32 protein-coding genes, 5 pseudogenes and 1 riboswitch are annotated in these 45,663 nt (G+C 66.7%); of the genes and pseudogenes, 18 read left to right on the plus strand and 19 right to left on the minus strand.

The annotated features are described in order from the left end of the window. The 4 genes and pseudogenes from AWC25_RS19470 to AWC25_RS19485 form a co-directional block, all read left to right on the plus strand. Positions 1-579, plus strand: a 579-nt coding sequence (locus tag AWC25_RS19470; protein WP_142278954.1) for a Mu transposase domain-containing protein, incomplete at its 5' end; no start/stop codon positions are given. Continuing rightward, entirely contained in the window at positions 576-1,391 is an 816-nt protein-coding gene (gene istB / locus AWC25_RS19475; protein WP_085167303.1) for an IS21-like element helper ATPase IstB, read from the plus strand. The genes AWC25_RS19470 and istB, both read left to right, overlap by 4 nt. A gap of 361 nt (positions 1,392-1,752) precedes the next feature. Beyond that, on the plus strand, positions 1,753-2,019 hold the full coding sequence (locus tag AWC25_RS19480; RefSeq protein WP_198166722.1) for a hypothetical protein: 267 nt from the start codon (positions 1,753-1,755) through the stop codon (positions 2,017-2,019). Between the two features lie 440 nt (positions 2,020-2,459). Beyond that, a pseudogene (locus AWC25_RS19485) lies at positions 2,460-3,607 on the plus strand (Rv2629 family ribosome hibernation factor). 218 nt (positions 3,608-3,825) lie between these two features. Here the strand turns inward: AWC25_RS19485 and AWC25_RS19490 are convergent. From AWC25_RS19490 to AWC25_RS19505, 5 genes and pseudogenes are all read right to left on the minus strand, one after another. Next, a complete protein-coding gene (locus AWC25_RS19490) occupies positions 3,826-4,506 on the minus strand; it encodes a YoaK family protein (RefSeq protein ID WP_085167304.1) in 681 nt (226 codons plus the stop codon). A 41-nt stretch (positions 4,507-4,547) separates the two neighbouring features. Continuing rightward, positions 4,548-5,900 (minus strand): maltokinase N-terminal cap-like domain-containing protein, encoded by a 1,353-nt coding sequence (locus tag AWC25_RS19495; RefSeq protein WP_085167305.1) that lies wholly within the window; start codon positions 5,898-5,900, stop codon positions 4,548-4,550. Beyond that, positions 5,897-5,971: pseudogene (locus AWC25_RS27525) on the minus strand (16S rRNA (guanine(966)-N(2))-methyltransferase RsmD); the annotation flags it as partial. The gene AWC25_RS19495 and the pseudogene AWC25_RS27525, both read right to left, overlap by 4 nt. Before the next feature lie 5 nt (positions 5,972-5,976). Next, complete coding sequence (gene treS / locus AWC25_RS19500; protein WP_069402438.1) at positions 5,977-7,758, minus strand: maltose alpha-D-glucosyltransferase; 1,782 nt, start codon at positions 7,756-7,758, stop codon at positions 5,977-5,979. 110 nt (positions 7,759-7,868) lie between these two features. Beyond that, positions 7,869-8,951, minus strand: a complete 1,083-nt coding sequence (locus tag AWC25_RS19505) for a S1C family serine protease (RefSeq protein ID WP_069402414.1) — start codon at positions 8,949-8,951, stop codon at positions 7,869-7,871. A gap of 148 nt (positions 8,952-9,099) precedes the next feature. On the opposite strand from AWC25_RS19505, the gene AWC25_RS19510 reads away from it, so the two are divergent. The 3 genes from AWC25_RS19510 to AWC25_RS19520 all read left to right on the plus strand — a co-directional run bounded on the left by AWC25_RS19510 (position 9,100) and on the right by AWC25_RS19520 (position 12,338). Continuing rightward, positions 9,100-9,525 carry a TIGR03668 family PPOX class F420-dependent oxidoreductase gene (locus tag AWC25_RS19510; protein ID WP_069402415.1) on the plus strand — a complete coding sequence of 142 codons (426 nt, stop codon included), beginning with the start codon at positions 9,100-9,102 and terminating at the stop codon, positions 9,523-9,525. Positions 9,526-9,644: 119 nt separating this feature from the next. Beyond that, positions 9,645-11,816, plus strand: coding sequence for an elongation factor G-like protein EF-G2 (locus AWC25_RS19515; RefSeq protein ID WP_085167306.1), 2,172 nt, complete (start codon positions 9,645-9,647; stop codon positions 11,814-11,816). Positions 11,817-11,867: 51 nt separating this feature from the next. Next, a complete protein-coding gene (locus AWC25_RS19520) occupies positions 11,868-12,338 on the plus strand; it encodes a DUF2231 domain-containing protein (protein ID WP_069402417.1) in 471 nt (156 codons plus the stop codon). 34 nt (positions 12,339-12,372) lie between these two features. On the opposite strand, the gene AWC25_RS19525 is transcribed toward AWC25_RS19520, so the two are convergent. Continuing rightward, on the minus strand, positions 12,373-13,950 hold the full coding sequence (locus AWC25_RS19525; protein WP_085167307.1) for a FadD7 family fatty acid--CoA ligase: 1,578 nt from the start codon (positions 13,948-13,950) through the stop codon (positions 12,373-12,375). Between the two features lie 223 nt (positions 13,951-14,173). On the opposite strand from AWC25_RS19525, the gene oxc reads away from it, so the two are divergent. Further along, positions 14,174-15,880, plus strand: a complete 1,707-nt coding sequence (gene oxc, locus AWC25_RS19530) for an oxalyl-CoA decarboxylase (protein WP_069402419.1) — start codon at positions 14,174-14,176, stop codon at positions 15,878-15,880. On the opposite strand, the gene AWC25_RS19535 is transcribed toward oxc, so the two are convergent. Next, positions 15,864-16,796 carry a LysR family transcriptional regulator gene (locus tag AWC25_RS19535; RefSeq protein WP_069402420.1) on the minus strand — a complete coding sequence of 311 codons (933 nt, stop codon included), beginning with the start codon at positions 16,794-16,796 and terminating at the stop codon, positions 15,864-15,866. The genes oxc and AWC25_RS19535 overlap by 17 nt on opposite strands. A 452-nt stretch (positions 16,797-17,248) precedes the next feature. Here AWC25_RS19535 and AWC25_RS19540 point away from each other — a divergent pair, with 452 nt between their 5' ends. Beyond that, positions 17,249-18,004 carry a L,D-transpeptidase gene (locus AWC25_RS19540; RefSeq protein ID WP_069402421.1) on the plus strand — a complete coding sequence of 252 codons (756 nt, stop codon included), beginning with the start codon at positions 17,249-17,251 and terminating at the stop codon, positions 18,002-18,004. Positions 18,005-18,127: 123 nt separating this feature from the next. Continuing rightward, complete coding sequence (gene car / locus AWC25_RS19545; protein WP_084229519.1) at positions 18,128-21,712, plus strand: carboxylic acid reductase; 3,585 nt, start codon at positions 18,128-18,130, stop codon at positions 21,710-21,712. Here the strand turns inward: car and AWC25_RS19550 are convergent. The 3 genes from AWC25_RS19550 to AWC25_RS26670 all read right to left on the minus strand — a co-directional run bounded on the left by AWC25_RS19550 (position 21,709) and on the right by AWC25_RS26670 (position 24,105). Beyond that, positions 21,709-21,963 (minus strand): hypothetical protein, encoded by a 255-nt coding sequence (locus tag AWC25_RS19550; protein ID WP_142278956.1) that lies wholly within the window; start codon positions 21,961-21,963, stop codon positions 21,709-21,711. The genes car and AWC25_RS19550 overlap by 4 nt on opposite strands. Positions 21,964-21,990: 27 nt before the next feature. Continuing rightward, a complete protein-coding gene (locus tag AWC25_RS19555; RefSeq protein ID WP_069402424.1) occupies positions 21,991-23,787 on the minus strand; it encodes an NRAMP family divalent metal transporter in 1,797 nt (598 codons plus the stop codon). A gap of 111 nt (positions 23,788-23,898) precedes the next feature. Then, complete coding sequence (locus AWC25_RS26670; RefSeq protein WP_142278957.1) at positions 23,899-24,105, minus strand: hypothetical protein; 207 nt, start codon at positions 24,103-24,105, stop codon at positions 23,899-23,901. A 277-nt stretch (positions 24,106-24,382) separates the two neighbouring features. Continuing rightward, a riboswitch (M-box (ykoK) riboswitch) is annotated at positions 24,383-24,552 on the minus strand. A 123-nt stretch (positions 24,553-24,675) separates the two neighbouring features. Between AWC25_RS26670 and AWC25_RS19560 the strand changes: the two genes are divergently transcribed. Continuing rightward, positions 24,676-25,335, plus strand: a complete 660-nt coding sequence (locus AWC25_RS19560) for an O-methyltransferase (RefSeq protein WP_069402425.1) — start codon at positions 24,676-24,678, stop codon at positions 25,333-25,335. 3 nt (positions 25,336-25,338) lie between these two features. On the opposite strand, the gene AWC25_RS19565 is transcribed toward AWC25_RS19560, so the two are convergent. The 8 genes and pseudogenes from AWC25_RS19565 to AWC25_RS19605 form a co-directional block, all read right to left on the minus strand. After that, the gene (locus AWC25_RS19565; RefSeq protein WP_069402426.1) at positions 25,339-27,336 is read right to left on the minus strand and encodes an acyltransferase family protein; all 1,998 of its coding nucleotides are present in this window, start codon (positions 27,334-27,336) and stop codon (positions 25,339-25,341) included. Between the two features lie 236 nt (positions 27,337-27,572). Beyond that, positions 27,573-29,003: an aldehyde dehydrogenase family protein gene (locus AWC25_RS19575; protein ID WP_069402427.1), complete on the minus strand. Its 1,431-nt coding sequence runs from the start codon at positions 29,001-29,003 to the stop codon at positions 27,573-27,575. Positions 29,004-29,030: 27 nt separating this feature from the next. Next, complete coding sequence (locus AWC25_RS19580; RefSeq protein WP_085167308.1) at positions 29,031-30,737, minus strand: thiamine pyrophosphate-binding protein; 1,707 nt, start codon at positions 30,735-30,737, stop codon at positions 29,031-29,033. Positions 30,738-30,820: 83 nt separating this feature from the next. Beyond that, entirely contained in the window at positions 30,821-31,954 is a 1,134-nt protein-coding gene (locus AWC25_RS19585; RefSeq protein WP_069402439.1) for a CaiB/BaiF CoA transferase family protein, read from the minus strand. 13 nt (positions 31,955-31,967) lie between these two features. Beyond that, positions 31,968-32,918, minus strand: a complete 951-nt coding sequence (locus AWC25_RS19590; RefSeq protein WP_069402429.1) for an SDR family NAD(P)-dependent oxidoreductase — start codon at positions 32,916-32,918, stop codon at positions 31,968-31,970. Beyond that, positions 32,915-34,768, minus strand: coding sequence for a flavin-containing monooxygenase (locus tag AWC25_RS19595; protein ID WP_069402430.1), 1,854 nt, complete (start codon positions 34,766-34,768; stop codon positions 32,915-32,917). The genes AWC25_RS19590 and AWC25_RS19595 overlap by 4 nt, the downstream gene beginning before the upstream one ends. Continuing rightward, positions 34,765-36,142, minus strand: a pseudogene (locus AWC25_RS19600) (aromatic ring-hydroxylating oxygenase subunit alpha). Before AWC25_RS19600 ends, AWC25_RS19595 begins: the two are co-directional and overlap by 4 nt. Continuing rightward, a pseudogene (locus AWC25_RS19605) lies at positions 36,142-37,004 on the minus strand (SDR family NAD(P)-dependent oxidoreductase). Before AWC25_RS19605 ends, AWC25_RS19600 begins: the two co-directional pseudogenes overlap by 1 nt. 189 nt (positions 37,005-37,193) lie before the next feature. On the opposite strand from AWC25_RS19605, the gene AWC25_RS19610 reads away from it, so the two are divergent. The 6 genes and pseudogenes from AWC25_RS19610 to AWC25_RS19635 all read left to right on the plus strand — a co-directional run bounded on the left by AWC25_RS19610 (position 37,194) and on the right by AWC25_RS19635 (position 44,624). After that, positions 37,194-38,816, plus strand: coding sequence for an SMP-30/gluconolactonase/LRE family protein (locus AWC25_RS19610; protein ID WP_372513569.1), 1,623 nt, complete (start codon positions 37,194-37,196; stop codon positions 38,814-38,816). Then, positions 38,816-39,556, plus strand: coding sequence for a GntR family transcriptional regulator (locus AWC25_RS19615; protein WP_069402431.1), 741 nt, complete (start codon positions 38,816-38,818; stop codon positions 39,554-39,556). The genes AWC25_RS19610 and AWC25_RS19615 overlap by 1 nt, the downstream gene beginning before the upstream one ends. Before the next feature lie 22 nt (positions 39,557-39,578). Beyond that, complete coding sequence (locus tag AWC25_RS19620) at positions 39,579-41,189, plus strand: AMP-binding protein (RefSeq protein WP_069402432.1); 1,611 nt, start codon at positions 39,579-39,581, stop codon at positions 41,187-41,189. Beyond that, complete coding sequence (locus AWC25_RS19625; protein ID WP_084229521.1) at positions 41,182-41,964, plus strand: SDR family NAD(P)-dependent oxidoreductase; 783 nt, start codon at positions 41,182-41,184, stop codon at positions 41,962-41,964. The genes AWC25_RS19620 and AWC25_RS19625 overlap by 8 nt, the downstream gene beginning before the upstream one ends. After that, a pseudogene (locus tag AWC25_RS19630) lies at positions 41,961-43,433 on the plus strand (AMP-binding protein). Before AWC25_RS19625 ends, AWC25_RS19630 begins: the two are co-directional and overlap by 4 nt. 30 nt (positions 43,434-43,463) lie before the next feature. After that, positions 43,464-44,624 carry an NDMA-dependent alcohol dehydrogenase gene (locus AWC25_RS19635; protein WP_069402434.1) on the plus strand — a complete coding sequence of 387 codons (1,161 nt, stop codon included), beginning with the start codon at positions 43,464-43,466 and terminating at the stop codon, positions 44,622-44,624. 22 nt (positions 44,625-44,646) lie between these two features. On the opposite strand, the gene AWC25_RS19640 is transcribed toward AWC25_RS19635, so the two are convergent. Further along, positions 44,647-45,117, minus strand: coding sequence for an SRPBCC family protein (locus tag AWC25_RS19640; protein ID WP_069402435.1), 471 nt, complete (start codon positions 45,115-45,117; stop codon positions 44,647-44,649). 74 nt (positions 45,118-45,191) lie between these two features. Here AWC25_RS19640 and AWC25_RS19645 point away from each other — a divergent pair, with 74 nt between their 5' ends. Then, complete coding sequence (locus AWC25_RS19645; protein ID WP_069402436.1) at positions 45,192-45,560, plus strand: nuclear transport factor 2 family protein; 369 nt, start codon at positions 45,192-45,194, stop codon at positions 45,558-45,560. Positions 45,561-45,663: the final 103 nt, after the last annotated feature.

Raw genomic sequence — 45,663 nt, forward strand, 5'->3', positions numbered from 1 at the left:
CCGGAGCACAAGGGCATCATCGAACGCGCCCATGACTATCTGGAGCGGTCGTTTCTGCCCGGCCGAACCTTCACTGGCCCTGGGGATTTCAATCACCAACTCCAACAATGGCTGACGCTGGTCAACGGGCGCACCCGCCGCGTGCTGGGCTGCGCCCCGACCGACCGGATCGGCGCGGACCGCCAAGCGATGCTCACCTTGCCGCCGGTGCCACCAGCAGTGGGCTGGCGCAGCACGACGCGGTTGGCGCGCGATCACTACATCCGGTTGGACTCCAATGACTACTCGGTGCACCCGAGCGTGATCGGCCGGCGCATCGAAGTCCTCGCTGATCTGGACCGGGTGCGGGTGTTCTGCGACGGCCAGACCGTGGCCGATCACGAGCGGGTGGGGGCCTGGCATCAAACCATTACCGACGCCGAGCATCGGCAGGCGGCGAACATGCTGCGCCGCAACCGCATCGGCGCACTGCGCCCAGTGCGTGAATCCGAGGCCCAGATCAGCGTCGAGCAGCGCACCCTCAGCGACTATGACGCGGCGTTGGGTATCGACCTCGGCGAAGACGGGTTCGCCTCATGACCACCACCAAAGCCACCCGGACCGCTGCCGCCTCGTCGAGCAACCGCGACCTGACCGCCGAGATCAGCTTCCTGACCCGCGCCTTGAAAGCACCCACGATGCGCGAAGCAGTGGCCAGATTGGCTGATCGGGCCCGCACCGAATCGTGGACCCACGAGGAATTCCTCGTCGCCTGTCTGCAGCGCGAGGTCTCCGCCCGCGAGTCACACGGCGGTGAGGGCCGCATCCGCGCAGCCCGCTTCCCATCCCGGAAGTCCTTGGAAGAGTTCGACTTCGACCACGCTCGTGGGCTCAAACACGACCTGATCGCGCATCTGGGCACCCTGGACTTCGTCACCGCCCGCGACAACGTCGTATTCCTCGGCCCGCCGGGCACGGGCAAGACCCACTTGGCGATCGGTATAGCGATCCGAGCCTGCCAGGCCGGCCACCGGGTGCTGTTCGCCACCGCCTCCGAATGGGTCGCAAGACTGGCCGAGGCCCACCACGCCGGACGCCTTCAACAAGAACTCGTCCGGCTGGGCCGCTACCCCCTGCTCGTCGTCGACGAAGTCGGCTACATCCCCTTCGAGCCCGAAGCCGCCAACCTATTCTTCCAGCTGGTGTCTTCCCGCTACGAGCGCGCCAGCCTGATCGTGACGTCGAACAAACCGTTCGGGCGCTGGGGTGAAGTGTTCGGCGACGACGTCGTGGCCGCCGCCATGATCGACCGCCTGGTCCACCACCCCGAGGTCATCGCCCTCAAGGGCGACTCCTACCGCATCAAAGACCGCGACCTCGGGCGAGTCCCGGGATCAACCACCGAAGAATGAACACCAAGGGGGCCAATTTTCAACCGTCGAAAAGGGGTCAATTTTCGGCCGCCGTTGACAGGTACTTCCGTCAAAATCATCCTGTCATCGATGATCGATGCTGATGGTAGCTGTCATGGCGACACGCTATGCCTCAGCGGCTCCGCACGTTAGGGACCGTCGTCCCGCAAAGGGTATGAAAGTCCTTGACCCACAACCACAGATCTGCGGGGGACTGAGCTGGGACGAATGACCGGATCGAGAGGGGACTTTGGTCACTCGTGCCGGTGAGTCGGCAGTCCTAACGTGGGAGCGTCGCCACAAGGCCCGAAATTCATTGGGCCAAGAGGTGCCGATATCGCCGAGTACGAGGAGACTGACAATGACGCAGGCACCGCAGAAACCCGCGCCACGCTGGGCCGAGCTTTCCGACGACGTGCTGGCATCGGTAGAGGTCGGACGCAAACAGGCTACCGACGCCGTCCGTAAGTTTGTCGACCAGATCAGCCCTGTCCTGCCCGAGCAGTCGCGGCGCAAGACCGTTGTCGACGCCGCCCTGGACTTGGCGGACGAACTAGTCACCACGCAGATCGAGTTCGTCCGCAGCGTCGTGCGAAGCGCCGGCCACTCGGAAAAGCACAGTGAATGAATCGACGCCGCACTGGCCATCGCCGATCGGACTGGCCGGCCGCAATGGAGCGACGAAAGATCCTGTCCGAGTGCGGAGTTCGGCGGATGCGAAGGCAGACTAAAGCATCTGCCAGCCGCGATCAAGGAAGGCGGCGCCAGGTCAGTAGCCTGACGCGATCGAACGGATGGCAACAGCTACGCACGGTATAGCCCGCCCGAAAAGCCGGCTCCATCCAGAAACAACCTGCTCGTGACACAGCGAGGAATCGATCGGTTGACGTTTGGGCCCGAGTCCCGAGTTTGCCCATGCCCCTTCGACCCTCGCCCTGTCGGAAACCGAGGTCGCCCTTACTGGGACCTAAGACCCCTATCGAGGGGCTAATGGCTCTCGTTGTGCCTGCGTCCCGCTTCGTACGGTGGAACCACCGCAAACAACCGACAAAGCCGCGGAGGCAGGGCATGAGATCGGAACGATTCAAGTGGCTGGTAACAGCAGAAGGCCCGTTCGCCTCGGTGTATTTCGACGATTCACACGACACCGCAAACGCGGCCGAGCAGCTCGACGCGAAATGGTGCGAGATCCGGAAGCGTTTCGTGGATCTGGGCGCGAGCATGCAAATCCTTGACAAGCTCGAGGAAGCCGTGCGGCACTTTCGGCCGGCCGTCGGCCGAGCTGGCCGCGCGGTGATCGCGACCAACGGGCGGGTGTTACTCAACGAGCATCTGATCAGCCCACCCCAGGCCACGGTGGTTCGGTTATCGGATTACCCCTACATCACCCCGTTGATCGAACTCGAGACGCAGCAGCGACCGACCTACGTGTTCGCCGCGGTCGATCACACCGGCGCCGACATCACCTTGTTCCGGGCTGGCAGCATCACCTCCACCAGTATCGAGGGCGCCGGCTACCCAGTACACAAGCCGGCCACTGCCGGCTGGAACGGTTATGGCAGCTTCGAACACGAGATTGAGGAAGCCATCCGTGTGAATTGCCGTGTGGTCGCGGCCGAGCTTACGCGGCTGGTCGACGAGGTGGATCCCGGAGCGGTGTTCGTGTGCGGTGAGGTCCGTTCCCGCGCGAGCTTGATTTCTGAACTACCGGACCGAGTAACGCGGCGGCTGACGCAGCTGCACGCCGGTTCACGCAAGACCGGTATCGACGAGAAGCAGGTCCGCGAGACTATTTCGGCGGAATTCGATCGACGGCGCAGTAGCGAAAGAATGGACGTTGCCGATCGGTTTGAAGCCGAAATTGGCTGCGGGTCGGGGCTGGCGGCCGAAGGGCTCGCGGCGGTATGCGCGGCGTTGCGTTCCGGCGATGTCGACACGCTGATCATCGGTGAACTTGGTGATGCCACCGTGGTCGTCGGCAAGCGCTCACCGCAATCGCGCCCAACGCCGATGCACTGTCAGAATTCGGCGAACCGGTGAGACTCGTTGCAAGGGCCGACGAGGCGCTACCTTTCACGGCCATCGCAATTGGCGCCTCTTTGGCGCGAGCCGACCACCGCATCGCGCCCGAAGACGGGATTGGGGCGCTACTGCGCTACTCCACCCTTGAGAAGACTGCCAACGACTCGCACGCCGGACCAATCGCTCATACCTAGCAACCACGAATCCAGCTGACTCGCTTGGAAGTCAACCGGCGTGGCGATCCGGGCTAAACTCACCGCAAAGCCTGGCGCCGCGACGGCTTCGTTGGACTCGGCACCGCACGTGCGACTAGCGCATCACCAATCGTCCAGCACCGTAACAGGCACGCCGGATCACGTTGACCGCCCGGACTTAAACGCCATTCAAGCCCTGACGGGGAACGCAGGAGGCGCTAGTCGAGGACGGCCCGCCGGTCCAGGTGCAGATACGTGATGGCGGTGGTGGCCGCGCACACCCCCGACGCGACCACCAGCATCCAGGTGCCGTTGACGACGAAGCTGATGCAGCCGCCGACCGTCGCCCCGAGCATGAAGCTGGACAGCAGCAGAAAGTAACCCAGCCAATCCGCGGCCGTGCCGTCGGCGAGGTGCCGTTCGATGCCCTGGCCCATCTTCACCAGCGTGCCGGTGACATAGCTCAGCGGCACCGAGACCTCGCCGTCCTTGACGAACGAGGTGTTCAACGCACCCACACCGAACACCATCAGCATGATCGGCGCGAAATCGAGCATGTTCTCCCGCCAGCCCTCGCTGACCACGTCGAGCACGGTGGCCGCGATCAGGCTGAAAGTCGTCAGCACCGTCGGGCCGTGCGGATGCGCCGCCCAGAACCGGCGCCGGCACACCGAGGCGACCACGACTCCGGTGAGAAAGCACAGCATCAGCACGCCCGCCGAAATCGACAGCAGCACGTCGTGGCGGAAGAACCCCAGCATCGCCCGTTGGGCATTGCCCGTCATGAAGGTGACGAAGTATCCCTCCGAGTGGGTGAACGCAGTCGCCCCCAGGATGCCGGCCAGCCCGGCCAGCACCCAGGACAGTCGGGCCTCACTGTCGAAAATCTCATTCGCCACGCGCACATGCTTTCAAAGCTCGGCCGCAGGCGCGCGGCCTGTCACGAGGCTCCGGTCAGCCGGGTGATGGCCCGCAGCGGGATCGGCAGCCAACTCGGCCGGTGCCGCGCCTCGTAGCCGGCTTCGTAGACGGCCTTGTCGAGCTCGTAGGCGGCCAGCAGCGCTGCCGAATCGCGTGGGTCGATTTCCGACGCGGCCGCGTAGCCGTCGCAGAAGGCGGCGCGATTGCGCTCGACCCATTCCCGTGCGCGGGCCGCCAGCTGCTTGTCCCCCTCGTGGTCCACCAACGGTCCGTATGCGGCGTATTCGAACGACCGCAACACCCCGGCCACGTCACGCAGCGGCGAGTCCGGGGCCCGTCGCTCCTGCAGCGGCTGGCCGGGCTCCCCCTCGAAGTCGATCAGCAACCAGCTCTCCGGGGTGCGCAGCACCTGCCCCAGATGCAGATCGCCGTGCACCCGCTGGACCGTGATCGTCTCGCCCGACAGCTTCTGGAAACGCTCCTCGATCGTGTCCGCGTGCGCCGCCAGCTCGGGAACCTGCGCGACGGCGGAGGCCGCCCGCGCCAACATGGTGTCCACCGGGAAGGGCACCTGCGCCGTGCCGAGAACTTCGGCGAGCGTCGCATGCACCGACGCGACCGCCTCGCCGAGTCGATAGGACTCCCCGGCGAAATCGCCGCCGACCTCATGGGCGTACAGGTCGCCCTCGGCGAACAGGTCGCGCACGCTGGCCGTGGCCATGGCCCAGCCTTCGGCGGCGGTGGCCGCGAATTCGGTGACCATGCCCAACGGCCACGCCGTGTCCTCGGCGCCGTCGGTCCCGGCGATCTCGTAGGTGCCCAGCAGTCGGGCCACGTTCGGGTTGCCGGCCCGCCCGAGGACTCGGTTCAACTCGATGTCGGGGTTGATCCCGCTGCTGACCCGCCGAAACACCTTGAAGATGGCCGATCGGTCGAAGATCACGCTGGTGTTCGACTGCTCGGCGTCGGCGACGCGCGGCTCCGCGTCCAGCGGCAGCGTGACGTCCGGTTCCTTACGGAACACCACCCGGGTGCCGGCGGCCTCCCGGTCGGCGGACCCGTCGATCAGCGACAGCAAGAACCGCGGGCCGTCGACGCCGTACAGCGCGTCGTAGCCGGTCCGATCGTCGGCGGCGCCGATGGTGGCCACCGTGTTGTACTCGGTGACCGGCTCCGCGTCCCACCCGACCAGCACCTGATAGCGCTCGGACGGGCCACTGAGGTAATTGGCGTCGACGAGGACGAGTTCGAGGTTGTCGCGCAGCGGAACGACGAGTGCGGGTTCGGCGCTGATTAGTTCGCGGTTACGCCCGGCGTACCAACGCTGTTGCGGCAGCCAATCGATCCACGGCAGCTTGGCTGACTGGGTCATCGGCGCCCCTCCTCCTCATCGCTTCGTCCCCCGCAAGCGGGAGGTACCCCCACTGCATCGTCACGGGCGCGAGTCGTCATGCATTCTCCTCCGATGCGCACAGCTGGAACCAGTAGAAGCCATGTCCCGGCAGTGTCAGCAGATAGGGCAGGTGTCCGATCCGCGGGAACTCCACTTGCCCGGTCAGCTCGATGGGCGTGTAGCCGCTCCAATGCTGCAGGCTCAGCTCGATCGGCTGCGGGAATCGTGACAGATTGTTAACGCATAGCACGATGTCGCCGCCGCCCGGCGCTTCCCGCAGGAAGGCCAACACCGACGGATTAGACCCGCCGAGCTCCTCGAACGAACCGATGGCGAACGCCTCGTGCCGGCGGCGCACCGACAGCATCACCCGGGTGAAGTTGAGCAGTGACGTCGAGGTGTCCCGCTGTGCCTCGACGTTGACGGCCTGATAGCCGTAGACGGGGTCCTGGCTCGGCGGCAGATACAGCCGACCGGGATTGGCCTTGGAGAAACCCGCGTTGCGGTCCGGTGTCCACTGCATCGGGGTGCGCACCCCGTCCCGATCACCCAGCCAGATGACGTCGCCCATGCCAATCTCGTCGCCGTAGTACAGCACCGGCGACCCGGGCAGCGACAGCAGCAGCGCGGTGAACAGCTCGATCTGGTTGCGGTCGTTTTCCAGCAGCGGAGCCAGCCGGCGGCGGATCCCGACGTTGGCCTTCATCCGCGGGTCCTTGGCGTACTCGGAGTACATATAGTCGCGCTCTTCGTCGGTGACCATTTCCAGGGTCAACTCGTCGTGGTTGCGCAGGAAGATGCCCCACTGCGCCAGCTCCGGGATTTGCGGGGTCTGCGCCAGGATCTCCGAGATCGGGAAGCGCGACTCGCGCCGGACCGCCATGAAGATGCGCGGCATCAGCGGGAAATGGAACGCCATGTGACATTCGTCGCCGCCGGTGCTGGGGTCGCCGAAGTATTCGACGACGTCGGCGGGCCACTGATTGGCCTCGGCCAGCAGCACCCGGCCCGGGTACTCGTCGTCGACGACCTTACGGACCTGCTTGAGGAACGCGTGGGTCTCCGGCAGGTTCTCGCAGTTGGTGCCCTCCCTCTCGAAGAGGTACGGGACCGCGTCTAGCCGGAATCCGTCGATGCCGAGGTCCAGCCAGAACCGCAGGACGTCGATCATCGCCTCCTGCACGGCGGGGTTGTCGTAGTTCAAGTCCGGCTGATGGGAGAAAAACCGGTGCCAGTAGAACTGCTTGCGGACCGAATCGAACGTCCAGTTCGACTCCTCGGTGTCGATGAAGATGATGCGGGCGTCGCCGTACTTCTCGCTGGTGTCGCTCCACACGTAGAAGTCGCCGTACGGCCCGTCGGGGTCGTGGCGGGACTCCTGAAACCACGGATGCGATTCCGAGGTGTGGTTCATCACCAGGTCGGTGATGACGCGGATCCCGCGTTCGTGGGCGGCGTCGAGCAGCGCGACGAAATCCTCGACGGTGCCGAACTCGGGCAGCACCTTGTAGAAATCCCGGATGTCGTACCCACCGTCGCGCAGCGGTGAGTCGTAGAAGGGCGGCAGCCAGATGCAGTCGATGCCGAGCCACTGCAGATAGTCGAGGCGTTGCATCAGCCCGCGCAGGTCACCGGACCCGTCGGCGTTGCCGTCCAAAAACGCCCGCACCAGCACCTCGTAGAAGACGGCGTGTTTGAACCACGTCGGGTCCGCGGGCAGCGCGGCCGCGTTCTCGAAATCCTCCGCGTTGGGGTGCTCGACGACGCCCCCCTCGACGTGACTGCCCTCCGCGGGATCGTGTTCAACGGCTCCAGGGTCAGAGGTTGCGTCGTTCATCAAGTCCACGATGCCACGTGTACCCGAGCCGGGCAGCGGGGAATCACACAGCTAATCCGCTGCGGCGGCAACCGAATTGACCGCCGATCAGGCATTCCGCGCGATCGGGATCAGGCCGGCGGCCCGTCGCCCAGCGTCACGGGCGCGGTGCGCTCGCCGCCCTGCGCCGATTGCCAGCGCAGCGTGATGACGTCGCCGGGGTGATGCGGGACCATCACGTCGGTCATCGCGGTGGGGCCGTTGATCGCCACGTTGTCGACCCCGGTGATGACGTCCCCGGGCCCGATTCCGCTGCCCGCGGCCGGACCTCCCTCGACCACGCGCTGCACCCGCGCCCCGTTGCCGCCGTTGTCGGCCACCCCGAGGCCGAGAAACGCGGTGGGCCCGATGTGCACGGTGTTGGAGGCGGCGCCGGATCGGATCTGGTTGGCGACGCTCATCGCGCGGCCGATCGGAATGGCGAAGCCCTGACCGCCGGACATCTTGTAACTGTCGGTCGCGGCCGTGTCCACCCCGACCACCTGTCCGGCCATGTTTACCAACGGTCCGCCGGAGTCGCCGGGCTTGATCGCGGTGTCGGCCTGGATCAACCCGCCCAGCGTCTCGTCTGCGCCGGTGAGGGTGTCGTTGGCCGACACGGTCTGGTTGAGCGCGACGACACGGCCGGGGATGACGCTGGGCGCGCCGCCCTGGCCGTGGGTGTTGCCGAGCGCGACGACCGGCTCGCCGACGGCGACGCCGCCCCCGATCGCGGCGGCGGGCAGGCCACCGGCTCCTCGCAGCTGCAGCACCGCGATGTCGGCGCTGCGGGAGTAGCCGATGACGTCGACGCCGTAGGTCTGACCGTTGCCGACGTCGAAGGCGCTGATGTCGGTGGCGGCCGAGATCACGTGGTTGTTGGTCAGGACGACACCGCCCGGGTCGATGACAATGCCGGTGCCGGCCCCGACCGCGCTGTTGTAGCCGAACCTGGTGTTGATGTTGACGAGCTGCGGTCCTACTTGAGCGGCGATCGCGGCGGCGTCGAGCGGGAACATCGGCGCATCCGCGTGGCGGTCCAACGCCAGGTTCGGCGGCGCGGCGCCGGCCGGGACCCCCGTCGGGCTCAGGGTCAGGCCCAGGCCCAGTCCGAGCACAGCCAGCAAACCGGCCAACCGTGACCACCAGACCGAGCGGTGGTGCCATTTGCCCATCCCGTACCTCCTGCGTCGGGGTCCGAATCATAAGCGGCCCAGCCTTGATATCTGGGCCGCACAGCGTATGTGTACCTCACCGTAATGCAGGCAGCCGGTTCCGGCCGTACAAAATGGCGGCCCGTCATTGCGGCCCTAAGCTGGCACGGTGGGCGAATTCGACCCCAAAACCAGCTTCACCCGAGCCCCGGTGGCTCGGCTGGCCACCAGTACGCCGGACGGCAGACCGCACCTGGTGCCCGTCGTGTTCGCCCTCGCCGAGGATGCCGGCGCGGGGGACGAGGTGGTGTACACCGCGGTCGACGCCAAGCCGAAAAGCACGCTGCAGCTACGTCGGCTGGCCAACATCGCGAGCAACGCTCAAATCAGCCTGCTGGTCGACCATTACGCCGACGACTGGACGCAGCTGTGGTGGGTGCGGGTCGACGGTGTGGCGGCGATTCATCACGACGGCGCTCCGGTGCACACCGGGTATCGGCTCCTTCGCGCCAAATACCCTCAGTACCAAGAGGTTTCGCTGAACGGGCCGGTCATCGCGATCACCGTGCGACGGTGGTCCAGCTGGCACGCCTGACCGGCTGCTGCCGGGGTCGCGATTGCGGCCTTGTGTTGGGCGTCCGTTGGGAGAAAGGTTGCCTGTACGTGCTGTGAGCCACGACACATCGGTCGGCCAGATGAACTTGGAGGAAGGTCATGGCGGACAAGGCAAACAATTCCCCGGGCGCCGGAGCCGCCCCCACCGCGAACCGTCCCGGCGACGTCCGCAACATCGTGCTGGTGGGTCCCTCCGGCGGCGGCAAGACGACGCTGGTGGAGGCCCTGCTGGTGGCGGGTGGGGTGCTGACCAGACCGGGCTCGGTCACCGAGGGCAGCACCATCTGCGACTACGACGACTCCGAAATCCGCCAGCAGCGGTCGGTGGGCGTCGCGGTCGCCTCCCTGGCGCACGGCGGCATCAAGGTCAATCTGATCGACACGCCCGGATACGCCGACTTCGTCGGCGAGCTGCGGGCCGGCCTGCGCGCGGCGGACTGCGCGCTGTTCGTGATCGCAGCCAACGAAGGCTGCGACGGTATTGACGAACCGACCAAGTCGCTGTGGCAGGAATGCAACCAGGTGGGGATGTCCCGCGCGGTGGTCATCACCAAGCTCGACCACGCCCGGGCGAACTACCTGCAAGCCCTAGCGGCCGCGCAGCATGCCTTCGGCGACAAGGTTTTACCGCTCTACCTGCCGACCTCTGAAAACAACTGCGCCGGGCTGATCGGCCTGTTGTCGCAGCAGCGCTACCGGTATTCCGACGGTCGGCGCACCATCGAGCCGCCCGATCCCGCCGACGCCGACCGGATCGCGCAGGCACGCGGCGCGCTGATCGAGGGGATCATCGAGGAGTCCGAGGACGAATCTCTGATGGAGCGGTATCTCGGCGGCGCGTCGATCGACGAGTCCGTGCTGATCGACGACTTGGAGCGCTCCGTGGCGCGCGGCTCGTTCTTCCCGGTCATCCCGGTGTGCAGTGGAACCGGGGTCGGCACCCTGGAACTGCTCGAGGTCGCCACCCGTGGTTTCCCGTCGCCGATGGAACATCCGCTCCCGGAGGTCTTCACCCCGCACGGCGCCCCGCACGCGGAGCTGGCCTGCGACGCCCAAGCACCCCTGCTGGCCGAGGTGGTGAAGACGACGTCGGACCCCTACGTCGGCAGGGTCAGCCTGGTCCGGGTGTTCTCCGGGACCATCAGGCCCGACACGACGGTGCATGTGTCGGGCCATTTTTCGTCCTTCTTCGGCAACGGGCAGCCGGGCAGCGCCAACATCCATCCCGATCACGACGAGGACGAGCGGATCGGGGTGCTGTCGTTCCCGCTGGGCAAGCAACAACGCCCCGCGCCGGAAGTCGTGGCCGGCGATATCTGCGCCATCGGCAAGCTGAGCCGCGCCGAGACCGGCGACACGCTCTCCGACAAGGCCGAGCCGCTGGTGCTCAAACCGTGGGCCATGCCGGAGCCGTTGCTGCCGATCGCCATTGCGGCGCATGCCAAGACCGACGAGGACAAGCTCTCGGCGGGGCTGGGCCGGCTGGCCGCCGAGGACCCGACGCTGCGGATCGAGCAGAACCAGGAAACACACCAGATCGTGCTGTGGTGCATGGGTGAGGCCCACGCCGGGGTGGTGCTCGAGGCGTTGGCCAACCGGTACGGCGTCACGGTGGACACCGTGGACTTGCGCGTTCCGCTGCGGGAGACGTTCGCCGGCAAGGCCAAAGGCCACGGCCGCCACGTCAAGCAGTCCGGCGGGCACGGCCAGTACGCGGCGTGTGACATCGAGGTCGAGCCGCTGCCCGAGGGCACCGGCTTTCAGTTCGTCGACAAGGTGGTCGGCGGCGCGGTGCCGCGGCAATTCATTCCGAGCGTGGAGAAGGGCGTCCGGACGCAAATGGAGAAGGGCGTACACGCCGGCTATCCGGTGGTCGACATCCGGGTCACGCTGCTCGACGGCAAGGCCCACAGCGTGGACTCGTCGGACTTCGCGTTTCAGATGGCCGGCTCCCTGGCGCTGCGCGAGGCGGCGGCCGCGACCAAGGTCACCCTGCTCGAGCCGATCGACGAGATTTCGGTGCTGGTGCCCGACGATTTCGTGGGCGCGGTAATGGGTGACCTGTCGGGTCGGCGCGGCCGGGTGCTGGGCACCGACACCGCCGGCCAAGACCGCACAGTGGTGCGGGCGGAGGTGCCCCAGATCGAGTTGACCCGGTACGCGATCGATTTGCGCTCACTGGCGCATGGGGCCGCGTCGTTTACCCGGTCATTCGCCCGGTATGAGCCGATGCCCGAGAACGCGGCGACCAAGATGACGGCTAGTGTTTGAGGTCGTTCGAAAGCACCTGCGAGCCAGCCAGATTGGATCCCTAATTCGATCATGTCGACGTTCAACGGACTGCCCGCACATATCCTGCTGAATCATTTCGTCGTCGTCCTGGGTCCGCTGACGGCGATCCTGGCGATTCCCTGCGCGTTGTGGCCGACGGTGCGGCGGCGGCTGATCTGGGTGGTGGTGGCCCTGGCCGTCGCCACCCTCGTCTTGACGCCGCTGACCGAGAACTCGGGCGCGTGGCTCGCCGCGCGGGTGGGCACGGCGCCCATCCTGACCCGCCACGAACAGCTCGGCGAAACGCTCGTCTACATCGTCGCCGCGCTGGCCGCGACCGTGGCAGTCTTGGCCGTCATCCATGTTCGTCAGCAGCGTGGCGACACCGTCAAAGTGCCGCTGCACATCCTGGTCGGCGTGCTGGTGGTGACGGCCGCGGTGGCGACCCTGGTGCAGACTTACCGCATCGGCGATTCTGGCGCCCGGGCCGCATGGGGCAGCGTGGCCTCTTCGTCCCCGTAATCGCTTGCCGTACAAGCGATCTTCGCGGGTGGTATCAGCCGGCGAACTGCTCGGTCACGGCTCGGCGGTCCAGCGATCCCTTCGCGGTGTGCGGCAGTGAGCTGGTCTGCAGGAACGTCGCGGGCACCTCGTAGGGCGCCAACCGTTCGCGGCAGAATTCGGTGAGCTGCTCGGGGTCCAGCGACGTCGAGTCCCGAGCGACGATCGCCGCGGCCACCGTCTCGCCGTACATCTTGTCCGGCCGCCCGAACACGGCAACTTCGAGCACATCGGGGTGGCTCGCCAACACGCCCTCGACGCGCTCCGGCGAGATCTTCTCCCCGCCGCGGTTGATCAGTTCCTTGATGCGGCCCCGGATCCGCAGGTCGCCCGCGGCCGACAGGGAACCGAGATCGCCGGTGCGTAACCAGCCGTCGGTGAAGTTGGCGGCGGTGATCGCCGGGTCACCCAGGTAACCGCGCACCACGGTCGGGCCGCGCAGCCACACCTCACCGGTGGCGTCGGCGGCCAGCGGCGCACCGTCGGGGGTTGCGACGCGAATCTCCGGACCGGTCGACTTTCCGACGAGACCCGTTGTCTCGGCTGGGTTTTCGAGTGCGTCGATGCCGGTGGTGGCGACTTGGTGGGTGCCCTCGGTCATGCCGAACGCGCACACCACCGTCGCGCCGAACGTGTCCTGCAACGCCCGGGCAGTTTCCGGGGTCAGCGGCGCGCTGCAGCTGCGGATGAAACGCAGCGCGGCGTGTTGGGCACCGGATTGCCCGCTCTTGGCCCGTTCCAACAGGATCTGGTGGATCGTGGGCACCGCCGTGTACCAGGTGGCCTTGACGGCGCCGATGTCGTCCCAGAAGGTGTGCGCCGAGAACTTTCCGCGGGCGGGCAACGCGAGCGTGCCACCGGATGCCAGCGTTGACAGCAGCGCGGCCACCAGACCGTGGCCGTGGTAGAGGGGCATCACCGCGACCGTCGCGTCCCCGGGCCCCAATTGATAGGCGGCGATGATGGCCCGCACCGAGCCGGCGATGTTCGTGTGCGTCCAGGGCACCATCTTCGGGGTGCCGGTGGTACCGCCGGTGAACATGATCATCGCATCGTCGTCGTGCAGCCCCTGGGGCGTCGACACCGCGCGGTTGGGCGGCGTTGCGGCGTTCAGTTGCACCGAGGCGGCACCGTCGCCGACCGTCACCGCCAACGGCCACCACTCCACCCCCGGGTCCTGGTCATCGCTAGGGCCTTCGCTGTCGACGAGCACCACGCTCGCCCCCGCGACCTCGGTGCGGGCACGTTGATCGCCGATCGGCAAGGCCGGGTCGAGCGGAACGGCAATCAGCTTCGCACGCGAGGCGGCCAGCAGCGCGACGACGAATTCGGCGTTGCTACCGGATCGCAGCGCCACCCGGTCGCCGGGCCGCAGCCCGGCCTCGGTGAGCTGTTCGGCCAGCTCGTCGACCAGCCGGGTCAGCACGCCGTAGCTCACCGGAATGCGCTCGGAAGTGACAACGAGTGCGGTCTTCTCCGGCGCGCGACCGGCCACCGCGGCGACCAGGTCGGCGACGCTTGGCGCTTCGCCGGCCAATTCGGCTGCCGAAAGGTGGGTCATCGAGTCAGACATCGCCGTGATCCTTCCGCCTCCTCGCTCGTGCGACAACTCGTGATTGCAGAGTTGATGCGGACTTGACTGCAGGATGCCGAGCGACCCGACAGTGCGTCCAATACTGTTCACCTGACGATTGATAATCGCCAGCTATCGAACTTACGCCATGCCACGCCATGCCACGCCGTGCCGCCGCGCGGCACGTGCCGAGCTGCGCGCATCGCCGAGGAGGAGCGGGGACATGACCACCAGCGCTGAGCTGACCGACGGCTTTCACCTCGTCGTCGACGCCCTTGCCGCCAACGACGTCGACACCATCTACGGCATCGTCGGCATCCCGATCACCGACCTCGCGCGCGTCGCGCAGGCGTCCGGCATGCGCTACATCGGCTTCCGTCAGGAGACGTCCGCCGGTAACGCCGCGGCCGCGGCCGGGTTTCTCACCGGGCGGCCCGGGGTGTGTCTGACGACCTCGGGCCCCGGTTTCCTCAACGGCCTGCCCGCGTTGGCCAACGCCACCACGAACTGCTTCCCGATGATCCAGCTCTCGGGTTCGAGCAATCGAGCGCTGGTCGACCTGCAGCGCGGTGATTACCAGGACCTCGATCAGCTCAACGCCGCCCGGCCGTTCGCGAAGGCGGCGTTCCGGGTCGATCGGGTCGAGGACATCGGACGGGGCGTGGCCCGCGCGATCCGCGCCGCGGTCTCCGGCCGGCCGGGCGGGGTGTATCTCGACATTCCGGGAGCGGTGCTGGGCCAGGCCATTGAGGCGCCGGCCGGCGCCGGCAGCGTGTGGCGGGTCGTCGACCCCGCGCCCCGCCAGCTGCCGGCACCCGAGGCCGTCGACCGTGCACTCGAGGTACTCGGGCAGGCGCACCGGCCGCTGATCGTGCTGGGCAAGGGTGCCGCTTACGCTCGCGCCGACGACCAGATCCGGGAGTTCGTCCAGGCCAGTGGAATTCCGTTCCTGCCGATGTCGATGGCCAAGGGACTGCTGCCGGACTCGCACCCGCAGTCCGTCGCGGCCGCCCGGTCGCTGGCCATCGCCCGCGCCGACGCGGTGCTGCTGGTCGGCGCGCGGCTGAATTGGCTTCTCGGGCATGGGGAATCGCCGCAGTGGTCGGCCGACGCCAAGTTCCTGCAGATCGACATCGCGGCATCGGAGTTCGACAGCAACCAGCCCATCGCGGCACCACTGGCCGGCGACATCGCGTCCGTGGTTTCGGCGTTGCGCGAGCGCCTGACCGCCCGCCCCGTCGATGTGCCACAAGAATGGATCGACGAGCTGGCCCGCCGCCGAGCGTCCAACGACGCCAAGATGCGGGACCGTCTTGCCGAAAACCCGCACCCGATGCGCTTTTACAATGCCCTGGCCGCGATTCGTTCGGTGCTGCACGCGAATCCGGACGTCTACGTCGTCAACGAGGGGGCGAATGCGCTTGACCTGGCGCGCAACGTCATCGACATGGAATTGCCCCGACACCGCCTCGATACCGGGACGTGGGGCGTGATGGGCATCGGCATGGGCTATGCGATTGCCGCCGCCGTCGAAACGGGCAAGCCGGTCGTCGCGATCGAGGGCGACAGCGCCTTCGGCTTCAGCGGCATGGAAGTCGAGACGATCTGTCGCTACCACCTGCCGGTGACCGTCGTGATCCTCAACAACGGCGGCGTCTACCGCGGCGACGAGAAGCCCACCGGGGATCGTCCGGCGCCGACCGTGCTCAACGCCGGTGCACGTCACGAGCTGATCGCAGAAGCGTTCGGCGGCAAGGGGTATCACGTCACCACGCCCGAGGAGTTGCGGGCCGCGCTGGCGGCGGCCGTGGCCTCGAACGGGCCGTCGGTCATCGACTGCGCACTCGACCCGGCCGCCGGGGTGGAAAGCGGCCACCTGGCCAACCTCAATCCGACCAGCGTCGCCACCCGGGTCAACGCCGGCGCGTGACTCCCGGCAGCTGGGTGTCGAAGAACTCCTTCAGCGAAAGCTGATGCGCCGCCGCGACGAGCGCCCGGGCCACCGGCGATCCCGGCCCGGTGGCGTTGGTGGCCAGCGCAATCTCGGCGGTCACCACCGGGTCGACCATTTCGACGGCGCGGATCTCGCCGCCCAGCGGCGACGTCCACAGCCAGGTGTGCGGAACGATGCACGCCCAGTTACCGCTGGCTACCTGAGCGAGTAACGAAGCCACGGAGTCGGTCTCGACTTGCGGTCCGACGGTGAGGCCGTGACCGGCGAACGTCTCGTTGATGATCTGACGGTCGTGCATGTCGGCGGTGAGCAACGCCAGCGGCAACTGTGCGGCATCCCGCCACGACAGGGTCGACACCCCGGAGGGCAGCATGTCCGCCGACGACAACAGGACGTAATGCTCGGCGTAAAGCGGTACTAGGTCCACGTCGTGGGCGTCGCCGTGGGCCGCATGCACGATCGCGGCGTCGAGTTCGAATTCACGCAAACGCCGGTACAGTTCGGTGGCGGCCAGCCGGGAATGAATTTGCACCTTTGCCAACGGGTGTGCCGAACAGAACGCCGAGAGCACCAGCGATGCCGTGGTGGAGGCGGTGGGCACGGTGCCGAGCCGCAGTGTTCCGGTGATCCCGGACCGCACCGCATCCACCTCGGCCTTGAACGCGTCGTGCTCGGCCAGAATCCGCTTGGCCCACACGACCAGTCGTTCACCCTCGGGCGTCAGGCCCTCGAAGCTGTGTCCCCGGTTGATCAGCGTGACGTTCAGCTCGCGCTCGAGTTTGGCGATCGACGCGGACAACGCCGGCTGGGACACGTAGCACTTCTCGGCGGCCCGAGCGAAGTGACGTTCCTGAGCGACCGCGACGAAATACTCCAGCTGGCGAAAAAGCAACGGCCCTCCTCGGCCTGCGGGCAATGATTTTGCTGAGGTTAACCCGTGGCCGGCCCACCAGCCAGTCCTGCCCGACGATCGCGGCCCACCGCCCCGCCGGTCATCGTCGAAGACCACTGTCCCGCCGCCACTTTCACCCGGCCAGCTGCGCACTGCGGGATCACCGGCGGGCCACACCGCTTTCTTCCAGTTTCTTCCAGGGACTTTCTTCAGCTGACTGGGGCCGACAACAAGTCCTGGTCCGGCTCAACGACTTTGGCGGCCGATTCGGCGGCGCTCGATCCGAGCCGGTAAAAGCAGCGGAACTGATCGGAACTGAGCTGCGGACCGGCTCGACATCGTGTCACACAGCGAAGGTCTCAAATCGATCGAGAGTTTGCTAAAGGCCGCACCAGCCAAACAGCCAGTAGAATATCGTCGTGTTGATCGCACCGTCTCGGAGGGTGGACGCCATGGGCCGTGGGGTTCGTTATCTATTTGTTATGGTCGCGATCACGGCGTTGGGCACCGTGACATCGGGGGCACGCGCGGCCGCTGCGGTGCCGGTCCCCCAGCCGACTCCCGCGATCGCCGCAATTTTGCCAGCCGACGGTGCGACGGTGGGAATTGCGCACCCGGTGGTCGTGAAATTCACCGCGCCGGTGTCCGATCGCGGCGCCGTGGAACGGTCCATCCACGTGACGTCTTCCAGCAACATGTCCGGGCACTTCGAATGGCCGGAGAACAATGTCATGCAATGGGTTCCGAATCAGTTCTGGCCGGCGCACAGCCACGTTTCGGTGGGCGTGCAGGAATTGACCACGGGGTTCGACACCGGTGACGCGTTCCTCGGTGTCGCCAGCATCTCCGGCCACACCTTCACGGTCAGCCGTAACGGTGAGATTCTGCGCACGATGCCGGCCTCGATGGGCAAGCCCAGTCGGCCGACGCCGGTGGGTAACTTCACCGCCTTGGAGAAGCAACGCAGCGTGGTGATGGACTCCCGGACGATCGGGATCCCGTTGAGTTCGCCCGAGGGGTACAAGATCACGGCTCAGTACGCGGTGCGGGTGACCTGGAGTGGTGTGTATGTCCATTCCGCCCCCTGGTCGGTGGATTCGCAGGGGCATTCCAACGTCAGTCACGGCTGCATCAATCTGAGCCCGGACAACGCGGCCTGGTACTTCAACAATGTGAACGTGGGTGACCCAATCCAGGTCGTGGCGTAGCGGTACTGCCAATCCGAGCGGCCGCACGGCGAAGGCAAGTGGCCACGGTCACACCTCATCGATGGAAGACTCGCAACGGGCGGGAGGTTGCGCTTAAAAGTCGTCCGAACGAGAGGTGTGGGCATGACTAGTACAGCGCCGGGAGCACCGGAATCCGAAACCGCGACCTTTGCTGGGCCCCCGGTCGGCCCACGAGCACGCGTCGCCGAACGCATCGAGCGCTTGGACGCCACCGACGACCAATACCGCAACGCCAAACCCGATCTCGCGCTGCAGAGCGCGGCGCGCCAACCCGGCCTTCGCCTCCCGCAAATCTTGCAGATGTTCGTCGACGGCCACGCCGACCGGCCGGCGTTGGGCTGGCGGGCGCGTGAGCTGGTCACCGACCCCGCGACGGGCCGGACCGGTTCGCGGTTGCTGCACCGCTTCGACACCATCAGCTACCGGGAGCTGTGGGACAACGTCCGCGCCGTCGCCGCGGCATGGCGGCGCGACGACGACATCCCCGTTGCGCCCGGGGACGTGGTCGCCACGTTGGGTTTCGCGAGCCCGGAGTATTTGACGTTGGACCTGGTGACCGGCTACCTCGGCCTGGTCGCCGTCCCGCTCCAACACAACGCGACGGCCTCTCGGCTGCAGCCGATCATCGCTGAGGTGCAGCCGCAGGTGCTGGCCACCGGGGCGGGATATCTGGACCTTGCCGTCGACGCGGCGCTGGGCAGCACCTCGCTGCGCCGGCTGGTGGTGTTTGATTGCCAGCCGGAAATCGACGACCACCGGGAGAACCTCGAGCACGCGCGGACGAAGCTGGCCGAGGCCGGCATGACCCTGCGCGTTGAGACCTACGGCGCGCTGGTCGAACGTGGTCGCGCGCTGCCGCCGGAGCCGATGTACACCGGCGAGACCGACGAACGACTGGCGATGATCATGTACACCTCGGGCAGCACCGGGTTGCCCAAGGGGGCCATGTACAGCGAACGCATGGTCGCCAAGCTGTGGACGAACGAGCTTTACCCCGAATTCGCCGACGTACCGGTCTTCAACGTCAACTTCATGCCGCTCAATCACGTGGGTGGCCGGATCCCGCTGTCGTCGGCGTTCCAGGCGGGCGGCACCAGCTACTTCGTCCCGGAAAGCGATCTTTCGACACTGTTCGACGACTGGAACTTGGTGCGCCCCACCGAGATGGGCATGGTGCCCCGGGTGGTCGAGATGTTGTACCAACGCTATCAGAGTGCGGTGGAGCGTCTCGTCGGCGCGGGCGCCGAACCCGAATCCGCCGACGTGCAAGCGAAAGCCGAACTGCGCGAAGGGCTTTTGGGTGGCCGCGTGATCACCAGTTTCTCCACCACGGCGCCGCTGGCCGCTGAGATGAAGAGCTTCATCGAATCCTGCTTGGACGTACACGTGCTGGACGGCTATGGGCTGACCGAGGTCGGCATGGTGTTCAAGGACGGCGTGGTGACCCGGCCACCGGTGCTGGACTACAAGCTCATCGACGTCCCCGAGCTCGGCTACTTCCACACCGACAAGCCGTTTCCGCGGGGCGAGCTGCTGGTCAAGTCGCTCACCGCGTTTCGCGGATACTTCAAGCGGCCCGACGTCACCGCGAACGCGTTCGACCCGGATGGCTATTACCGCACCGGCGACGTGATGGCCGAGATCGGCCCGGATCGTCTGGTCTACGTCGACCGGCGCAACAACGTGTTGAAGCTGGCGCAGGGCGAATTCGTCGCGGTGGCCCGCCTGGAAGCGGTCTTCAGCAGCGCAGCGCTGGTCCGCCAGGTCTTCGTTTACGGCAACAGCGAACGGCCTTACCTGTTGGCGGTCGTCGTCCCGACGGTCGAGGCCCAGGAACGGTTCGCCGGCGATCCCGACGGGCTCAAGGCCGCGCTCGCCGAATCGCTGCGCCGCACCGCGAAACTCGCCGAGTTGCAATCGTACGAAGTGCCCGCCGATTTCCTGGTCGAGTCCGAACCGTTCAGCGAGGACAACGGTCTGCTGTCGGGCGTCGGTAAGTTGTTGCGGCCCAAACTCAAGGAGCACTACGGGCAACGGCTTGAGGAGCTCTACGCCGAGCTGGACGCCACCCGGACCGCCGAGCTGCGTGCGTTGCGCGAGGGCGCCGCCGAACGCCCGGTGATCGACACCGTGGTACGCGCGGCCGAGGCGTTGCTCGGCTTGCCGGACGGGCCGCCCGCGCCGGACACGCGCTTCCTCGACCTTGGCGGCGACTCGCTGTCCGCGCTGACCTTTTCCAATCTGCTGCAAGACATCTTCGGTGTCGAGGTCCCGGTCGGCCGGATCATCAACCCGGCTTTGGATCTCGGTCAGCTGGCGGAATACGTTGATTCCGAACGTGAGTCGGGGTCTAAGCGGCCGACGTTCTCGACCGTGCACGGTCGTGGCGTCACCGTGGTCCGCGCGGCCGACCTCACCCTGGACAAGTTCATCGACGCCGAGACGTTGACCCGCGCCCCGTCGCTGCCCCGCGTGACCGGCACGCCACACACGGTGTTGCTCACCGGTGCCAACGGCTACCTCGGCCGCTTTTTGACCTTGGAGTGGCTGGAGCGGCTGGCCGAGACCGGCGGAAGACTCATCACGATCATCCGCGGTACCGACAGCGAAGCCGCCACAAAGCGGCTCGAGGAGGCTTTCGACAGCGGGGACACCCAATTGCTGGAGCGGTTCCGAACCTTGGCCGCAGCGCATCTAGAGGTCATCGTCGGCGATATCGGCGAGCCGAATCTTGGTTTGGATCAACGGATTTGGTCAGACCTCGCGCAACGGGTCGATCTGATCGTGCACCCGGCGGCCTTGGTCAATCACCTGTTGCCCTACGACCAGTTGTTCGGGCCGAACGTGGTGGGCACCGCCGAGCTCATCCGGCTGGCCATCACGACGCGGATCAAACCGGTGACCTATCTGTCGACGGTCGCGGTGGCTATGCCGATCAGTCCCGCAGAGTTCGCCGAGGACGGCGACATCCGCACCATCAACGCGGTACGTCCCGTCGACGACAGCTACGCCAACGGGTACGCGAACAGCAAGTGGGGCGGCGAGGTGTTGCTGCGCGAGGCGCATGACCTGTGCGGGTTGCCGGTCGCGGTGTTCCGGTCGGACATGATCCTCGCCCACAGCCGGTACGCCGGACAGCTGAACGTGCCGGATGCGTTCACCCGCTTGATCTTCAGCCTGTTGGTGACCGAAATCGCGCCGGGGTCGTTCTACCAGACCGACGCGCATGGCCGCCGCGCCGTCGCGCACTACGACGGTCTGCCCGCGGATTTCGTCGCCGAGGCGGTCACCGCGCTGGGCAGCCAGGTAGCCGCCACCGGCGGCGAATACCGATCGTTCGACGTGATGAACCCGCACGACGACGGGATCTCGTTGGACGTGTTCGTGGACTGGTTGATCGCCGCCGGTCACGACATCCGGCGCATCGACGACCATGACGAGTGGTTTGCACGCTTCGAGACGGCGCTACGGTCTTTGCCCGACAAGCAGCGCGCCCATTCGGTGTTGCCGTTGCTCGACGCCTACCGCAAGCCCGAGGCGCCGCTGCGGGGCGCGCCCGCGCCGACGGATGTATTTCGCGCCGCGGTGCGGTCGGCCCAAGTCGGCGCGGACAACGACATACCGCACCTTTCCGAAGCCCTGATCGCTAAGTACGTCTCGGACCTGCGGCTGCTCGGGTTAATCTAGTCGCTTAGCCGAACCTTGACCGCGGCGGCTTGCTTGCGGCCGATCTCGGTGGCGAGGTCCGGGTAGGTGGGATCGCCGCGCACGCTGCCCTCGGCCAACAGCAACACGGTGATGGTCTGCGAATTGTTTTGCGAAACACCAGAAATGATTGTGCCGTTGGTGCCGACGGCGACCGGCTGCCAGGTTCCGCCGGTGACCTTTTGCACATAGTTCGTCTTGGTGTTGTCCAGCCCGTTCGCGGGCATACGCATGGGAAAATCGTTCCGCCACTGAATGGTTCACAGTAGGCCAGCCGGTCCCGCGATAGCGATATCGACGACTTTGATCACGACGAACACCGCCGCCACCACCAGATAAGCTCGTAGCGTCAGCAGCCCCGCCCGACGTATCGGCGACATGGCCGGCTTCGCGAGCTCGGCGAGATCGGGTGTCTGCCACCGTTCACGGTCCTGCCGGCGGACAGCGTTTCGTTCGGCCGGGGTGAGCGATGGAGCGTCATCGATTTCGTCGATGTCTTCAGCGTTCAGTCCGCCGCCGAACTGGCAGACGAGTATTTCTGCCCGCTGCCGGTCCCGATGCCGCCGACCGACAACGATTGCGACGGCACCTCCCACGATGCCGATCAGCGCTCCACCCGCCAGTCCGGCCTCGATGGTAACGGTCGATAGGCTCGGAAAAAAAGTGGTGGCCGTTAATGCCAAGGACAGCAGCACCAGGGACCACACGATGGTCCACGCGATGATGTTCTGTCGCACAGTGTTTACCCACGGTCCGAGAACAGCGTGGTCATTGCAGAGCAAGACCAAGAAGACTGTCGCCGAGGGAAGCAAGACACCTGCCAGCGCCTGGACCCCCTGGGTTACCAAGCCCAGGATATGGTCGGGGCTGAATGCGACGCCGGCAGACACTGCCAAAAGCGCAGCGTAGCCGCCATAGAACGTCGGCGCTTCGCTGATCTTCCAGTGCAGCGAGTGCCGCCTGCCCATCGCGTCACCGATGGCGTAGGTAGTGGCCAACCCGATTGCATTAGCCCCGATCAACGAGGCGTCCAGCAAGATGATCGCAAACAGCACCCCCGCGGGAGTGCCCACGTGGTGGGCGAGCCCGACGGCAACCGCGCCAGCATCGGTGAAGTTACCCATGTCAGGAGTGCCCGCCAACCCGAATGCGGATACCACCATCAGCGCGATAGCTCCGACCATGACCACGACGATCCCGATGGCCAAATCGGCACGGGCATACGGGATCCACCGCGCCGTGATGCGCTTGTCCACGATGTTGGACTGCTGGAAAAATAACTGCCACGGTGCGACCGTGGTACCGACAATGGCAACCGTCAACAGCAGGACAGTGGAATTCAGCCCGCCCGGGAACTGCGGTACCAGCCCAGCCGCGACGCGGCCCGGTGCGGGATGTACCAGCAGGACCATCGGGATGATCAACACATTCACCGCGATCAACAGGAACATCAGCGCTTCCCAGCGCCGAAACGAGCCACCGGCCACCACTGCGAACAGCAACACCGCGGCGGCCGGAACCGCGACGATCTTCGGACAGCCAAGGAAGCCGAGAGCCATTGCTACGCCGATGAATTCGGTGACGACCGTCAGGGCATTAACCACGAGAAGATCGCCCAGGCTAAACGCGCCCCAGAACTTGCCGAAGCGTTGGAAGATCAGTCGGGCATGCCCGGCCCGCGTGACGGCGCCCAACCGCAGGACCATCTCCTGGTTTACGTAGAGCACCGGGATCAGTAGCGCCAGGGTCCACAACAGGCCCACACCGTAGTTCTGTCCAGCCTGGGAGTACGTCGCAACCCCACCGGCATCGTTGTCGCCGACCATCACGATCAGCCCCGGACCGGTGATGACCATCAGCGTGCGCAGACGCCGGAAGCGGCCTGTGAAAGCGGCGTCGCTGTCGCGCCGAATGCGGCCGAGCGCGCCGACGATGTCGTCGGTATGCGCAGGATTCAGCACGACTCCATCAGGCGTCGAACGTCGTGATCCAGCGGCGTTGCGGCCGAAGCCGAAAAAGCGTGAACCTCCGGGGTGCGGGGTGAAGATGGAACTCATCGTGTGCTCACAATCTGGAGTAGGGCTATGAAGCTCGAACGATCGACACTTCCCCAGCACAGGGGTTGCCGCTGATCTGGACCTGCCGCTGGGGCTGCGAGGCGCGGCGGGTCACCGGTGTCCGTCCCGGCCGGGCGGTGCCAGTCCGTCCCGGCCGGGCGAGATCACGGCGACCGGCGTCTGCGAGACATACCGGTACGGCCGCTCGTCGTAGCTGGGGATACGCAGCGAGCACCACTTGTCGCGCAGTAGCCTGCCCGCGCGCAGCATCGACCGCTCTGCGACGCCGTGAAACCGTTGTGCAACAACAAAAGTCATGATTTCCCCCTCGCCGGATGTCTGATCGGCTCATCGGCGCGCTGCGTCCAGCCCAGCCGGGCGCGCGCCACGCACCGCTACCGCGGTTGCGGGACAGGCGAATTCAGAGCTGGGTCAGCAGTAGGAGGTGCCGTGACCGGATCGGAACAAGATGGATTTCGGATGCGGATTATCGCCGGGACTCATCTCGCCCTCACCTCCTCACGGCCATGACACACGCGGGTGTCGTTACGTTTCGCACGCGGAGGGGCAGGAACGGCAACCGGGCGGGCCGTCGTGCGCACCCCTCTCGTCGGAGCTTCGGCACTACACGGCGTATCTGGATTCCAGAAGCCACTTGGGCTCAACCCTTGGGTCCGGGAAGAGCTGTCCTGACCCGGGGCGTCTCTCGACGTTCGGGGTCAGTGGCCTGTGTCCGTGCAGACGCCTCACCTACCGAGGTGCTTGCCCGTCCATGCTGGCACCGAGAGCGCCGCTCGTCAAACGGGTCGCCTCGGTGGTGTGCTGGCTCACAGCGCAAGTTCGTGGGCGCCGGCCACCCCCGCAGCATCGCCGCCTACCCTCGACGACATGGGTAACACATTGCTGGACCCCCGGGTCGAGGCGGTCCTCGATCGGATGTACGCCGAGACGAAGAACCAAATGTCGCTGCTGCGCGAACGTATGCACGAGTTCAACAAACCGATGACCGCAGCGGAGCGCAGCGAGGCGATGCGCGAGTTCTACATTCCGGTGACTCCGGATGCCGGTCGGCTGTTGTACGCGCTGGTGCGGGCGGCCCGACCGAGCACGGTCGTCGAATTCGGAATGTCGTTCGGCATCTCGGCCATTCATCTCGCGGCCGCCGTCCGCGACAATGGCGCCGGCCGGGTAATCACCACCGAGCTCAGCGCGAGCAAGATCGCCGCAGCCAAGCAGACGTTCGCCGAGACCGGGCTGGCCGACCTGATCACGATCCTGCAGGGCGACGCCCTCACCACGTTGCAGGGGCTGGACGGGCCGGTCGAGTTCGTCCTGCTCGACGGCTGGAAAGACCTTTATCTGCCGCTGATCAAGCTGCTCGAACCCCGGCTCAGCACAGGCGCTTTGGTCATCGCCGACAATGCCAGCGCGGCCGATATGGCGCCCTATCTGGAGCGGGTGCGCACGCCCAGTAACGGATACACCAGCTTCAACTTGCTCGTCCGGGAAAACGACAGCATGGAAATCAGCTGCCGCACCGGCGATTAGCCGCTATCGCAGGGACTCTTCGAGCCACGGCGTCAACCACTTGACCCCTTCCGGGGTGAGGTGGACGCCGTCGCTGCGCACCTTGATGCCGTCCACCTTGGCGGTGTAAACACCGTCCGGGCAAAGCTTTTTGTTCAGATCCAAAATTTGCACATTCGGGTGCCCGGCAACGGTCTTGCGCAGCATGGTGTTCCACTGGTTGACGCGATCCGGCTGGTCTTCGGGGTATAGACGGCCGTCCGGTTTCTCCCCACCCCGGCTGTAGGGCACGGTGGCGACCACCACGCGATCCCCGCTGGCGCTGACGATGTTCAGCGCACGCTCCAGCTCTCCGTTGAGGTAGGCGTCGAAGGTCGGATCGCCGATGTGGGTCCACTGCCCCTCATTGACCCGATCCACCGTCTCCCAGCGGCCGATGATCAGCAACGCGACATCCGGCTGGTCCTGGCTGACCTGGGCCGCCCACCGGCTCGGCCAGGTGTCGCATTCCGGGCGTTGCTCCAGGGTCTGGCCGAGGTACCGATACGGTGTGCCGCGGACCAGGCTGCAGCCGATGACGGTGTGGTCGAGGAAGGCGAACCCGGGCGTCGGCGGCAAAAAGTGCATCCACGTCCATCCGATGGAATCACCGAATACCGAAACGGTGAACGGCCGGTTAGGGTTTCGCGGTCCCACCGGGCGACTGCCGCCGGGCTGCGCCGGCGACACCGCGGCGACGGCCGAGACCCCGGGCGGCAGGCCCTCGCGTAGGCCGGTCCCGGTTCCGACCGGAACAACCAGCAGCGTGATCGCCGCCGCACTGGCCACGGTCGCGGCGGCCAGCGGCAGCAGCGCCACCCGGGCCGGTCGCCAGCGGCGGATCGGCTGCTCGATCAGCCAGTACGAAGCGGCGGCGACGGCCAGCGTCGCACCGCACCGAGCCGCGAACAGCGGCCAATCCGTCAACCCCGTGCGTTCGCCGTTGAGCGCCATGAAGATTGGCCAATGCCATAGGTAGACGCCATAGGAGATGGTCCCCAGCCACACCAGCGGTGGCAGCGCCAGGAGGCGGGCGATCAGCCCACGCTGCTCCATGGCCACCGGGGCCACCACGAAGACGGCCGCGACGGCTACCCCGATCAGCAGGCCGTGGCGGAAATCGCCGACGTTGCCGGTGGCGAAGTGAGCCGCCGCCGCCAGGCCGGCCAGGCCGAGCACCGGGAGCACGCGGGCGACCCGCCGACCCCAGCGAGTCCGGATCATGCACCAGCCGCGGTTCAGCGACGGCCAATCTCGTACCAGCAGAGCGGCCGCCGCCGAGCCGACCAGCAGTGCCTGGGCGCGGGTATCGGTGCCGAAGTAGATCCGGTCCCGGGTGGTGTCGGAGACGAAGACGATGGCCGCCGCCGCGGAAGCCAGTGCTCCCAGGGTGGCGATCACGAACGTGGCGAACCGCACCCCGCCGACGGTGGCCCGCATGAAGTAACGCTTGGCCCGCGCCGCCAACAGCAGCGTCACCACGATTAACAGCACCGGCCAGAGGAAGTAGTACTGCTCCTCGACCCCGAGCGACCAGGCATGCCGCAGCGGTGACGAGGTGCCCTGCGTGAAGTAGTCGGTCTTTTGCGCAACGAAGCGCCAATTGGCCACCCACAGAAACGCGGCGATCGCGTCGTCGCGCAGGCCGGTCAGGGCCTGGGCCGGCAGCAGCGCCCGCCCGGCACCCACGGCCAACACCATCAAGACCAGCGCCGGCAACAGTCGGCGCGCTCGGCGAATCCAGAAGCCGGTCAGATCGATACGTCCGGTACGCCCCAGTTCATCGAGCAGGAGCGAGGTGATCAAAAAGCCGCTGAGGACGAAGAAGACGTCGACGCCCAGGAACCCGCCGGTGACACCCGGGATCCCGCCGTGGTCGGCGAGGACCAGGGCGACGGCGACGGCACGCAGCCCGTCCAGCGCCGGAATACCGGCGTGCCGGTCGGGTTTGTCCCAGATCGCGAGCCGCCCGGAGCGGCGCATCGGGGCGACCCAACGACGCGGCCCAGCAGGGCGCTCCGGCGCGGGGTGCTCCCCGCCCGGCTCAGTTCTCGGTTTCAGCGCGGTCGGTCCACTCTGCCGCCCAGCGCGGTAGTTGCTGCCGATACGTCGTCGCCCCTCCTCGTGACGTCAGCAAGCTTAGAGGCGGCCGTGCACGATCGGGCGGAGGACACGCAGCGGTTTTCGGCCGCGGCGCGTTCGGATTTGGGGTTCGGGATTCAGCCGGCGTCGGGCGCGTAACCCAGTGTGCTTTTGACTTCCAGATACTCGCGGAAGCCGAAATCGCTCCACTCGCGGCCGTTGCCGCTGCGCTTGTACCCGCCGAAGGGTGCGTTCAGGTCAAACGCGTGGTTGATCGTCACCCATCCGGCGCGGATCCGGCGAGCAACCTCGCGCGCCTTGTCGAGGTCGGCCCCCGAGACGAACCCGGCCAAGCCGTAATCGGTGTCGTTGGCGATCTCGACGGCGTGGTCGATGTCGTCATAGCCGAGGATGCACAGCACCGGCCCGAAGATTTCTTCGCGTGCGATCGTCATGTCGTTGGTGACGTCCGCGAAGACGGTGGGCCGGACGTAGTAGCCCTTGTCCAGCCCCGGCGGCCGGCCCGGACCTCCCGCGACCAGCGTCGCGCCCTCGTCGATGCCCTGTTGGATCAGCCGCTGCACCCTGTCGAACTGCGCCTTCGAGGCGACCGGTCCGATCGAGGTCGCGTCGTCGGCGTCGCCCACCACGACTTTCTCGGCTATCGCTCGGGCGATCGTAATGGCCTCGGCCAGCCGCGAATTCGGGACCAACAGTCGTGACGGTGCGTTACAACTCTGCCCGGAGTTGGGCATCATGTTCGCCACGCCGGCGCTGACGCTCTCGGCGAACCCAGTGTCATCGAGGACGATGTTGGGGCTTTTCCCGCCGAGTTCTTGGGTCACTCGCTTAACGGTCGGCGCGGCGTTCTTCGCCACCTCGACGCCGGCGCGGGTCGAGCCGGTGAACGACACCATGTCGACGCCTGGGTGGCTCGTCAGAGTCACACCCACGCCAGCGCCGTCGCCGTTGACGAGGTTGAACACCCCGGGCGGCACGCCCGCGGCGTCGAGGATCTCCGTGAAGATGTAGGGCGAATAGGGCGCCACCTCAGAGGGTTTGAGGATGACCGTGCACCCGCACGCCAACGCCGGGTACACCTTGACCGCGACCTGGTTGATCGGCCAGTTCCACGGCGTGATCAAGCCGCAGACCCCGATGGGCTCCCGGGCGATCAGCGTCGCCCCGTGCTGCTCCTCGAACGGGAAGTTCTTCAGCACGTCGATGGCCGTGGTCAGGTGACCGATCCCGAGAAAGACCTGGGGTCCGGCCGCCAGCGACGGAGGTGCGCCGATTTCTTCGGTGACGGCCTCGGCCAGATCGTCCGCCCGCTTCTGGTACTCGGCCAGGATTGCCTGCAGCAGATCCAGGCGCTGCTCGCGGGTGCTTTGCGACCAGTCGCCGAAGGCCCGCCGGGCGGCGTTGACCGCCACGTCGACGTCGGCCGCCGACCCCAGCGAAATTCTGCCGGACACCTGTTCGGTCGCCGGGTTGTCGACGTCGAAAGTGTTGGGACGCACCGGGTCGACCCATTGTCCGTCGATGTAGAACTTCAGGTAGTCGCGCATCAGATCGTCCCTTTCTCGCCGGCTGGTCTACTGGGTGCCCTCGGCGTACCAGGTGCGGAATTCGTCGTATTTGGGCATCTCCTCGGAGTTGGCCTTCGGATCGATGCAGACGTGGACGACGGCGGTCTTGCCGCTGGCGTAGGACCGCGCGATCGCCGGACCGATTTCCTCCTCCTTCTCGACGTACTCGCCGTGGCAGCCGAAGCCCTCGGCGACCTTGTCCAGCCGGACGTCCTTGCTCCAGTGCACGCCGGGCTGCGGCGACGGCTGGGGGAAGGTGCGCTTGTAGACGCCGACTTCCAGCCCCCATTGGTGGTCCACGCCCACCACGCAGACCAGCGGAAGGTTTTGCCGCGCAGCGGTTTCCAACTCGGCGATGTGGAAAAGAAACGCCGAGTCGCTGGTCAACAGCATCACCGGACGCCGACCGCCGTCGGCGACCGACGCGCCGATCGCATACGGCAGACCGGTGCCCAGGTGGCCGAAGTTCTGGTTCCAGATGACGTCGTGCGGTTTGGCCTGCGAGTAGGTCCAGCCGAAGATGACGGTCGCGCCGCCGTCGCGCACCATGATCCCATTCTCCGGGAACGCCCGGGTGGCCTCGACGATGAACCGCGCCGGGTGAACCGGCGTCCGCCCGGCCGGGGCAGTGTCGGCCAGCTGCGCCAGCTCCGCGGCGTCGTCACCGATCCAGCGCTGCAGATCTGCCGACGGCGCGCGCGGCGTGTCGCGCAGCGCGTTCACCAGCTGGGGCAACACGCCACGCAGGTCGCCGACCAGCGGCAGGTCGATGGGACGGTTGACGCCGATGGCCAGCGGATCCTGTTCGACCAGAACCCATTTGCGCTTGGCGTCGTTCGCCGCCCAGTGCCGGGTTCTGCCGTAGTGGCTCGGTTCGCCGAGCTCCGTGCCCAGGGCGACGCACAGGTCGGATTTCACCACCGCCTCGACGGCGGCCGGCGAGAACCCGTAGGCGAAGGTGCGATCCTCGAGGCCGTCGATGAACGACGTGCCGCCGGAGGTCTGGATCACCGGGCATTGCATCAGGTCGGCGAGCTGCTTGACCACCGCACCGGTGCGTGAGGTGTGAACCCCGTGACCCACCAACAGGATCGGGCTTTCTGCCGCCCGGATCAACTCCGCCGCCTCGGTCACCTCGCGTTCGCCCGCGGTTTGGTTGACGAGCCGATACCGTTGGGGCGGCAGCGGATCCGGCACGTCGAGCTCGGCGAGGATGACGTGTGACGGGTACTCGACGTAGGCCGGGCCGGGGGTGCCGGACATGGCGCGGCGGAATGCCTCGCGGATAATTTCGTCGGTTTGCTCGGCGTACTCGATGGCGGCGCTGTACTTCACCGATGCCGTGAACAACGGTTCCTGGCGGACGAATTGGATGCGACCACGCCGGACGCGGCGTTCGGTGATGCGGGCGCGCTGGCCGCCGAGGAAGATCACCGGCGAGTTCTCCACCTTGGCGCACTGGATCGCGCCGGCCATGTTGGCCATGCCCGGGCCGAGCGTGCCGATGCACAGGCCGGGCTTGCCCGTCATGCGCGATGCCGCCTCGGCCATGAATCCCGCGCTCAGTTCGTGGTGCGGCGCGACCACCGACCAGCCGCGGGCGTCGGCCTCGGCGAACATGTGCACGAAGTTCGGGTCGGGGATGCCGAACAGGGTATTCACCCCCTCGGCCTCGAACAGGTCGAGAATGCGCTGGTACACGGGCACGGCCATGCTGGAAACTCCTTAGGGATAGCTCACCGTGAGCGGCCGGAAAGCCGACGTCTCCGGATTGCAGCGAAATATGCTGCGGCGGTTCACGACTCGACCTGCAGTTCGAGCATGCCGAGTATCTCTGCGGTGTGGGCGCCGAGCTCGGGCGCGGGCCCGGCAACGCGGCCCGGCGTCCGGGAAAACCAGGTCGGCACGCCGGGGAAACGCACCGGCCCGTGCGGGGTGTCCACCGTCTCGAACATGCCGACGGCCTGCAGGTGCGGGTCGTGGAACAACGCATCCGGCGTGTTCAGCGGCGCGACGGGTATCTCGAGTTCACGCAGCAGCGTCAACCACTCCGCGGTACTGCGCTCTTTCATGGTCTCGGCCACCAGGCCGTACACGGTGTCGATGTGGCGGGCGCGTTGTTCCAGCGTGGAATACAGCTCGCTGGCCCACGGCGGCCGCACGGCCTGCATGAAGGCCTGCCAATGCTTGTCGTTGTAGATCAACGCTGCGATGTGGCCGTCGCTGGTGCGGTACGGCCGGCGGTTGGGTGCCACGGTGCGCGGATATACCGCCGGACCCAACGGCGGCTCGAACAGCGCACCGTTGGCGTGTTCGACGAGCATGAACGAGGCCATAGTCTCGAACATGGCGACCTCGACCTCTTGCCCCTCGCCGGTGCGCTCGCCGTGGAACAGCGCCATCGTCGTCGCGTACAGCGCCGTCAGGCCGGCGATCTTGTCGGCCATGATGGTGCCGACGTAGTCGGCCTCGCCGGTCAGTTGCTGTTGCACGGCGGGCAGGCCGCACTCGGCCTGGATGGTGTCGTCATAGGCAGGGCGGTCGCGGTCGGGGCCGCGGCGCCCGTACCCGTAGCAGTTCGTGTACACGATCGCGGGATTGATCGCGGCAACGTCGCCGTAGCCGAAGCCGAGCTTGGCGATCGCTTTGGCGCGCATTGAGTGGATGAACACGTCCGCGGTTTCGACCAGCGCGCGTAACGCCCGGACTCCCGCGTCGGTTCGCAAGTCCAGCACGACGCTGCGCTTGCCCCGGTTGACGTTGACGAATACCCCGCTCATGCCCGGCGCCGGACCCACCGAGATGTAGCGGGTGTTATCTCTTTGGGGCGGTTCGACTTTGATCACGTCGGCGCCCATGTCGGCCATGATCTGGGTGCAATACGGCCCCATCACCATCGCGGTTAGGTCGATCACGCGCACCCCGGACATCGGGCCGGTCTGGCTAGCCATTGAGCGCTCCTTGGTCCGTGCAGCGGTGCGCCAGCTCGAAGCTGTAGCGGATGTGTTCGTTGTGTCCGTTCGGGACGGCCGGAAAGATCAGCGGCGCGTCGACGTACCGGATGGCGTCGAGATGGCTGCCGACGTCCTCGATGGTCCACGCCGGCCAGCACACGCCGGGGCTCTCGGCGATGACGGCCCGGGCCACCCGGCCCGCCAGCGCGATGAACAGTTCACCGGTGACCGAGCACGATTCATGAGCGAGCCAACCCACCACGGGGGCAACGAGTTCCGGGCCCATCGGCGGGTAGGACGAGGTGTCGATGCCGTCGGCCATGCGGGTCACGGCCGCGGGCACGATCACGTTGCAGCGCACCCCCTCGGCGGCCCCTTCCAGCGCCGCGACGTTGGCCAGCCCGATCACGCCCGCCTTCGCGGCCGCGTAATTGGCCACGTTGTGGTTCCCGTACAGCCCGCCGATCGACGAGGTCAGCACGATGCGGCCGTAACCCGCCGAACACATCAGCGGGAACGCCTGCCGCACCACGTTGAACGCGCCGCGCAGGTGCACGTCGAGCACGGCGTCGAAGTCCTCGTCGTTCATCTCCTTCAGCGAGGCGTGGCGTACGTTGCCGGCGTTGTGGATCACGACGTCGATCCCGCCGAAGTGCTCGAGCGCGGTCGCGACGATGTCATGGGCCCCGTCGCGGGTCGTCACCGTCGCAGTGGACGCGACGGCGGTGCCCCCGGCCGCGGTGATCTCGCCGACCACCTGCTGCGCCGGGCCGGCGTCGACGCCGGTCCCGTCGAGGCCGCCGCCGACGTCGTTGACGACCACCTTCGCCCCGCGTTCGGTGAGCAGGTGGGCATATGCGCGACCCAGTCCGCGACCGGCACCGGTCACCACGGCAACGCGGTTGTCGAATCGCAGTGGCGGCGCCACGGTTTCACTCAACGGCCGAGCACCAGCCCTTCCAGGTCGCCCTTGTCGCGCCACCCCCGCAGCAAATCCTCGAAGGCGTAAAAGCCTGGGCCGTAGGGCTCCCCCAGGTGCGACCGGATGCCCTCTCCCGCCGCCGCACCCATACCGCCGCCTTCGTTGTTGTAGTAGCCCGGCGTGCACTGGGCGTCGAACGCCGAGTTGTCCACCGCGGTTTCCCGGATGGTCGCGCACCACTGCTCTTGTGCCGCTTGGCTGGGCTCCACCGTGACCGCCCCCCGCTTCAGCGCTTCGGCGATGACGTAGGCGATGTGTTCGCCCTGCAGTTCGTAATTCGCGGCGATGTTGGCCGAGATACCGACCTGGGTGAATCCGGTATAGAACTGGTTTGGGAAGCCGCGGCTGATCATCCCGTGCAGGGTCTGGTAGCCGTCGCGCCAATAGTCGAACAGCGACACTCCGTCGCGTCCCTGGATTGCCTCGATCGAGTACCGCCGGCTGATTTCGGTGGTGATTTCGAAGCCGCTGGCGTAGATGATGCAGTCCAGCTCGTATTCGACGCCGTTGGCCACCAAGCCTCTTTCGGTGGCCCGCTCAACGCCTTTGCTAGCCGACACGTCGACCAGTGTGACGTTCGGGCGGTTGAAGCTCGGCAGGTAGTCGTCATTGGAACAGGGCCGCTTGCACAGGAATCGGTAGTACGGCTTGAGGGCCTCGGCGGTCGCCGGGTCGTCGATCAGGGCGTCGATGCGGCGGCGCAGCCGCTCCATGATCTTGTAGTCCTCTTCCTCTCGGATAGCCATGAACTGCTCGGGTGTCATCGACGCGGGATCGTCGAGGGCCAGCACCCGTGCGGCGGTGTTGCGTCCCAACTCGGTCCAGAAGTCGCACACCAGGTCCGGCTGCCCCAGCGCCATTCCCTCGAACGTCCAGGAGTGGAAGTTGCGCTGCCGTTCCCGTTGCCAGCCGGGTCGCAGCGTCTTGACCCATTCCGGATCGGTCGCGGTGTTGTTGCGCTGGTCCACGGTCGACGGCGTGCGCTGAAACACGTACAGATGTTTGGCGTCGCGGGCCAGGAAGGGAACGATCTGGATCCCGGTGGCACCGGTACCGACCACCGCGACGCGCTTGTCGGCCAGCTTGTGCAGGCCCCCGGTGACGTCGCCCCCGGTGTAGTCGTAGTCCCACCGGGACGAGTGAAAGCTGTGTCCGCGAAAGGCTTTGATACCGGGGATGCCGGGCAGCTTCGGTCGGTGGAACGGGCCCGAGGCGAGCACGACGAACCGCGCGCGGATGTCGTCGCGATTGGTGCTGATTCGCCAGCGCTTGAGCTGTTCATCCCAACGCAGTTCGCGCACCTGGGTGGAGAAGATGGCCGAGTCGTACAGGCCGAAATGTTTACCGATGTTGCGACAGTGCTGGTAGATTTCGGCGCCGTCGGCGAACTTCTTCGACGGCATGAAGCCGAGCTCTTCGAGCAGCGGTATGTAGCAATACGATTCGTTGTCGCATTGGATGCCCGGATAGCGGTTCCAATACCAGACCCCGCCGAAGTCGCCACCGAGCTCGACGATCCGCACGTCGTCGACGCCCGCCTTCTTCAGCTGCGCCGCCGACAGCAGGCCGGCGAACCCGCCGCCGAGCACCGCGACGTCGATGTCCGCACGGATCGGCTCGCGGGGTGTTACCGGGGTGTAGGGATCGACCTCGTAATAACCGGCGAAGTCGTCCTCGAGTTCGATGTATTGCTTGGAACCTTCGCTGCGGAGGCGCTTTTCGCGCTCGTGCGGGTACTTTGCACGCAGCACGTCGATGTCGAAATCATCGGGCGTCTGGGGCGGTCCGCAATTCTCGAACATTGTCATCTACCGGAAAGCTCCTGCGGTTCGCCGGTACCCATGTACTTCGACAGCTGGTAGTGCAGGTTGACGGTGCTGCGCTCGCGGTACGGATTGGGCTTGGTGCCGCACGAAGCCGAGCGATTTCATGCCCTGCTGCACCGCCGCCATGTTGGAGAAGTCCTGCGGTAACACCGACCGCCACCGGGGGTCGCCGACCGGGGTGTACTCCCACTGCGTCTGCGGCTCTTCGCCTTTCGGGTACAGCTCGAAGACCGAGACCTCGAAGATGCACTTGTCCGGGTTGTAGCTGGGGTGTGGCCGCGCGCCGTAGCACAGCGCGCTGGTCAGGCCCTGCCCGATCTGGAAGTTGGGGAAGATCTGCCATGCGGTGCCGGCCCGGCCCAGGACGTCGGGTGGAATCGTCGGCCAGATCACGCCGCGGGCCTCGTCGTCGCGGCGTGCCGATGCCAGCCAGTGCTCGAGCACCTTGTCGGCCGGTGTGCCCTCGGGCAATTCGTCGACCAGCCGCTTGGCGGCGTTCACCAGCGTCTGGGTGGTGGTGGCATTGGTCTCCTCCATCGTGTACACCTGCATCTGGGCGGTCGACACCCGCGGGTCGGCTCCGGTGCCGAGGCGGATCTTGGACTTGGTTGCCTCCAGGTCCTCGGGTGCGTCGTAGCCGATGTGGCTGTGCCTGCCCTGTGCTTTCGCCCAGCCCTTGAACTCGCCGAACTGGTTGAACTCCGGATGGGTGGTGTAGACGTGGTAGGTCTCGTTGAACGCCTCCAGTGCGACCTTCCAATTGCAATCGAATTCAAGCCATTTGCGCCATTTGTAGCGCATGTTCTCACACCCGAACGGGTCCAGGATCTTCGCGGCGGGAAAGAGGTAATCGGCCAGCGGCTCGCAGTCGGGGTCCATGTTGATCCACAACCAACCGCCCCAGGTGTCGACCTGCACCGGCCGTAGGCGGGTGTTGTCGGCCGTGAGCGCGCCCTGCCAGTCCTGCTGCTCGCAGATGTGGGTGCAGGCTCCGTCCAGGCCGTAGGTCCAGCCGTGAAAGCCGCAGACGAAGGATTTGCGGGCCCGCCCGCAGGCATTCTTGGCGCCCGCGGGGATGTCGATGAGCCGGCGGCCGCGGTGCATGCAGACGTTGTGGTGGGCCGCACACTCTTTGGCGCCGGTGCGCACCACGATGATCGAGTCGTCGAGGATGTCGTAGGTCAGGTAGCTGCCCACCTCGGGCAGCTCTTCGACCCGGCCGACCTGTTGCCAGACCTTGCGCCACAGCTTGTCCCGCTCGGCGCGGGCGTAGTCCTCGGAGAGGTAGGCCTCCACGCCGATCGTCATCGGCGTCGAAAGTTCCTCGGTCGCAGCATCTTTGGCGAGGTCAGTCATCATATCCTCCTAATCGCCGCGCGGAAGGATTCGTCATGTAGGAACAGCGACGTGTTGTCGGCGCCGAGATGGCTCCACTTCAGGTCCAGGCCGCCGTCGACGAGCAGCGTCTGGCCGGTGATGTAACTGGACAGCTGCGACAGCAGGAACAGAATCGCGCCGCCTGCTCTTCGGGACGGCCGCGCCGACCCATCGCGATCGCCCGCCGATCGCGTTCGGGGTCCTCGTCGACGTAGGTGCGTGAGGCCGCCGTCGCGGTGATACCGGGCGCCACGGCGTTGACACGAATTCCCGCCAGCGCCAATTCAAGCGCCATGGTGCGGGTCATCGCCGTGATCGCGGCTTTGGCCGTCCCGTAGGCGACGTGAAACGGTGCGGTGTTCATGCCGCTGATCGAGGAGATCGACACGATCGAACCCGCCTGTCGCTGCGCGACGAGTTCGCGCGCCACGGCTTGGCTCATGAAGAAGGCCGTTTCGAGGTTGTCGGCGAAAATCTTGTGCCAGTCGGCGCGCGTCACCCGGGTGGACGGCATCCATGTCGAGGGTTCGGCTCCACCGGCGACGTTGACCAGCCCGTACAGGTTGCCGTCGGCGCGGCGCGCCTGGTCGAGCACCGCGGCGATGCCCTCGTCGGTGGCCGCGTCGGCCGCGACGGGCACCACGGCCAGACCCTGGTGGGCCAGCGGGGCGACGTGTTCGTCGAGGTTTGCCTTCGACCGGCTCACCGCGATCACCGTGGCACCCGCCCGGGCGGCCATCGCGGTAATAGTCGTGCCGATGCCGCCCCCGCCGGCGCCGGAGACCACGACCACGCGGCCGTGCAGCCCGAGCAGACCGCCAGGATCCGGGTGACCGTTCATGACAACCGTTCGCCTACCTCAGCCAGGTTATTCGTCCGGACCAAATATCGCGTTCTGTCCTTTGGAGAACACTATTCCGATCGGTGGACTTGGCCGTCAAGGTCGGGCGACGACGCTTCGCGACTATTGTCTGGACTACATGGACTTTGATAGCGTCCAGCCCAAACGGCCGACGGAAGGATCCGGCGAGTGGTGGCCTTCGCAACGCTGCCGTCGCGCTATGCCGCGGCGGATTCCGGGGCAGCGCCCATCGACGTCGCCGCCGGGTGGGAGTTGCAACGCGTCACCGCGCCGAGCCGGCTGTTCGGCGCCAACGGTCTGCGCACCGGACCCGATGGTCGCATCTACATCGCGCAGGTGACCGGCAGCCAGATCAGCGCGCTGGATCACCGCACCGGGGAGCTGGTGACCGCGAGCCCCAAGGGCGGCGATATCGTCGCGCCCGACGACGTCGCCTTCGATGCCCGCGGCAACCTGTACGCCACGGAGGTGATGGACGGCCGGGTCAGCGTGCGCGACATCGGCGGTCATACGCGGGTGTTGCGCGCCGACGTGCCGTGCGCCAACGGCATCACCTTCCACCGGGATCGGCTGTTCATCGGTGAATGTCGAGACGGCGGACGGCTGCTGGAATTCGACCTGGCCGGTGGGCAGGCGCGGGTGCTGTTGGAGAACGTGCCCTCACCCAATGCGATGGAGGTGGGCCCGGACGGTTTGCTCTACTTCCCCGTCATGACCGCCAACGAGATCTGGCGCATCGATCCCGACGGTGGCGAGCCGCACTGCGTGGCACGGGATCTCGGCGTCCCGGATTCGGTCAAGTTTGACGCTGACGGCTACCTGGTGTCGACGCAGGTGGCCAGCGGGCAGGTGCTGCGCATAAATCCGCGCACCGGCGAACAACGTGTGCTCGCCCAGCTGAATCCGGGATTGGACAACTGCACATTCGTCGGAGATCGGCTGTTCGTCTCCAACTTCACCGGCGAGATCACCGAGATAGCACCGGACGGTACCGCGCAACCGGTGTTGGCGGGCGGACTCAACTGGCCGCTGGATCTGGCGGTGGGCCACGACGGGTTGCTCTACATCGCCGACGGCACCTATTTCTATGCCGCGCTGCCCGACGGTTCGCTACACACCGCGGGAATGCTGTTCAGCCCCGGTTACCCGGGGTTCCTGCGGGGCGTGGCCGCGGCCGGCCCGGGCGAGTTCGTCGTCACCACCTCCGGGGGCCAGGTCGGCCGCTACCGGCCGGCGTCGAACGAAACCGAGTTCCTGGCAGACGGTTTCGATCAGCTCTACGGTGTCGCGCTCGGCCCCCGCGGAGTAATCGTTGCGGAGCTGGGCACCGGCCGGGTGCTGGCGTTGCGCTCGGGTGCCGTCACGGTGCTGGCCGCCGATCTGCAGGAGCCCGTCGGCGTCACGATCGACACCGACGGGTCATGCCTGATCGCGGAGTCCGCTGTGGGCCGGGTGATCCGGGCGAATCGCGCCACGATCGATACCGTGATCGACGATCTGCAACGACCGCAGGGCATTCTGGTTCACGACGGTGTCCTCTACGTCGTCGACGCGGGCGCCAAGGAGGTGGTCGCGTTCGATCCGACCGGCCGCACCCGGCAATCGATCGCGTCCGGGTTGCCGATCGGCGCCCCACCCGGTGTGACGCCGAAACCGTTGCGCGGCATGCCTCCGTTCTCCGGGCCGCAGGGCCCGTTCGCCGGCATCGCCGCAGCGGCCGACGGGACGCTTTACATCTCGGCCGACGGCGACGGCAGCGTGCTGGCACTACGCCGGACCGGGGCCGACTGATGGCCCAGGCGATCGCGGCCGACCACCGCTATCTGCAGATCGCGCGCACGCTGCGTAGGGAGATCGTCGACGGCGTGTACCCGGTGGGTTCGCAGCTGCCGACCGAACACCAGCTGTGCGAGCGGTTCGCGGTGAGCCGCTACACCATTCGCGAAGCGCTACGGCGGCTGCGCGAGGACAACCTGATCGCGTCCCGGCCGCGCGCGGGCACCCGGGTGGTGCCTCGGCCTGCCTCGAGTTCCTATGCCCAGGACGCGATGTCGATCGACGATCTACTCGCGTTCGCGGCCGGCGCGCAGCTGACGATCGAGTCCAACGCGATGGTGACCATCGACGACGACCTGGCCGCCCGGACCGGCCTCGAGGCCGGCAGCCAATGGCTCTCGGTGCGCGGCTACCGGCAGGCCGACGGGACGACGGTGCCAATCTGTCGAACCGAGTACTACATCAGCCGGAGTTTCGCCGCGGTCGGCCGGCTGCTGCAACGCCACGCCGGACCTATTTTTCCGTTGATCGAGGACCTGTTCGGTGTGAGCATCGCTGCGCTGCACCAGGAAATCGCCGCCGTCGTGCTCTCCCCCGAGCTGGCCGACGGGCTCGGGGCGGCGGCCGGTACCGCCGCCCTGCAGATGCGGCGCACCTACACCACCTCCGATGGCGAGGTGGCCCAGGTGACGATCAACACCCACCTGTCGTCGAGATTCCGCTACGCCATGACGATGCGCCGGGTGACCGGGTAAGGCCGCCCAGGATGAGGTCGACGTGAGCGTCTCGCCCCCGCGGGACCCGGCGCAGGCGGCGGAGGCGTATCGCCGCGGATTGTGGGTGCACACCACCCTGGCCGATTCGCTGCGCACGGCCGCGGAACGGTCGCCTGAGCGAATCGTATTGGTAGATAGGAATATTCGGCTCGATTGTGCCACGTTATATGCCCAAGCCACCGCACTGGCCAGCGACCTGGTGTCGCGGCTGCCGGCGGGCAGCGTGGTTTCGTTCATGCTGCCGAACTGGCACGAGGCCGCCGTCATCTATCTCGCGGCCACCCTGGCCGGGATGGTGGTCAACCCGATCCTGCCGTCGCTGCGCGAGCACGACCTGCGGTTCATTCTCGAAGATGCCGCCAGCGCCATCATTTTCGTCCCGCACAGTTACGGCGGGCATGACTATGCGGCGATGCTCGACCGCGTGACCGCCACGATGAAACCGGCCCCGGCCGTGGTGGTGCTGCGCGGCGACGCCGGTCGGCACCTACCGTTCCGGCAATTGCTCGAACGGCCGCCGGGCGTCCCGGCCCTGCCGGCGCTGGATCCCGACGCGGTACGGATGATTCTCTACACCTCCGGCACCGCCGGTCGTCCCAAAGGCGTGCTGCACAGCCATAATTCGCTGCATGCGCTGATTTTTCAGATCCGCGGTCACTGGATGGTGACCCCCGGCGACACCTTCCTGGTGCCGTCGCCGATCGCCCATATCGGGGGGTCGATCTACGCGTTCGAATGCCCGCTGCTGCTGGGCAGCACCGCGGTGCTGATGGACCGATGGGATGCGGCCGAGGCGGTCGCGCTGATGGACGCCGAACGCTGTACCCACATGGCCGGCGCCACTGTTTTTCTGCAGCAACTGTTGTCCGCCGCCGAACGCGCCGGCACCCGGCTGCCCCACCTGAAGGTGTTCGTCTGCGGCGGCGCATCCGTACCGCCGTCGCTGATCCGCCAGGCCGCACGGTATTTCGACCGGGCGGTCGTCACCCGGGTGTACGGCTGCACGGAAGTGCCCGTCACCACCGTCGGCGCACCACGGCCTGACGAAGCGGACCGGGCCGCCGACACCGATGGGCGGCCCGGCATCGCCGAGATCGAGCTCGTCGCGCACGATGCCGCACCCGCCGGTGACGCCGAGATCTGTGTGCGCGGACCGCAGATGTTCGCGGGCTACCGCCGTCCCGAGGACAACGCCGAGTCCTTCGACGCCGCAGGGTTTTTCCGCACCGGCGACCTCGGACGCTGGAGGGACGGCCAGTATCTCGTCGTCACCGGCCGCGTCAAGGACGTGATCATCCGCAGCGGTGAGAACATCTCGGCCAAGGAGGTCGAGGACCTGCTGGCCGACCATCCCGACATCGCCGAGATCGCCATCGTCGGACTGCCCGATGACCGGACCGGGGAACGGGCGTGCGCGGTGATCGTGCCCAGCGGTGCGGCGCGACCGGACGTCGCGAGCCTGCTGAAGCTGCTGGTGAGCAAGGGTGTCGCCAAATTCAAGGCGCCGGAACAGGTTGTGCTCTGGGATGCCCTGCCGAAAAACGATGCCGGCAAGGTTCTCAAGCGTCGGATCCGGGAGTCGTTGATCCGGGCGGAGGCTAAGGATGGCTGAGATGCAAGTCGCGATCGTCACCGGAGCAAGCAGCGGCATCGGTTGGGGGTGCGCCACCAAGCTCGCAGAGCTGGGCATGGCGGTCGTCGGCACCGGCCGCGACCGGGACCGGCTGGCCGCTCTGCAGGAGGCGGTCGGCACGCCGGACCGCATCGAGACCCTTGCGGTCGATCTGACCGACGACGACGCGCCCCGCCGCATCGTAGACGTCGCGGTCGACCGGTGGGGCCGCATCGACTTCCTGATCAACAACGCCGGGGTGGGCAGCCCCAAACCACTACACGAAACCGACGACGAAACCCTAGACTATTTCCTGGATTTGATGCTGCGGGCCCCGTTTCGACTGGCGCGCGAGGCGCTGCCGCACATGGCACCGGGCTCGGCCATCATCAACGTCACGTCGACCTTCGCAGTCGTGGGCGGCCTGCGCGGCGGCGCCTACTCCGCGGCCAAGGGCGGACTCACCGCGCTCACCACACACATCGCCTGCCAGTACGGTGCGTCCGGAATCCGCTGCAACGCGGTTGCGCCCGGCGTGACGGTGACGCCGATGGTGCAGCGGCGCCTGCAGGACGAGCAATTCCGCAAGATCAACACGGAGATGACGCCGCACCAGCGGCTCGGCCGGATCGACGACATCGCCAGCACGGTCGCCTTCCTGTGCTCCCCAGGCGGAAGTTTCATCAACGGCCAAACGATCGTCGTCGACGGCGGCTGGAGCTCGACCAAGTATTTGTCGGAGTCCGCCTTGGCGGCACAGTGGATCCAGCGATGAATCTGTTTGCGATGCTCGATCAGGCCGCGCGCCGCTTCCCCGATCGCGGCGCCGTGTACTACGGACAGCACCGGGTGTGCAGTTGGGTTCAGTTGCGCGACCGAGCCTTACGGCTGGCCGGGTCGATCCGGCAGCGGCACGGTGCGAGTGCCCGCATCGCGATCACCACGCACAATCGTCCCGAAATCGTCGAGTTGATGTTCGCGGTCTGAGCCGCCGAGTGCGTGGTCGTCCCGATCAACTACAAGCTGCATCCGCGCGAGATGGTGCAGATCCTCGACGATGCGGGCGCCGCGGAGGTGTTCGCCTCGTCCTCTCTCGGCGCCCAGCTCGCCTCGATCACCACGACGCCGCTGGAAATCATTGCCTCCGAAGAGTATTCGCGTCGGCTCACCGCCCCGCCGGTGGTGCCGCCGCACACCGAGCCCAGCACGTTGGCCTGGCTTTTCTACACCAGCGGAACCACGGGCCGGTCAAAGGGTGCGATGTTGTCGCACCGCAACCTCACGGCGATGACGGTGGCGCACCTGGCCGACATCGACACCACGGACGAGTGCTGCAGCCTGCTGCACGCCGCGCCGATGTCACACGGCTCCGGTCTGTACGTGCTGCCGTACGTGCTGCGCGGCGCGCGCCCGGTGGTGCCCGAGTCCGGCAGCTTCGATCCCGACGAGTTTCTCGATCTGTGCGAGCAGCACCCCGGCGCCGGCGCATTCCTGGCCCCGACGATGGTGCAACGGCTGGTGGCCACGAGCCGCGCCCGGCCGGCCAATCTCCGGACGATCGTCTACGGCGGCGGCTCGATGTACGTGGAAAGCCTGCGCAAGGCGATCGCGGCGTTCGGGCCGATCTTCGCCCAGATTTACGGGCAGGGCGAATCGCCGATGACCATCACCGGACTGCGCCGCATTGATCACGAAACCGACGACGAGGCGATCCTGGGGTCGGTCGGCTATGCCCGGTCCGGGATGGAGGTCGCGGTGCTGCGCGCCGACGGCGACCGCGCGCCCGTCGGCGAAATCGGCGAAATCGTCTGCCGCGGCGACGCGGTCATGTCGGGGTATTGGCGGAATGCGGACGCGACCGCCGCCGCCCTCAAGGATGGCTGGCTCTACACCGGGGACCTGGGTTCGATCGACGCCCGCGGATTTCTCACCCTGCGGGATCGGTCGAAGGACGTGGTCATCAGCGGTGGGAGCAACATCTATCCCCGGGAGGTGGAGGAGGCGCTGCTCGAGCACCCGGCCGTCGCGGAGGCGTGCGTGGTCGGCGCCGCCGACCCGGAGTGGGGCGAGGTGGTGGTGGCGTTCATCGTCGGCGCGGTCGAGCCGGCAGTCCTGGACGCGCACCTGTTGCGACGCATCGTACGGTTCAAACGGCCCAAGCGTTATGAATTCGTCGACGAGCTACCGAAAAACAGCTACGGCAAGGTCCTCAAGCGCGAGCTGCGGGCGCGCCTGGCGCACTGAGCCCGGTCCGCCACGAAAGGGAGGTCGCAAATGAAATGTCGCGCCGCTGTCATCCGCGGAGTCGGCCAGGATTGGGAGATCCGGGAGATCGAACTGGACCCACCCCACGCCGGTGAGGTGATGGTGCGGATGGCCGTCGCCGGAATCTGCCATTCCGACGACCACCTGTTCACCGGCGACGTGGTGCCCACTCCCGAGGCCGTCGACGCAAGCGGCCAGCCGGCTCCGGACTGGTTCCCGTTGCTGGGCGGTCACGAGGGCGCCGGTGTCGTCGAAGAGGTCGGGCCGGGCGTGACGTCGGTGCGGCCGGGTGACCATGTGGCGCTCTCGTTCATCCCGGCCTGCGGCAGTTGCCGTTTCTGCGTGAACGGGCAGAGCTACATCTGTGACATCGGCGCCAGCCTGTTCGTGCGGGAAATGCCCACCGACGGAACCTGCCGCCGGCACCTGGGCGACGAAGACCTGTTGGCTTACGGGCAGCTCGGCACGTTCGCCGAATACGCGGTCCTCTCGGAGAGGTCGGTCATCAAGATCGACGACGCGATCCCGTTCCGCGCCGCTTCCCTGGTGTCGTGCGGGGTCAGCACGGGGTGGGGTTCCGCGACGATCTCGGCGGGTACCGAACCGGGCGACACCGTCGTCGTCATCGGTGCCGGGGGCGTGGGAATGAATGCCATGCAGGGGGCCCGAGCCGTCGGCGCGAAGTACGTCGTCGCGGTGGATCCTGTTGATGCCAAGCGGGATTCGGCCAAGATCTTCGGTGCCACCCACTCCGCTGCCTCGGCGCTCGATGCGATCCCGCTGGTCAAGGAGATCACCGCGGGCCTGATGGCAGATCGCGTGGTGGTCTGCCCCGGCGTGGTGCGTGTCGACTTGCTGCCGTTGGCGCTGACTCTGCTGCGCAAGGGTGGGGTCTGCGTGCTCACCGGCATCACCCCGTTCACCGAGCCGCCGGTGCCGTTGGTGCTGCAGGAGATGACGCTGTCGGCCAAGCAACCGCGGGGAGCGTTGTACGGCGGGATGAATCCCCGGACCAGCGTGCCGATGCTGTTGTCGCTGTACCAGGCCGGCGCGGTGAAGCTCGACGAACTGGTCACCCGCCACTATCGGCTCGACCAGATCAACGAGGCGATGACAGATCTGCGGGAGGGCCGCAACATTCGCGGCGTGATCGATTTCGCGGGCTGCTGACCGTCCCCAAATTCGCGGCAGCTCAAGCGGATTCGAAGTGGCGGCGGATTCCGGCCAACATCGCGAGGTGCGCCTTGACCCCCTCGCGCCTGGTCACCCGGGCCAGCGGCCGGGGTGCCGATATCCGGATTCGCTCGGTGATCCGCGTGCCGGTGACGGGATCCCGGATCGGTTCGAAGCTCACCATTCCGCGCAGGCGAACGCCGGGCGATTGATCGGCCTCGGTGAGCACGTCTCCGGTACGGCGGACATGCACGCACGCGTGGTAGGTGATCTCCTTGGTGAAGGGTCCCAGCGGAATTCGATCGACGACGCGGTAGCTCTGCCGGTAGCCGTCCGGCGTTTCGCTGCGCTCGAGCGCCTCGACCGAGACGATCAGCGGGTGCACGAGTCTGATGTTGTCCAGATTTACGTAGAAGTCGCGCACCGCCTCCGGCGGGGCGGGCACTTCTTCTGAGAGCGCGTGTTCGGAGTGCGCCGTCCAGAGGCTCATAGCACAGAACCTAGCCTGGCGGCGACCTCCCGCTTACCGTGGACCCACGAGCGAGCGGAGAAGCGGAGAAGTTAGTGGGCACGCAACATGAAGTGGTCGAGCGCTACCTGGAATGCCTGGCCGCTCATGATTGGGACGGGCTGGCCGACACCATCGCCGAGGAGGGCCTGACCCGCGAGGGGCCGTTTTGCGACGTCGTCGAGGGCAAGGCGCACTACGTCGCCTACCTGCGCAAGGTGTGCACCAGCCTCAAGGGACACCGCCTCGACGTGCAGCGGGTCTCGCACGTGGACTCCCGGGTGTCGTACGCGGAGCTGTCCGAGACATTCGAGATCGACGACCTCGCGACCACCTGGCCCGAATGCATCCTTTTCGAGCAAGACGCCGACGGCCTGATCGCTCGAGTGAGCGTGTTTTTCAAGCAACGACCGGCCACCGAATAGCGGGTTGGGTATCCAATGCCCGGGTTTCCCAATGGGTTTGGGTGTTGTGGTTTAGTTGGGTGGTGGTTGGGGTTGGAAGGGTTGGTACCACCACCATTGCGCG

The organism is Mycobacterium sherrisii (assembly GCF_002102355.1).
Taxonomy (GTDB): domain Bacteria; phylum Actinomycetota; class Actinomycetes; order Mycobacteriales; family Mycobacteriaceae; genus Mycobacterium; species Mycobacterium sherrisii.

What these genes read in the sequence shown, in the direction of transcription:
- AWC25_RS19625 (WP_084229521.1), top strand. Translation starts at nt 41,182, where the DNA reads ATGGCTGAGATGCAAGTCGCGATCGTCACCGGAGCAAGCAGCGGCATC.
- AWC25_RS19550 (WP_142278956.1), bottom strand. Translation starts at nt 21,963, where the DNA reads ATGCGTATGCCCGCGAACGGGCTGGACAACACCAAGACGAACTATGTG.
- oxc (WP_069402419.1), top strand. Translation starts at nt 14,174, where the DNA reads ATGACCACCAGCGCTGAGCTGACCGACGGCTTTCACCTCGTCGTCGAC.
- AWC25_RS19595 (WP_069402430.1), bottom strand. Translation starts at nt 34,768, where the DNA reads ATGACAATGTTCGAGAATTGCGGACCGCCCCAGACGCCCGATGATTTC.
- treS (WP_069402438.1), bottom strand. Translation starts at nt 7,758, where the DNA reads ATGAACGACGCAACCTCTGACCCTGGAGCCGTTGAACACGATCCCGCG.
- AWC25_RS19495 (WP_085167305.1), bottom strand. Translation starts at nt 5,900, where the DNA reads ATGACCCAGTCAGCCAAGCTGCCGTGGATCGATTGGCTGCCGCAACAG.
- AWC25_RS19555 (WP_069402424.1), bottom strand. Translation starts at nt 23,787, where the DNA reads ATGAGTTCCATCTTCACCCCGCACCCCGGAGGTTCACGCTTTTTCGGC.
- AWC25_RS19515 (WP_085167306.1), top strand. Translation starts at nt 9,645, where the DNA reads ATGGCGGACAAGGCAAACAATTCCCCGGGCGCCGGAGCCGCCCCCACC.
- istB (WP_085167303.1), top strand. Translation starts at nt 576, where the DNA reads ATGACCACCACCAAAGCCACCCGGACCGCTGCCGCCTCGTCGAGCAAC.
- AWC25_RS19565 (WP_069402426.1), bottom strand. Translation starts at nt 27,336, where the DNA reads ATGCGCCGCTCCGGGCGGCTCGCGATCTGGGACAAACCCGACCGGCAC.
- car (WP_084229519.1), top strand. Translation starts at nt 18,128, where the DNA reads ATGACTAGTACAGCGCCGGGAGCACCGGAATCCGAAACCGCGACCTTT.
- AWC25_RS26670 (WP_142278957.1), bottom strand. Translation starts at nt 24,105, where the DNA reads ATGACTTTTGTTGTTGCACAACGGTTTCACGGCGTCGCAGAGCGGTCG.
- AWC25_RS19575 (WP_069402427.1), bottom strand. Translation starts at nt 29,003, where the DNA reads ATGCGCGACTACCTGAAGTTCTACATCGACGGACAATGGGTCGACCCG.
- AWC25_RS19615 (WP_069402431.1), top strand. Translation starts at nt 38,816, where the DNA reads ATGGCCCAGGCGATCGCGGCCGACCACCGCTATCTGCAGATCGCGCGC.
- AWC25_RS19635 (WP_069402434.1), top strand. Translation starts at nt 43,464, where the DNA reads ATGAAATGTCGCGCCGCTGTCATCCGCGGAGTCGGCCAGGATTGGGAG.
- AWC25_RS19560 (WP_069402425.1), top strand. Translation starts at nt 24,676, where the DNA reads ATGGGTAACACATTGCTGGACCCCCGGGTCGAGGCGGTCCTCGATCGG.
- AWC25_RS19580 (WP_085167308.1), bottom strand. Translation starts at nt 30,737, where the DNA reads ATGGCCGTGCCCGTGTACCAGCGCATTCTCGACCTGTTCGAGGCCGAG.
- AWC25_RS19480 (WP_198166722.1), top strand. Translation starts at nt 1,753, where the DNA reads ATGACGCAGGCACCGCAGAAACCCGCGCCACGCTGGGCCGAGCTTTCC.
- AWC25_RS19540 (WP_069402421.1), top strand. Translation starts at nt 17,249, where the DNA reads ATGGGCCGTGGGGTTCGTTATCTATTTGTTATGGTCGCGATCACGGCG.
- AWC25_RS19585 (WP_069402439.1), bottom strand. Translation starts at nt 31,954, where the DNA reads ATGTCCGGGGTGCGCGTGATCGACCTAACCGCGATGGTGATGGGGCCG.
- AWC25_RS19505 (WP_069402414.1), bottom strand. Translation starts at nt 8,951, where the DNA reads ATGGGCAAATGGCACCACCGCTCGGTCTGGTGGTCACGGTTGGCCGGT.
- AWC25_RS19520 (WP_069402417.1), top strand. Translation starts at nt 11,868, where the DNA reads ATGTCGACGTTCAACGGACTGCCCGCACATATCCTGCTGAATCATTTC.
- AWC25_RS19640 (WP_069402435.1), bottom strand. Translation starts at nt 45,117, where the DNA reads ATGAGCCTCTGGACGGCGCACTCCGAACACGCGCTCTCAGAAGAAGTG.
- AWC25_RS19525 (WP_085167307.1), bottom strand. Translation starts at nt 13,950, where the DNA reads ATGTCTGACTCGATGACCCACCTTTCGGCAGCCGAATTGGCCGGCGAA.